Raw genomic sequence first — 57,671 nt, forward strand, 5'->3', positions numbered from 1 at the left:
AAAAATTCCAAGATCCCTTCTGGCAAAATCAAGTTTGCCAAGCTGTGGTTTTCATCTCTTTGCACGTAGAATATTTTTTGCAAAGAAATGATTTTTGTTCATTCCCCCCAACTTTTCCGCTTGATCCTAAAAAAGGCTAATAGAAAAGGAACAAAAAAAAATCCGGCATTAAACCGGATTTTAAATTAAAAGTTTTTTAAGAATTAAAGAGCTGAAACTTTTCTAGTCAATTTTGATTTCAAATTCGCGGCTTTATTTTTATGGATAATGTTTCTCTTAGCCAATTTATCAATCATAGAAATAACTTTTGGAAGTTTTTCTGATGCTTCTTTTTTATCAGTAGAAAGTCTAACAACTTTAATAGCGTTACGAGTTGTCTTCGCCTGATATCTATTTCTTATTCTTTTCGCATCGTTTGCCCGGATTCTTTTAATTGCCGATTTGTGATTTGCCATTTTAAATATTTTATTTTTTTAGGATTGCAAATATATTGAATATTTTCATTACAACAAATCTATAACGCATATTTTTTTAAACTATTACCTCTTCCTGCTTGTAAACTGGGAATAAATCCTTGATTTTATAAACGTCATCTCTTGAAAGTATATGTACAATAAGGTTTTTTACCCGAAAAGGAACACCATCGGGCACTGAATCAAGGTTAGAATCTATAATTTCTTTTATATCAATTATGGTAACAATTCCAGAGCCTATTACATGAAGTTCCTGTTCTGGCGTAATTAGAATTGCAGTATCATCTCCAATTCCAACACCTGTTGCCTTTTGTTTACATGCAGCTTGTGTCAATCGTCCAAACCGGCCACGGGAGTCAAAATGAGTGTCAATTATTACATTTTTTATGAAAGACAGGCCTCTGGATATTTCAACTTCTCCCATGTAAAATCCTTCCATTGCACTCCCTCTGGAAATCATATAATCTGCCAGTGCCATTGCACCTGAACTTGTTCCTGCAATTAAAAAGTCCTCGTTCATGTATTTTTCAACAAGCATTCTGTTAAATTCCGAATTACACAAATAATCTCCTATTCTAACCTGATCGCCTCCTGTAATAAATACAGCATCTAATTTTTCGAGCAACCTAAGGTTTTGGGTTTTATTTGCTTCATCCTTAGAACGTATATCAAGTATTTCAGTTCTATGACATCCTAATTCATGAAAAACATCCCTGAAGTCCGCGGCAGTTCTCATAGGAGAACTTGAAGAGGTGGTAATAATCCCAATTAATGAATTTTTTCCATCCCTGCATTCTTCAATCATCCTTTTTAATATTTCTTCAGATATGAATTCAGGATTGTTTTCTTGAACAAAATCCAAAGGTTCTAAGCTTGAATGTTCATTGCCACCAATCGCAAGCAATTTTCCTTTTGGCCTACTTCTTTTCATTCTTAATAAAAATTAACATTTATAGTATTAATTCGATAGTCTAATATCTAACACCTTACAAAACACCTGCCTTTTACAACTTTTGTTTTATAGGGTAAAAAAACACTTTTAAAAGAGGGATTCTAATAGATTTTTCCTGTTTTGGCATAAAAATTCCACGTATGATAAAATCAGGAAAAATATGTATAGGACCAAAAGAATGAGATAAATGGTATTGAAGTATAGTTGCAAGGATACTTAGACCTGCATTGTTCTTTCACCATGCTAGCCTTTGGCTATTTCTATTTGTTTAGAAAGTAAGATTACTTTTGAACTGAAGGATGGTAATTAATATCCTGTTGCTTGAGGAAATTAATAATTGTACTTGTTGTGTTGAGGGTATTGAAGTAATTGAGGCAATTTAAAAGACCTCAAACTTATACTTTTTCAAACTCTTTTAATCCATTTTTACTTTCAGTTTATTGTGAAAGTTTTATTGTAGTTTAAACTTAATAGGTAATTTAAACCAGACTTCTACAGGACTGTTATATTGAATTCCTGGATTCCAATCAGGCATTATTTTTATCACACGTAGCGCTTCCTGATCCAGTTCCTTATTAATACTTTTAGCTATATGAACATTAATTACTCTACCATCTTCTGTAAGTAAGAATATTACATTAACTATTCCAACAATATTATTTGATTTAGCATTTTCTGGATAAACTAAGTTTGATCTTAAAAAATCAAACAAAGCCTTTTCCCCTCCTACAAAAGAAGGCATTTGATTAGCCAGATTAATATCTAAGAGGAAAGAACCATCTTCATTCCAATATTCTGATTTAATAACAGTGCCTTTGTTAAATGTAACAATACCACTTAAATTCCCACTTTTTAAATAAAACTTCCATTCCCCATGTCTTCTATTCTTTTTATAGCTTCCTTTTCTACTGATAAGATTATTATTAAAATAATATATAGACTCTGAATCTTTTTCTTTTAATTTTTTGGAATTATAGGTTTTAACAGAATAAATATCACCATTTTGATAAAACATTTTACTGTGAAATGGTTTTTTTGAAGTGTAATTGACTTGATAGTATGAGTGAGATTGCTCATTGGTTATTTGGAATTTATAATCATAATAAACAGTATCCTGTGCTATTGATCCAAAACCAGAAAAAAGCATACAAGTATTACAAACAAAATATTTCATATATCATTGGCAGATTAAATGTAATGCTGCACAAAGCAAAAGTAAAATAAATAAGTAAGAATAAACAAAAACCTCCATGTTCCAAAACATTAATTTGAGGTAAGTAGTGCCTTGAGGAAATTGCTCTTTTGATGCATTTTTATTTTTTTGGATGGGAATCACGAATGTCCTAACAAAAAAGTTGCTAATTGAAAAAGGCTAAATATGTTAATGTATAAAAACTAAATTTCCTTATTCTGTTTCAAAACCGGCCTCTTTCCAGGCTGGTATTCCTTTTATAAGGTTATAAACTTGTGTAAAATTGTTCTCTTTCATTTGTTTCATTGCCTTTGTGCTTCTATTTGCTGAAGCACAGTATAAAAAAAGTGGCATATCATTAGAGAATTGTTTCACAATTTGCTGTAAAAAATCCTCATTGTAATAGTTGATGTTGACAGCACCTGGTATGTGTCCGGTACTGAATTCCTCAGGTGTTCTAATATCAATAACCACCCCGTTTTTTTCATTTATCAAGCGGGAAAATTCCTTGGCATCAATATTTCCAGGTTCTTGAGCAATTGAGCATCCTGAAGTTAGTATTACCAGGAGAAATATAAAATTTAGTGTTAGTCTCATTTTTGCTTTTATTTGATTATGAATTAATCTGTATCATTTATTTTAAATGATTCGTTTTTTGTTGTTTTCTCCCAAAAAAGAGTGTAGATAAAGAGTCTTTTAAGGCTTTTAATCCTGTACATTTAAAATTTTCTCTGCCCTTAAATATTTTGATTGATAATTTGTTCCAATTGATTTGCAGGAACTACGCCTGATTGCCGCCATAAAACTTTTCCATTTTTAAACAAAATCAATGTTGGTACTCCTTGTACCTGGTATTTTTGAGCTGCTTGCGGATTTTTATCTACGTCCACCTTTATGATTTTTGCCTTTTCTTCAATTTTCCCGGCTAATTCTTTAAGAATTGGGGCCATCATTTTGCATGGACCGCACCATTCAGCATGAAAATCTACTAAAACCGGTTTTTCTCCTTCTATTAATTCCTGAAATTTTCCCATTTTATTAAGGATTAGATAAATGATTAAAATATAACAAATCCTTACAATGAACGCATAGGATTTCCTTCAGGCAGTGCAAGTTTAGTACCTAATTCCTTTATCTTAGCCATTCCGCCCAATACATTGGTTAAATTTTCATAACCCATCTTTTTAAGCAGAGATACTGCAATCATTGAACGATAACCTCCTGCACAATGCACGAAATAATGTTTTTGTTTATCCAGTTTATCCAAATTTTCATTTAATACACTTAGATCAATTAATTGCGCCCCTGGAATTACACCACTTGCATGTTCCCCTGGCTTCCTTACGTCTAATACGGCCTCTCCCGCTTTTGCTTTTTTCACAAATTCTTCTGCCTCAAAACTTTCCACAGTATCTGTTTTTTTTCCTGCCCCTGTCCAGGCTTGCATCCCATCTTTTAAATATCCGCTCACATTTTCATATCCAACTCTTGCCAATCTTAAAACAGCTTCTTGTTCTTTGCCTTTACTTGCAATTAACAACAAAGGATTTTTTGGATCAAGCAAAGCACCAACCCAGGGTCCGTATTGCCCATTAAGGCCAATATTTATTGAACCAGGGATAAAACCCAATTCAAATTCTTCTGGATTTCGGGTATCTAAAACCTGAACATTTTGGATTTTCATTGCCTTTTCAAAATCCTCAACTGTAAGTTCATTTGTATTTTTTTCCATTACCTCATCAATGCTTTGATAGCCTTTTTGGTTAATGGCAGCATCATGGAAAAAGTACTTTGGCGGTGCAGATAATCCTTCTGTTACTGCCTTAATAAACTCCTGTTTAGACATTTCCTGCAATGCGTAATTAAATTTCTTTTGGTGACCTATAGTGCTGAAAGTTTCTTTTCCTATATTTTTTCCACAAGCTGAACCTGCCCCATGAGCGGGATAAACAATTGTTTCATCGGCTAATGTTTTGATTTTATTGTTTAAAGAATCATACAGCATTCCGGCAAGATCATACTGTGTTAAATCGCTTTTTACAGCCAAATCTGGCCTGCCTACATCTCCTACAAAAAGGGTGTCTCCTGTAAATACAGCATATTCCTTATTGTCTTGATCTAAAAGTAAATAACTTGCTGATTCGGGAGTGTGGCCTGGAGTATGAAGTACTTTAATGGTGAGATCACCTAAAGTAAATTTTTCATTGTCTTTTGCAATATATGCATCGTAATCAGGCTTGGCCTTTGGACCGTAAACGATAGTTGAATTTGTTTTTCTTGCCAAATCAATATGGCCCGAAACAAAATCAGCATGAAAATGAGTTTCAAATACATATTTAATTTTTGCATTTCTTGCTTTTGCCAAGTCCATGTATGGTTCTGTTTCCCTTAAAGGGTCAATAATTGCAGCTTCTCCATTGGATTCAATATAATATGCTGCTTCTGCAAGACAAGTTGTGTAAAGTTGTTGGATGTACATAGTATTAATTTATTTTTTATGTTTTTTGTTAGGATTGACATTTTTTTAAACAATGTAAAATTTCTGAAAGGCAATTGTGCTTTAAATAGTACAGGCAATGTTTACCATCTCTAATTGAAACAACAACTCCTTTGTTTTTTAAAATCCCTAAATGATGTGATACTACAGCCTGCTCAAGTCCCAATTGCCCATAAATATCAGTAACTGATACTTTTTCTCCCATTTCAAGAAGGCTTAATATAGCCAATCGTGTAGGATGAGCAATAGATTTTAGCATTTCTGCTGCCATCTCAAATTCAGTGCTATTTATTTTATTAATTGTTTTCATTCATATATACTTATCTATATATTTATATACGAAGGTAAATAAATATTATTGAAAAAAAAGCAAATGTAAAAATCAATGGAATAAAATTTGGCTGCTCGGCTGATAGAAAACTTGCAAAGCCGCATGAAACGATAAAAACAATTTAACAATTTTTGTTACTTAAAAAACTACCACTTTTGTAATTTCCTGTTGTTGATTTTGATTAACAACAATTAGGGTATAAATTCCTTTTTGAAAACCCTTCATATTAATGTTTGCTTGCTTTGAATTAACAATATCAAATAATAGCAGCTCCTGCCCCATTAAATTATAAATAATGCATGTGTAATTACCATTTCTGGTTAATTGTATATTCAACAATTCAAGCGTAGGATTTGGATAAACTTGTAAAGAAAAATCAGGGCCAGGAATTTTCTTTTCTTGTTCATTGGCCATGTTTAAATTTGAATAAAAAGGCAAAATAATTTGTGAAGGCTTATCGGGAGAGAAATATACTTTTTGAGTGGCTTTACGCGGAAACATTTCTGTTCCATTAAAAACATAGGGTTTTCCATCCTTGGGCTCCCTTCTAAAAAATGCACCATTTTCAATTGGAAGATTTGGATTTGATTGATATCTAGGCCAGTTACTGCTGCTTATTAAAACCTTTAGTTTATGGTTAAAGCCAAAACAATAAGCAATAGGGAGCAAATTAAATTCGAGTTCATAAATTTCACCACTATTAATATTGGTATAAGGAAGAGTGATATTTTCATTTGCCTGGGCTAAGGATTTGGCATAATCCCTGGCCCTTGCATTTATGGCACCTTCAACAACAAAATATTCTCTTCCATCAGGGTACACATCAATAATACGTACAAAAAAGTCGGTATCAGTAGGGCCAAAACTTGATCCATGAGGAAGTGAACTAATGTATATTTTTGCTTTAGGTATTCCTACAATGGTAAGCGTGTCTTGAAAAAGCGTAGTTTCAAAGTGCAATACATCCGGTCTATCCATAGTATGGAGTGCTAATTCAGGATCATTGTAATTCATAGGCCCTGCATTTTCCCTATCTTTCTTTGGTGTTAATATATCCAGATTTCCTCCTCCAACAGTATAAACAGGAGAATCTGGATCATGAACATAGCTATTAGGTATTTCCTCAGCCTTGGGAATGTTCAAATCTAAACTTCCATCACCATGCAAATAAAGGGTATAATCGCTTACACCTTGAGTTAATGGAAAGTGATCAGAACTCACCCAATAATTCCCTACATAATTATTTTGAATAATTCCATCGTTTATTGGCCCTGGAATATAAAATCGCACATTTGGAATTTGTGCAAAATCCACAAAAGGAACAACAGGATCACTAAATAATTTACTTCCGGGAGGCTGAAAACTATCGATAGGAATATTAAATTCATAAAAAAAGGTATTGCCATCTATTTGTATTTCAATAGGAAAAGCCGCTAGTCCTTTTTGTCCTGTAATAAAATTTAAAAAGTCTGAATAACTCAGGTAATAATCCTTGGATGGAACACTAAAACTGTAATTACCGATATTCTGCCAAGTTTTGCTTTTTGGAATCAGAACCTTGGGTTCACCTATAAAATTAGTTGAATCATAATTGAGAAGGTACCTTAACCAACTTGCCACCTCCCCTTTAAATACCTCTGCAATGTTTTCAATACTAGCGATTTCCATTTTTCCTGCAATACTAAGATCAAACACACTTTTTGGGAAAACCTGGTCTGTAACAGTATCCCTTCCAATGGTGCCATGAGTCCACGGGCCAATAATGATTTTTTGATGAGATTGGGTTTTTAAACTGGTGTGATTCATAATGTTGTTGTAGGTATTTATTTGACCGTCAATAAAAATATCCCACCATCCTGTTAGATGATAGACAGGGAGTTCCATATTAGTATACCTATTAAACTGACCATCAAGGGCCGATTCTCCATTATTATCAACGGGAGCATAACTTGCATCCATATCACTGCGGTTTTGATAATTCGGGTATATGGCAGAATACCCATTTTCATCTGGAATTGTAGAAAACTGGTCAATAGCCAGGTTAATAATATCCTCCGAAGAAAGCATACCATAATCGAAATTTGAATGAATAGCATTTTGAATATCAGTATCGTCAGGATTAATATTACCCATAATTTTCATTTGATTCTCAATCCATCCTGCCATTAGTCCTCTTCTAAAAACACCATTGTGTTGCACTGTAGAATTAAAATATTCAGCCGTGGCAACAATAGGAATTAGGCCTTTCAGCCCATCAAGCGCTGTATTATTCTTTATGGATGATGCAGCTTGATATTGTGTATTCCCCAAGGCTGATCCGCCAAACATTGCTATACTTCCATTGTAAATTAGTTCTTCGGATTCATCTATTCCATCTTTATCTAAATCATACTTTTTCAACAAACTATCCATAATAAAGAGTATGGAATTTTTTCCATCTTCATGAAAAAGGCAATTATTTTGATCAGTAAGTGATGTTACATCTAAAATATGTGATTGATTCGGATGATAGCTATCCTTTTTCCATCCATCACTGTACATAGGAAAATAGACACCCTGGGATTGATACCTTCCTCTTAAATCTTGTAAAACATAAGCATATCCTAATATATTCATTGCCAATGCAATTAAATCATTAGATCCTTTATTGTAGGGTGTTCTGGTAAATACCAAGGGTAATCTGTATTTATTGAAATTAGCATGCCCGTTTAATGAGTCATAAACAAACAATTGCAATCCTTTTGGGATAATTTGTAAATTATAAGAAGATCCTAAAAAATTCAGGTCGATGGTTAAACTATCAGAGGTAATGGGAAGGTAAACATCTGTCATTAGCTGTACCCCATCCGGCATTGTAAATGGAACAGTTGTAAGTGTGGTAAATTCAGATATTAAATCCAATTTTCCATTGTTATTTGATTGTGTAAAACCAATTAAGCAGGAGCAGGAGAAAATTAAAGCGAAAAAACATTTCATATGTAGATAATTTGTTTTTTAAAGGTCATATGGTATAGCCAGGTTATCTTCATTAGTGTTTGTGCACTGTTCGGTGCATGGCTATTTCATATGTAGATAATTTGTTTTTTAACGGTCATCCCGATTTCGGGATAGCCATGTTATATTCATTAGCGTTTGTGAACGGTTCGTGCATGACTATTTCATAATCCTATTTTTCAATAATTAATGCTTAAGTCCTAAAGTTAATCAATTTTGATCATAAATATATTTACATTAAGGCTTTGATTATAAGTAGTTTTAAACATTTCTAACCAATTTCCTTTAGATTAGTTCGACTTAACAAATGCAAAAAATATATTTCCAAATGAAATTGAAGATTAGGTCCAGGAAAACATTTTCTTAATTTCCTTTCGCATTGTTTTTTTTACCAAATAACGTGGGCTGAAATCCAATATTTAATTTTCCCGGAAACAAAATAACTATTTAAGGTTTTATAGGTTAATAGAAATTGATCAGGGCAATTGGAAAAAATAGGCACGAGCTTTTTTTTATATTTTTTTTGCATACAATCCAATAATAACAACACTTTATAGTTATTAGCTACTGGAAACGCCTATTATTAAAGCATTACAAACAACTGTAACACGAGTATTACAATAAACAATGGCAGTACAACTGAATTCATTGTTGTTAAATTTTCTATTTGCTTGAATCCATAATTTAATTATTAATTTTTCTTGTAACTAAAAAGCTATGAAAACAAAAACTATTTACTCAGTTCTTACCATTATTGCGCTATTTATTCTTTCACAGGATACCTTCTCACAAGCTATCTCACCTTATTTTTTTGGTCAGAATTGCTGGATGCCAGATTCAATAGGCAGCAAGAAGTTTGGGGGTCAGCTTCACAATAAATGGCAGGAAATCAAGCAAAGTAATGCACAATTAATTCGTTTTGGGGGAATTGGCCCTGATGATAATAAACCTACAAATTATCAATATATTAAAATGATTGATTCGATAAGAATGAATGGAATGGAACCAATAATACAGGTTCCCTATTTTAATGGAAAATACACTGCATCCCAGGCAGCAGCAATAGTAGAGTATATAAATATTACTAAGGGAAAAAAAATTAAATTCTGGATTATTGGAAATGAACCGGATCATGTCTATAAATTTACAAGTTCTTCTCAAGTAGCACCATATATAAGATCTTTTTCCTCTGCGATGAAAGCAAAAGATCCCTCAATAAAAATTATCGGTCCTGAAACAGCATGGTATAATACAAATATTATCAATGGATTAACTTCACCAGGAGGTCCTGATGATATAACAGGAAAAGATGCTGCTGGAAGGTATTATATAGATGTTATTTCATTTCATACTTATCCTTTTAATGGCACCCAGACACGTGATGAAGTTATTTCCAACCTTACTGTTCCAGGAAATTTTCAGGATCGTCTCTCGTCTCTTAACTCCAGAATAATAAATTGTAATACTGCGCATGGAAGAACTGGTGATAATGCATTAATAACAGCAGTTACAGAGGCTAATATAAATTTCAAAAACAGCGATACAGACAATTTAAATGGAGTTGGTGCCAATAGTTTTATCGGGGGCCAGTTTTGGGTTGAAATGATGGGGATTGGATTAAAGAAAAATCTTGGTTTTTTTAATTTCTGGAGTGTTGTTGAAGGAAATACACAAGCCTTAAATATTGGTTATTTAGATAGAAACAACGGTAACAAAAAGCCTAGCTACCATCATTTTAAATTAATGGCAGGAAACTTCAAAGGAAATTATTGTAATGCCACAGACAATAAGGGCAATATAAAGGTTTTTGGAAGTAAAGATACAACTCAAATAGCTGTAATTATATTAAATCAAAGCCAGAGCAGCAATTATGATTTTAAACTTCGTTTAAATACAGCTGATGTTTCCGGTAACAACAATTTAAAAATCAATGTTAATGCTGATTTAGATATTGAATACGATGATATAATCGAAAACCAATCTACAATTTTATTGGTGTTTGATAAAGCCGGAAACATTAAAAAAAAGTGTGAGTACAAACTAAATGGACATGCAAATGCTAACCTTCCTCCCGCTTGCACTAATTATTCCGACCCGGTTACTCAATTAAAGACAATTGAAAAAAATGAAGATCCCGAAAAAATCAATGGTGAAAAATTAATGGATTTTAAGGTTTATCCAAACCCTGCTAATAACAATTTTACTATTAATTTTAATGATGGTGAAAACTCCAAAAATTCTGTAGTGTTAAAGATGATTGATCAGGTAGGCAGAGTTGTACTTAATGAAAAATTTACTTTAATTGATGGGCATTTAAATAAACAAATAGAAATAAATGATTATTCAATTGCCACTGGGGTTTATTCAATCCAAATTGAATCAGATAAAAATGTTTACAGTACTAGAATAATCCTGACAGAATAATAATTACATTAACTTGAGTTCAATTATTAAATAGCAAACCTGTAACTGATACTGATTCCTCATTAGCTGCGCTTCATTTCCAGAATGACAGTTATTAGCCTTAAAAGAGGTTAAGGGTTAAATGGCTGTTTTACCGCCATTTAACCCTTAACCCCTCATAGAATAAAATTCCTGTCATTCCGACCAAAGGGAGGAATATCTACAATGCACAAAAAAAATCAAAACAGGACCAGGATAAATCCCCGTCATTCCAAACAGCGTGATAACAAATTGCACGAAAAATAATTATAATCGAATTTAGTTAAGTGAGAAAACTCTGACAAATTGCACGAAACATAATTATATTCGAACTCAGGTTATTACTATATAAAATCCAAACAGGACCAGGATATATCCCCGTCATTCTAGACAGCGTGAGGAATCTCTGACAAATTGCACGAAATATTATTATAATCGAACTTAGTTATTACTATACAAAATCAAACAGGATCAGAATATTGGCTTGTTTGTTTATATTAAACTGCATGAAATTTTTAAACGAAAAGTAACGAATCCTATTTTTTTCTTACTTTTTATGAAATTCATTACCATTTTTTATTGTTAATAGGAATAGAAAGTTAATTTGATGAATAACACAATTAGGAGTTTTATTATTAATTAATACACTTTGATGCTTTAATAAGGAAAATTTGCTTTGTTAATTCTATTGAAGCTTTAATAAAAAATAATTTTTTTTGAAATAAATGATTTTTTATCACATATTTTAATAAAATACATTCCAGGTGAAAAATTATCTCGGTCAATACGTATTTCGTATTCGGCTAGTGAATTCATTCTTTTAATCTCATTGCCCATATAATCATACATTGAAAAAGATAAATCACTAAGATCGCCATGAGTTAATATGATTTTTATTTTAATAAAGTCAAAGGATGGATTAGGTCCAATTTCCACTTGGAATGAATTTAACAATTCATTTTGTAAAATTCCTGTTGAACATTCTGGATTGTATTGTTTACCTGGTGAGCCGCCAAAACAGCCTGCAAACCAGTTGGAGGGAAGGTCAAGGCTGACTAATGGATCTTTTAACTCCAATGTTTTCCCCATGCCGTCAGCTTCCATGGGCCAGGGGCTTGCATCACTATAATTCACCGATAATACCATCTTGTAATTATAGTCTAACAAACTAATTTTTTCACCGCTATTGGAGAGGTTAAAGGGAATCTGACTTGTATATTTTGCTACAAAGGGATATTGGCTAACAAATTTTTGGGTATCGCAACTAAAAACAGCATATCCATTAGGGGGTATTATTGTTCCAAAAGGAATTTGATATAAATTAGACCTATTTCCATTATCGATATACCAACCTGTAAGGTTTACTGAAACATTTCCATAATTGTGTAATTCTAACCAGTCTCCTGCATCGCTCTCTATGGAAGAATTGTAATTAATTTCACTGAAAGTAACTTTAACATCTTTTGAAGAGCCTGTAAAATATGCTATAAATTTATCATCAGAACTTATATTTAATAAAATGGATTCCTGATATAAATCTGAAATAATTGAATTACTTCCCCAATATTCAAAAGTAAAACCTGGGTTTGCAATTGCAGTGATTGTAACTGGAACGCCATTAAAATAAACTCCTGTCCAGGGTAGGCTATCTGGTATCACAGTATTAATATTTATCCTTCCTGCTTCTAAAGGAGAGCAAATTAAAGTAACATTTACCTGATTTTTAAGTGCAAACTCATTTTGAATGTGTTGTCTTGCAATGGGTAACCTTTGTTTATTGAATTCCAACATTTCATCTATTTCATATAGCCATTTAGTATAAGTGCCATCCCATTTTTCAAAATGACGATGCATAAAAGGATCTAATTCATCCCGCATTTCAAATGCAATCTTTTCCATATTAACTGGTTGAAATGTTGTATTCATAATATCTGCATATCGGTTTACAAAATAATTCATGAATACTGTGTTTTTTAGTAATGCCCTTAACATGTCAGAATGAACATTAGGGCCAATAGGATTATGAACCATGGCCAGGTTGTTAACTCCAACCTCACGCCTTTTTCCACCTAATCCTTTATCCAGATCAAAATGAGCATACCGCCATTTACCTGAGTTTTGCGAACGCCACAATCTTATATTGTTACAAGGGCTAGTGTTATCAATCCAATCGTCATTTCCATAGTAAATTTGACTTGCCATGTAATCAACAAAGTTCTTAACATCAAGAGCTTGGGAAACATTTTCAATAAAATCAGCACTTTTATGGTCTGCGCTCTTAATTTTTGTAGCCATTTTTAAAAAATCCTCGTTACTACCAGCCTGGGCCCAAATTTTAGTACCTCTGTGTTTTAAAACATCCACAAGGTCAGCATCAACTTTATGATTACTTTCTAAATAATGTTCATCCTGTCGCTCCCTCATATCATAAACCCCCCAATATTCTCCATTCAAAAAAACTATTACTGGTTCGTATTCGATTATATCAACATTGGTATTTTTAAGGATTCTATGCATAAATGCATCTCGAATACGAGAGGCATCATATTCCTGGCCGCCATTACGTAAATTGATACTTTTAAAGGTCTTAATAAAACTTTTTTCTCTAAAGAGTGGATATTCAATTGGGCCTTGTCCTAATTTTTTCTTGGTAACAATTCTGAAACTTCGTTGTGCAAAAGCCCTTGAACGTCCGCCATGTATTTGTAACTCTGCTTGCAACTCGAATTGTTTAATGTTTTTATTATCGAAATATTCCACATGGCATAATTTATCCCACGATTTCCAAAAATTTGCACCATAATATGGAAATTTAGGTGATGCATCTGGTCCCATTACATACATCCCGATTTTATTATCCCAAAGGTCTTCGGGGTTTATTGAAATTGAGAATATGGGCAAGTTAAGTTCATTCTCATTTATAAAATAAGTGCTTTTTACCGTTTTACTGGGAAGCTTATTTACACTGCTGTAACATTTAGCCGAAATAATTTTTGTTGAATTTATAAGTAATTCTGACGAATATAAGCTTGATGTACTGGTTGGAAATCCACCATCAAGGGTATACCTAATGATGGCTGTTGGTGAAGGGGTAAAAAGTTCAACAACCTGGTTAAATGAATAAAACCCGGAATTTAACGAAATTATGGGATCCGGTTCATATCCTTCATAACATTGGGAATTATTATTTGATAGGTTTGGAGATGGGTTATTAAAAAGGCACCATACATCACTTCCATCCGGATTTCTACCGAAAGAATTGTTATTTTGCAACATTCCTAAATAATAGTTATCTACAATATTGCCATCATCGCTAAGTATTATATTCTCCCCATTTGAGGAAAGCTTAAAATTAGTATGGAGAAAATTCTCATCCAAAATATCTTTACCGGATGCGAATATTATTTTATATGAATTTGCATCTATAGAAATATCAGGAAAAAACCATTTGTCTGGTTTGCCTGGATCATCACTAAGTGAATAATTTAACAGACTCACGGGAAAAGGGTTATTATTGTAGATTTCTATCCAATCATTAAATTCATTTGTTTCATCTCCAATAATGGAACCATTGGCATTGGAAACTTCATTTATCACTATTTGAGCTTTTAAATAATTTGATAAACAAAACATCAGGAAAAACACAAAAAATAAAAACGGTTTTTTCATTTAAATAAATTAAAAAGTCAGAAGAAAAAAATGTTTTTCATTTCTAAAAAAAAATGAATTATTTATTAAATTATAATAAAAATGTTGCCATTTCAATACATGCACTTATTTCTTTAGGAATCAACCAAGAATAATTTATCGTTCTATTATTTTTAATACATTGAATTAATTTTGATGTATTATTTTCCACAAAGTGTGCATTAATCGGATTGGCTATATACTACTAATAATAGTGTCAAAAAGCTTAGTGCTTATTTTATTATTGGAAAATAATTTTTTCTGTAATAAAATGAGTAGAATTTCCAGTTTTCACAATATAAATTCCAGGGACAAAATCTTTCCGGTCAAGCACTAATTCATTATTTTCCAAGGATTTTATTTTTTTAACTTCTTTTCCGGTAAAGTCATACATTGAAAAAGATAAATCACTTAGAATTTCTTTATCCAAAATAATCTTAATTACAATTAGGTCATCGGAAGGATTTGGTCCAATTTCCAAATGAAAATGGTTGTTTATGACTTTTTCAAGGATTCCTGTCAGGCATTCTGCATTATAGCCAACTCCAGGTGATCCTCCAAAGCATCCTGCAAACCAATTTGAACCAACATCCAGACTTTCCATTGGATCTTTTAATTCCAATGTTCGCCCTTTACCATCACATTCATTTGGCCATGGGCTAGCATCACTATAGGTTACCGATACAACGGGTTTGTAATCATAGTCCAACAAACTAATTGTTTCACTACTATTGGAAAGATTAAATGGAAGTTGACTTGTAAAAATTGTAACAAAGGGATGTTGGCTTACAAATTTTTGAGTATCACAACTAAAAACAGCATATCCATTAGGGGGTATTATTGTTCCGAAAGGAATTTGATATAAATTAGCCATATTCCCGTTATTAATATACCATCCTGTTAGGTTTACAGGTAATTCTCCATAATTATGCAATTCCAACCAGTCACCAGCATCATTCTCAAATGCTGAATGGTAATTTATTTCACTGAAAGTAATTTTAGGCTCAATGGCAGAACCCTTAAAATAGGCTGTAAAAATATCGTCAGAACTGATATTTAATGTAATTTTTTCATTTGGATCCACACTTGAAATATTTTTGTTTACTCCCCAATAATCAAAAGTAAAACCAGGATTTGGAATAGCAGTAATAGTTACTGGAACACCATCATAATAAACCCCATTCCAGGGAATAGATTTAGGTATAATTGAATTGATCTTTATCCTTCCTGCATTATAAGGTGAAACAACTAAATTTAACTCCACCTGCTTCACCAGGTTAAACTCCGTTTGAATATGGTTTCGAACGTGATCTCCTCTGGCACTAAACCAATTTAGCATATTGTCAACTGAATTATTCCATGCATTGTAACTCCCTCCCCACCTCTCCTGATGTCTTTGCATGGATGAGCTAATCGAATCGCGCATGGGGTAAGCAACTTTTATTAAACTATCATATTGGAAAACAGTATTCATAAGATCTGCAAACCTATTTACAAAATAGTACTTAAATTCCTGGTTATTTAACATTGAACTAAACATTTCAGAATGAATATTGTAATTAGGCGGATTTATTATTCCTGAAAGATTATTCGAGCTAGCCGAGATTCCAAATATTCCACTTGTCATATCCAAATCCCAAAAAACATATCTCCATTTTCCACCTGGTAATTGGGAATGCCAAAGCTTTATATTGTTGCTACCCCCACTTGGCTTTATCCAATCATTGTTATGATAATAAATTTCCGCAATGAAATAATCAACATAGTTTTCAATGTCAATCATTTTCCCAACATTGTTATAAAAAGTAGAACTCTTTGCCTCGGTAGTTTTTATATAGTTGTGCATGCTGTAAAATGATGTATCCGATCCTGAAAGAACCCTAATACTTCCTTTATGGGTTAATAAATCAACCTTTTCTGCTGGAACCCCATAATTGCTTTCAATGTATTTTTCATCCTGCTTTTCCCTTATTTCATATTCTCCCCAATATTCGCCATTTAAAAAAACAATGGCAGGCTCATATCCCATTGTACCTACATTTTCGTTTTTCATTACCTTTTGTAAAAATGCATCTCTAAATCGGGTATAATTATAATCTGTGCCTCCATTTCGTAAATTAAAAGATTCAAACCAAGTTACCTTCGGTTTTTCAGGTATCAAAGGGAAATTAAGCACAGAGGTTCCATATTTTTTTCGACATTTTATTCTAAAACTCTTTTGTGGTTTAGCCCTTGAGAAACCTCCATGTATTTTAATCCCCGCATCCAGTTCAAACTGTTTAACTTTTTGTTTATCAAAATACTCTACATGACATAACTTTTCCCAATCCTGTTTAAAATTCATATAAATTCCAGTACTGTTGTCAAACAAATCCTTGGGATTCATTGTTATAGAAAATACGGGAAGATCAAAGCTGTTCTCATCAATGAAATAAGTTCGTTTTATAACTTTGCTCGGAAGCCTGTTACCACTGCTATAACAAACAGAGGAAATTATACTGGTCTTATTTGCATTAATTGGATTGGCATAAGTACTCGATGAATTAGAGGGAAAACTACCATCTACACTATACTTTACTATCCCCGAAGGCGAGGGAGTATACAATTCAATTGTTTGACTACTGGGATAAAAACCAGCATTCAAAGAAAATGCAGGTTCAGGCTCATACCCCTCATAACAAGCAGAATTGGTATTGGTAGCACCAGGAGAGGGAGTATTAAACAAACATAAATTTGTTCCTCCATCAGGACTTCTCCCCGAAGAATGATTGTATTGTAAATGACCTATTTCAAAATTATCAACAATGTTTCCATCATCATCACTAAATATAATTTTTTCTCCAGTTGATTTGAGCTTAAAATTAGTGTGAAGGTATTTTCCATTTTTTATATCCTTTCCCGAAGCAAAAATAATTTTATACGAAAGTGGTTCTATTATAAAATCAGGGAAAGTCCATTTATCAAACTTGTTTATATTATCTGAAAGTGTATAGTTTAATAAATTAACAGGAAGGGAAGATGAATTATAAATTTCAATCCAATCATTGTTCTCCCCGCTTTCATCCATTAAAATGGAACCATTTGCATTGGAAATTTCATTTATTATTACTTGACTATACAAAGTTTTTTGGATGACAAGAACTAAAACAAAAGTCAACAAAAAGAAATATTTTTTCATAAAAACTGAATCATTAGAATTTGAAAAACAACTTAAATTGCTTTCTAATTTCATATAATAATATTGCCACAAAAATCCTTCTGTATTTTTGAGATTTGGAATTCCAAAAAGCCCACCATAAAATGTCACTGAAATTATTTAGAAAGCAAATTAATATGCAAACTGAGGAATTTATTCACTCTATAGAAATTTGATTATTTAGCTTTGGGAACTGTTCTGTTTTCATCATTTATTGTATGCAATAGTTGCATTAAATTGAAAAGAAACAAAGAGTTTAGACTGAAGGGTTAATAAGCTTCAAATAAATACACTAAAAGTATTTTTAATAAAGTAAGGAAGAAAAAGGATGAAAACTAAGACTGAACTAGGGTTATAGTATTTATTGAATTTTCTCCAATTTAATCTCCCTTTTACATATATATAATTTTTTTCGCTATAAAACCCTTGCCATTACTCACTTTTATAAAATAAATTCCATCAAGAAGACCTTCTCGAGGTACAATCAACTTGGTGGTAGGAGTAAATTTAATTTGTTTTATTTTAACTCCAAACATATCATACAACTCAAATAGGAATTCATTCGTTTCGCTTGTATCCATTTCAACTGTTATTGAACCACTTGCAGGATTTGGGGAAATTGTAAGTGCTGACAATTCTTGCTCCACCTCGTCAACAATTGTAAGGCATTGAGCATTATAAGCTATTCCTGGAGAACCACCAATACATCCCGCAAACCAATTGGATGATAAATCCAGATTAATTAGTGGATCCTTCAACTCTAATGTTCTTCCCATTCCATCAGCTTCCTTAGGCCAAGGAGGTGAATCGAGATACGTAACTGAGATTACTGGTTTATAATCGTAATTTAATAAGCTTATCTGTTCGCTGCTGTTGGCTAAATTAAAAGGAAGCTGTTCTTTAACAACTGCCACGAAAGGATGTTGGCTAACAAATTTTTGAGTATCACAACTAAAAACAATATGGCCATTAACAGGCACAATTGTTCCAAAGGGAATTTGATATAAATTTGAATTATTTCCATTTTTTAAATACCAACCAGTAATGTTTAGGGCAATGTCTCCATAATTGTTTACTTCCAGCCAATCTCCTGCATCATTTGCTGAAGATGAATGGTAATTTATTTCACTGAAAGTAATTTTAGGCTCAGCAGCTAAACCTGTAAAATAAGCAGTAAATGTATCATCCGCACCTATATTTACAGTAAAGGCTTCATTAAAAACAGGATTGGAAACACTTTGGTTAATTCCCCATTTTTCAAAAGTAAAACCGGGGTTTGGAATAGCTGTTATTGTTACAGGCACTCCATTGTAATAAACGCCCTTCCAGGGAAGGCTGTCAGGAATAATCGTACTTATCTTGATTCTCCCCGAATTTGGAGGAGAAGTAGTTAAAGTAATATTTACCTGTCCTTTTAAACTAAATTCATCATTTAAATGTTTTCTTGCATAGGGCATTCTTCTTTTATGCCAATTCACCATTTTATCTACTGAATAGTGCCACCACGCATAATCCTTCCCCCATTTATCCTGGTGTCTTTCCATAGAGGAAGCTATGGAATCTCGCATATCGTATGCAACTTTTTTTATATTTTCTAATTGAAAAGCAGTATTCATTAAATCAGCATATCTGTTAACAAAATAGTTTCTAAATTCAGTATTTTGACTTAAATACCTAAAGATATCTGAATGAACATTAGGCTCCATGGGATTTCTAACCATTGCCAAATTATTTACCCTATCAGTTGGTTTATCATATAACCCCGATCCCATATCTAAATCCCAAAACATATATTTCCATTTAGAATCCGGCTTTTTTTCCCTGTATAATCTAATATTATTGGCTGGGGCAGTATTGTCAATCCAATCACGGTTTGAATAGTATATTCCTGCAATAAAATAATCTGTAAAGTTTTCCAAATCCAGTGTTTGATTGGCTAATTTATAAAAATCCGATTTTTGATGACTGATGGATGAAATGTAATCATGCATAACATAAAATTCATCAACAGAACCTGCTTGAGCCCTAACAAAATCTCCTTTATGATACAGCAGATCTACCTGGTCCTCGGGAATTCCGTAATTCTTTAATAGATGTTGTGTGTTTTGTTGTTCTCTAATTTCATATTGTCCCCAATATTCTCCATTTAAAAATACTATGGCTGGTTCATATCCCATTCTATCTACAGGTGAGTCCTTTAAAACTCTTTGCATAAAAGCATCCCTAATTCTACAATAACTATAATCTCCACCACCATTGCGTAAATTAAACCTTTTGTAGGATTTTATATGAGGTTTCTCAGGAATTAAGGGATATTCAAGCCATGATGTTCCATATTCTTTTCGAGTAAGGATCCTGAAACTCTTTTGAGCTTGTATTTTTGAATAATTCCCCTGAATTTTTATTCCCGCTGATAATTCAAATTGCTTGACTTTTTGTTTATCAAAATATTCTATATAACATTGTTTTTCCCAATCCTGTTCGTAGTTGGTATAAATCCCTATATTATCATCAAATAAATCATCTGGAGCCATAGTAATTGAAAATACTGGCAAATCAAAACTACTATCATTAATAAAGTAAGTTCGTTTTACTACGCTACTCGGGAGCCTGTTGCCACTGCTATAACAAATAGCGGATACAACTGTAGTCTTATCTGCACTTATAGGCAATGAATAGGTAGTCGAGGAATTAGAAGGAACATTTCCATCTAATCTATATTTAATTATTCCAGTCTGAGAAGGTGTATATAACTCTACTGTTTGACTAGATGGGTAAAACCCTGCATTTATTGAAAATACTGGAGCTGGCTCATAACCATCATAACAAGAAGAATTGTTATTGCTAGCAGCCGGAGTAGGAGTATTAAACAAACAAATTTGTGTTGCTCCATCTGGTTTTCTTCCAAAAGAATGATTGTATTGCAGCTGCCCTATTTCAAAAAAATCAATAATATTTCCATCATCATCACTTAAAATTATTTTTTCTCCTGTTGATTTAAGTTTAAAATTGGTATGGAGATATTGTCCGGATTTGATGTCCATTCCAGATGCAAAAACAACTAGATAAGAAAGTGGTTGTATAGTAATTTCAGGGAAAGTCCATTTATCAAGTTTCTTTGTATTATCGGTAACTGAATGGCCTCGTAAATTATATGGCTGGGTTGAGGAATTATATAATTCAATCCAATCATAACTTTCATCGCTTTTGTCAATTAAAATGCAACCATTTGCATTGGAAATTTCATTTATTACTATTTGGCTGTACGAAGAATTCGTTAAAAATAAATTTAAAAATAAAGCGAAGAAAAGGAGTTTTTTCATTAAATATGTTTTTTTACTGTTTTTAATCCAAAATTTATTGTTTTCAAATCTCTTTATAGATCAAGAAACGATCTACACATACTGTCTTTTCCTCTACCATTATATTAAGAAGTAATTTGGAGCTAAATATGACTTAGGATAACATTGTTTTGATTTTCCTGACTTAAACTTTCATTATTGATAGATAATTTTTTTTGTTGTGAATCCTTTACTATTACCTACTTTAATAATATATATTCCAGCTGCAAGTCCATCTCGATCTACAATTATTCTTTTATTATTAGAAAATAGTACTTGTTTGATTTTTACTCCAAATAAATCATACATTTCAAAATGTAAGTCTTGGCTATCATTTGATAGAAATTCAACGGTAATGGAACCCGTTGCCGGATTAGGAGCAATTTTTAAAGGTGTGGATTGAGCCACTTCATCAACAGCTGTAATACAGGCCGAATTGTATGCTATTCCCGGAGACCCTCCAATACAACCTGCAAACCAATTGGAGGCCAAATTAAGATCGGATGAGGGTTCTTTTAACTCCAATGTTCTGCCTAACCCATTCGCTTCTCTGGGCCAAGGAAAGTCATAACTATACGAAACTGATAAACATATACTGTGATCGTATTTAGACAGTGTGATTAAATCACCGCTGCTTTTAAAATCAAAAGGTAGCTGACCAATAAAATTTTTTACGTAAGGGAAATTCGCTACAAATTTTTTAGTATCACAACTAAAAACAATGTAACCATTTGAAGGTATCATAGTTCCAAATGGAATTTCAAATTTTCTGGAACTGTTTTTATCCTTTATGTACCAACCCGACAGATTTACTGAAACAGTACCAAAATTATGTAATTCTATCCAATCCCCAGCGTCAGTGTTTGGATTGGAGTTGTAATTTACTTCACTCCATGTTAGTTTTGGTTCAACCGCTGAACCTGTAAAATGAGCTATAAATGTATCATCTGTACTTATATTTAGTGTTATTGACTCATTAATATCGGGATTTGCAATATTTCCATTGATGCCCCAATTCTCAAAAGTAAAACCAGGATTGGGAATTGCTGTTAGGGTTACTGGTACACCATTATAATAAACACCTTTCCAGGGAAGACTATCTGGAATAATAGTACTTATCCTTATTCTTCCTGCATTAGGAGGGAAAGTTTCTAAGCTTACCATTACTTGTGAAGGAAGGTTAAACTGACTTTGAACAAAGCCCCTTTGAAGATCGAGTCTTTTAAAATGCCAGTTTACCATTTGATCAACATCCTTTAACCATTTTTCGTAATTTCCTGGCCATTTCACTTTATGCCGGGGCATTGATGTTCGAATTGAATCACGCATTGCATAAGCAGTTTCTTTTATATTTTTATATTGAAAAACTGTATTCATTAGATCTGCATACCTATTTATAAAATAAATGTTGAATTGACTGTTTTTAAGTAATTTGCCTAAAATATCGGAATGTTGGTTTGGGTCGTTTGGGCTTATAACAGCAGGTAAATTGTTAATAGTTGGAGCATAACCATATAGTCCTGATGCTTGATCAATATCCCAAAAAACATAGCGCCATTTTCCATCTGGATTTGTTTGTCTCCATAGTTTGATATTATTACTAACAGTAGTATGGTCAATCCAATCATTATTAGAATAATAGGTTTGGGCAATAAAATAATCTGCGAAATTTTCAAGATCAAGCATTTGTTCCACTTTAGGATAGAATGTTGAACTTTGAGGATCTGAAGTATTTATGAAATTGTGCATTGAATTGAATCCATCCAATGTTCCTGAAAGCGCTCTTAAATAACCTTTATGAGTAAGTAAGTCCAAATGATCCTCAGGTACTCCAAAATTATTTTCTATATATTTTGCATCCTGCTGTTCTCTTATCTCATATTCTCCCCAATACTCCCCATTCAAAAAAACCAAAGCTGGTTCGTAACCCATTATGTCAACATGGCAATCTTTCATAATTCTTTGCATAAATGCATCTCTAAAACGAGTGTAACTATAATCCTGACCTCCATTGCGCAGGTTAAAAGACTTAAAAACACCTATCACAGACTTTTCAGGTATCAAGGGGTAATTTAGTACTGTTGTTCCATATTCAGACTTACATTTAATCCTAAGACTTTTTTGGCCTTCTCCCCTTGAGTAACCACCATGAATAGATACTCCTGCATTCATTTCAAATTGTTTAACTTTTTGTTTATCAAAATATTCAACATGACATAATTTTTCCCAATCTTTCCAAAAATTTGCACCTTTATAAGGATATGTTGTTGATGCACCTGGTCCCATTGCATATATTCCTGTGTTATAATCCCATAAGTCAGAGGGATCTAAAGTGATGGAAAATATAGGAAGATCACAATTTGTTTCATTAATAAAATACGATCTTTTTATTGTATTACTTGGCAAGCGATTACTACTACTGTAACATTTTGCCGAAACAATTTTTGTTGAATTTATAACTAGGGCCGAAGAATAAATACTTGCTGATCCCGATGGAAATCCTCCATCTAATTCATATCGAATAATTCCTGTGGATGATGGAGTATAGAGTTCAACTATTTGAGAGGCTGAATAAAATCCTGAGTTTAATGAAATAACAGGATCGGGTTCATAACCATCATAACAGGGTGAATTATTGTTGGTTTTCCCTGGACTTGGAATATCAAAAAGACACCATTTTTCTCCTCCATCTGGCTTTCTTCCAACCCCATGGTTGTTTTGAAGTTCTCCTAAACTATAATAATCTATAATATTTTCATTTGCATCACTTAGTATTATTTCTTCCCCGGTTTTTGATAATTTAAAGTTTGAGTGAAGATAATTATTGACTAGTGTATCCTCTCCTGATGCATAAACAATTCTAAAGGAGTAGGGTTCTAAAACAATGTTAGGAAAAAGCCATTTTTTAGGTTTTTTTGGATTGTCAGAAAGTGAATAATTTAATAAATTTACGCTTTGAGAGCCAGAATTAAATATTTCAATCCAATCGTGTGTTTCTTGCTTTTCATCCAAAAGAAGTGAACCATTGGAATTTGAAATTTCATTTATCACAACCTGGCTATAAACCACATTTGTGATAATAAATAAAAACAAAAAAGCTATTGTACAAAACGTTTTTTTCATCTCTTTTTTAAATTTTTTAATACTCTTTATTTCCTTTTTTCATAAATCTTGTTATTATTTCTTATAAAATATATTGCCATTTCTTTAAACTCATTCATTTTCATTGTTCCCTCTTTGCAAATACTTTGATTTTAACCCTCTAACAAATGAATCAACTCCTCTTTAATATCTTTCTTAAATTCTAATGAAGCATTTATTCTACATTTTGAGAAATTACCATTATAAATGATTTTAGTGCTATGTTTAATTCAAATCAAAGGATTAATGAACAAAGTAAACTTCTTTGTTTTTGTCCCATAAATCAAAATATTTACCTTCGCTACCATCATACATTTCATTTGAATTTTTTATTTTTAGTTTTTACATTTGTTTTAGCAGGTATATCCACATTTATTAAAATTTTATTGTAACTTGAATTAAATTATAAACAACTAACATTTTATTATGAATTCATTAGAGGAATCAGTTCTTGAAAAGGTAAATATTTGGATAAATGGAAATTATGACGAAAGTGTAAAAAAGGAACTTCATAATTTATTAAATCAAAAAGCATTTACAACCTTAACCGATGCTTTTTACAAAGATCTTGAATTTGGAACCGGTGGTTTAAGAGGTATTATTGGAACTGGAACTAATCGCATAAATCAATATACCTTAGGAATGGCAACCCAGGGCTTGAGCAATTACCTTAAAAAGATTTATCCTAATGAACAGATTAAAGTTGTAATTGCACACGATAACCGAAACAATGCAGAATATTTTGCTCGAATTACAGCAGAAGTATTTTCTGCCAATGATATTTTTGTTTACTTTTTTGATGCCTTAAGGCCTACTCCTGAATTATCTTTTGCTATAAGGGAATTAGGATGCCATAGTGGAATTATGCTTACTGCTTCACATAATCCTAAAGAATACAGCGGATATAAAGCCTATTGGAAGGATGGCGGCCAACTTATTTATCCCCATGATAATAGGGTAATTGAGGAAGTAACACGAATTAAAAGCGTGGATGAAGTTAAATTCACAGGAAAGGATTCTCTTATACAAACAATTGGAAAAGAAATGGACATGCTTTACATTAAGGCAATTAAAGCATTGTCAATATCACAGGAGGCCATCAAAAGGCAAGAAAATCTAAAAATAGTTTTTTCTCCAATTCACGGCACTGGCGTCAAACTTGTTCCCGATGCACTAAAGGCATTTGGATTTAAGAATGTAATTCTTGTGGAAGAACAATGTGTTGTTGATGGAAACTTCCCTACTGTTATATATCCAAACCCGGAAGAAAAGGAAGCACTTACTATGGCCCTTAATAAAGCAAAAGAAACTGATGCTGACCTTGTAATGGCTACAGATCCGGATGCTGATCGGGTTGGTATTGCCATTAAAAACAATAAAAATGAATTTATTTTATTGAATGGAAATCAAACAGGTTGCTTATTGGTGCAATACATGCTTAATGTCTGGGAAAAAAATGGTAAGCTTAAAGGCAATGAATATATTGTGAAAACTATTGTTACTTCCTATTTGATGGATAAAATTGCCGAGTCAAAAAAAGTAGAATGTTACAATGTACTTACAGGATTTAAATTCATTGGTGAATTGATTAGCGAACTTGAAAATATAAAAACATTTATTGTCGGTGGTGAAGAAAGTTATGGTTATCTTATTGGGGAGCACGCTCGTGACAAAGATGCAGTAATTGCCTGTGCAATGATTGCAGAAATGGCAGCTTATTACAAGGATAATTCAAGCAGTTTATTTGAAGCCCTTCTTGATATGTACAAGGAGTATGGATTTTACCAGGAAAAATTAATTTCAGTAACACTCAAAGGACAAAGTGGGGCTATGGAAATTCAGAAAATGATGGACAGATTTAGAAATAATCCTCCTCTTACTCTAGGGAATTCAAAAGTTGTGGTAATTAAGGATTACGAAAAAAGCTTAGAAACTCAGGTTATTACCAACCAGAAAAAGAGCATTGATTTACCAAAATCAAATGTATTGCAATTAATTACTGAAGATGGAAGCATTGTTTCTGCGCGCCCCTCTGGGACTGAACCAAAAATTAAATTTTATTGTAGCGTAAATACTCCTTTCCCTGACAAAGGGCTTTATACACAAATTTCTGAACAATTAAATAAAAAAATAGACACAATAATTGGGGATTTGAAAATTTGAAATTTCATGGATTACAAAAAAAAAATAACATTAACTTAGGCAAGGTAATTTGAGTTAATATTCAATTTTTTCTGTATTGTTTCTCCAATCAATAAAAGCTTGAATCGCTTCCTCTGCAAGCAATTGTTTGAATTTTAATTTACGGGAATCCATAGGAATGGCCAGTTCATTGTAAATAAAATCATCATCAAAAAGTATTTCAGCTGCATCTTGTTTTGTATTTCCATAATACACTGCCTTAGGTCTTGCCCAATAAATAGCGCCCAGGCACATCGGACAAGGTTCACAACTTGTGTATATATCACAATCCTCCAATTGAAAACTTTCCAGATTTTTACAAGCCTCCCTTATTGCTACCATTTCTGCATGAGCAGTAGGATCATTTGTTGAGGAAACAAGATTTCTCCCCCTGGCAATTATTTTACCATCCTTTACTATTACCGCTCCAAAGGGTCCGCCCTCACCTGATTTTACATTATCAAGAGATAGCTTAATAGCTTCGCGCATAAATTTTTCTTCCGACATAACGTATAAAATTTCATTTGAAAAAGTAATTAATTCATTCTGCTTACCTTCAATAAGTTTAAGAAAAAGCAATAAGTATTATGGCCATAAGGCAAACAACCACCCCGGTTTTATTTAAATTTGATAAATATTCCTTAAAAAAAACAAAGGAAGTAATTGTTGATAATGAAACTATTCCAATATTATTAATTGTGAAAACAACTGAGCTCTCAAGGTTTCCAATTTTTAATGATTCCAGAAAAAAATACAAGGATGTATAATTAAAAAAACCAAGTATTAATCCCCATAATAAATTTTTAATTGAAAAGATTTTGGGAGAAAGAATGATTTTTCCAATAAGGATAAGCCCTCCTGCAATTCCAGCAACGGAAAATACGGTAGGAATAAAATCCAGGGATGCTCCTGTATCCCTTAAATAAAATTTTTCAGTATAATTAATATAAGTGTCAAGTAGCCCACTGCCTATAAAAAGGGCAATAGGCATGTATAAATACTTTTTATCAACACCCTCATTTTTTTCATTTAAATAATTCTTTTCCCTATGAAAAAGATCAAATCCAGAAACTTTTTTTCCCTTATTGCTTTCCACCTCATCCTCTGAATAAGCTCTTTGTTTACTTGTTGCCATTAAAACTCCTAGCAGTGCCAAAACAATACCGGAAATTTTTAAAAAAGTTATGGTATCATCATAAAGAAAAAAAGCAAAAATAACAGGAATAATTACTGACATTTTATTGGCAACCGTAGAAACAGAAATCCCAACCTTTTGGGCAGTTATGGCAATGAGGTAAAATAGGGAAATGAAGGTAATTCCAATTACAACTGCATTTGGAAACCAAATGGATTGTGTTATATGCTCTAAAGATAGTCCTGCACCCATCACCGTAAAACCAAGAACAGCAGCTGTTATATAATTGAAAACAATAACCTGGAAAGTATTGGCATTAAATTTATCAATGAGTTTAAAAATCAACATCATTGCAGTAAATGAAATAATGCTTAATAAAAGATAGGTCATTGTGAATTGATGTTTCTAAAACAATATAAATCATCTGTTTGAATAACATCTTTAGAACATATTTTCATGTTGATTAATTCAGGAGCTTTTATACCCTTTTGGAAATTCAAAGGTGAATAGAATACCCTGGCTTCATCCCATAAACCAGAATTTATAAAAGTTTTCAATAAAACAGCTCCCCCTTCAACAAGCAAGGATTGAATGCCCCTTTGATGAAGTTCAAAACAAACCTCCTTTGGAACATCAATAAAATTCAAAATAAAATACTCCAGATTGTTTTTTGATTCTGTTCTTTCTGCTGTAAAAACAAGTGTGGAAACAGATTGATCAAAAAGATGATTATTTAGAGGCAAGCGCAAACTTTTATCAATAACAATTCGCAATGGATTACTTCCTTTCCAAATCCTTACATTAAGTTTTGGGTTATCATTATTTGCCGTATTCGTTCCTACCATTATGGCCTGCTCCTCGCTTCTCCATTTATGAACCATAACTTGTGAAAAATCAGAACTTATTTTATTTTGGCCTGGATTTCCAGTTATTCTTGTCTTATCAATAAATCCATCTATAGTCTGGGCCCATTTTAATATTATGTAGGGCCGCTTTTTTTCATGAAAAGTAAAAAACCTTTTATTCAACTCCCTTGCCTTTTTTTCAAGTACTCCAACTGAAACTTTACAACCACTATTTCTTAATTTTTCAATTCCCTTTCCTGATACAGCAGAAAATGTATCAATACACCCAATAACAACTTCTGGGATATTATAATGAATAAGCAAATCAGCGCAAGGTGGTGTTTTTCCATAATGTGCGCAAGGTTCAAGATTTATATAAACTATGGATTTTTTTAATATTGATTTATCCTCTACACTGTTTATAGCATTTACTTCTGCGTGCGCTTCCCCAAATTTTCGATGAAAACCCTCACCTATTATTTTACCTTCGAAAACAATTACACAACCAACAAGTGGATTAGGAGCAACTTTTCCTGTTCCATTTTTTGCAAGTTCAATGCATCGTTGCATATATATTTCATGTTGACTTTGAACCATGTTTCAAAAATACATAATTGAAAACATAAATTTGATAATAAACAAATTGTATTGCTTAATTTCGCATATTATTTATATTCTGTGAAAATTCCATCAAATAAGATAAGCGCTGTTATTAAATATTTTAAGGAACAACTTAAGGATTATTATCCGTATGATGAAATCCAATCTTTTATTTGGATTTGTTTTAACCATTATCTTAATTTATCACCTACGGATTTGATAATTAGCCAGGATAAAACCATGAGTGAATCAGAACTTTTGAAATTCAATTTTGCTGTTAAAGACTTGAAAAAGAACAAGCCCATTCAATACATTTTAGGCGAAACTGAGTTTTATGGCTTGAAAATTAATGTTGATCCTTCGGTTCTCATTCCTCGCCAGGAAACAGAAGAACTTGTAGATTGGATTATTAATGACTTTAAACCTACAAAAGAACATCTAAAAATAATTGATATATGTACCGGAAGTGGTTGCATTGCCATTGCTTTAAATAAAAATCTTCCGGGTTCAGATGTAAAAGCAGTTGATATCTCGCGAGAGGCAATTAATACAGCTAAAAAAAATGCTGCTTTAAACAATTCAGAAATATCATTTTTAAATCAGGACGCTTTGTTGGGTATTAAAACCAATGATTATTTTGATATTATTGTTTCAAACCCTCCCTATGTGACTAATTCAGAAAAAAAATTAATGCATAATAATGTCCTGAGTTATGAGCCGCATCTTGCTTTATTTATTGAAGATAATGATCCCTTAAAATTTTATAAGGCAATTGCTAAATGGGCATTAAATCATTTAAACAAAAAAGGAAAGTTATACTTTGAAATAAATGAATTAAAAAGTAGTGAACTTATAAATTTACTTGAGCTACTGGGGTATAAGGAAATTGTGGTAAAAAAAGATTTGAATGAAAAATTCCGGATGATCCGTTGCATGATAAAATAAAATTGATAAATTATTCATTAAAAGCAATAAAAATGCGTTCAAATTCTATATTTATAGTGTTGTTTTGCCTTTTAACCTCTGCAATACAAGTTGTTCATGCCCAATATGAAACAAATTTAATTAGGGAAGCTGGAAATGCAGGTGGTAAATCTGAATTTAATAGAATTTATAAGCAGGAATTGATTTATCCTGAAGCATCTTTAATTGCAGGAATCGGTGGAAAAGTAACCTATGCCTTTATGATAGGAAAAGATGGAACATTGAGCAACTTTCGTTTAATACACACCTTAAACGAAGAATTAGATAATGAGGCACTTCGGCTAATAAGGATTATGCAGTGGGAACCGATAAGTAAATCAGGTGAAAAATGGGATTCACAAATGGAATTTACAATTGTTTTTGATCCTCAAAAATATCCTAAAATTTGTAAAAAAAGAGCTTATGAAAAAATTGAATTTCCATATAGTCCTATTGATACTTCACTTGTTGTTCAGGATAAAATGGAGCAATTTCCAAAATTTAACAACAAAGGAATTAGCATGTCTGAATTTTTTAGGGATAATTTAAAATACCCTAAAGAAGCAGCAATAAAAAATATTCAGGGAACCGTAATAATAAGTTTTGTTGTTGAACAATCAGGAATGATAACTAATATTGCGGTTCAACAGCATGTGGGTGGTGGATGTAGCGAGGAGGCAATCAGGTTAGTTAGTTTAACAAAATGGACTCCTGGAATAAAAGACAATAAGGCTGTTCGGGCAAAAATGAAATTGCCTATCAGTTTTAAATATGAAATCAATGCAAAATAGGGAATCAACGGGAAAGACGTTTTAAAATGACAAATGACCAGGCTAAACAAAAAATTGAGGAACTTACTCTTGAACTTCAAGAACATAATTATAATTATTATGTTTTAAACACCTCTCTTATCAGCGATTATGATTTTGATGTGATGTTGGAAGAGTTAAGTAATCTAGAGCAGCAATTCCCACAGTATATTTTACCTGAATCCCCTACACAAAGGGTTGGAGGAGAAATAACTAAAAAATTCAAAGCAGTAAAACACAAATACCCTATGTTATCTCTAAGCAATAGCTATAGCATGGAGGAAATTGTTGATTTTGACAACCGTATAAAAAAAACAATTGATGGAGAAATAGAATATGTATCCGAACTTAAATATGACGGAGTTGCAATTGGGCTAACCTATATCAATGGAAGGTTAGAAAGAGCGGTTACCAGGGGTGATGGAATACAAGGCGATGATGTTACTGCCAATGTAAAAACTATTCGAAGTATACCTTTGAAACTAAAGGAAGGCACTTATCCACAAGAGTTTGAAATTCGAGGTGAAATATTTTTATCCTCCACTGCTTTTCAAAAACTCAATGATGAAAAAGCAAAAAATGGTGAACCATTGTTTGCAAACCCACGAAATGCAGCTTCAGGCACTCTAAAAATGCAGGATTCCTCTATTGTTGCAAAAAGAGGACTTGATTGCTTTTTGTATAACCTTTCGGGTGATAACTTAAGCTTTCTAACGCATTATGAGAGTTTAATGCAGGCAAAACAATGGGGTTTTAAGGTTCCTAATCCTGAAAAAAACTATATTAAAAAATGCAATAATTTGGAGGATATTTTTCATTTTATTGATTATTGGAACACAGAAAGAAATAATCTTGATTTTGACATAGATGGGGTTGTTCTTAAAGCAAATTCTTTCATTCAACAAAGACAATTGGGTTTTACAGCCAAATCTCCAAGATGGGCAGTAGCTTATAAATTCAAACCACAACAGGTTTCAACGTTATTAGAATCAATAACATACCAGGTTGGACGAACAGGTGCAATTACTCCTGTAGCCAATTTAAAACCTGTATTGTTGGCCGGAACTGTGGTTAAAAGAGCATCTTTACATAATGCTGATCAAATAGAAAAGTTGGATGTAAGAGTTGGAGATACTGTATTTGTTGAAAAAGGTGGTGAGATAATACCTAAAATATTGGGAGTGGATTTTTCTAAAAGAAAGGATTATTCTCTCTTTCCAACAGAATTTATTGAAAAATGTCCTGAATGCAACACTTCTTTAGTTAGAAAAGAAGGAGAAGCGCAACATTACTGTCCAAATGAAACAGGGTGTCCTCCTCAAATAAAAGGAAAAATAGAACATTTCATAAGCCGTAAAGCTATGAACATTGAGGGTTTAGGCGCTGAAACAATTGAAATGCTATACAAAAGTGGCCTGGTGAATAACATTGCTGATCTTTATGAATTAAAAAAAGAACAACTCCTTACATTAGAACGTATGGCTGAAAAATCTGTTCAAAATATATTGGAAGGACTTGAAGCATCCAATAGCATTCCTTTTGAAAGGGTACTTTTCGCTCTTGGAATAAGGTTTGTTGGAGAAACAGTTGCAAAAAAGCTTGCCCGTCATTTTCAAAACATGAAAAACCTAATGCAAGCAACTTATGAACAGCTTATTGCAGTTGAAGAAATTGGAGAAGCAATCGCAAACAGTTTGCTCTCACATTTTTCTGATAAAAGAAATCTGGAAATAATATCACGTTTAAAGTCAAAAGGACTTAAATTTGAACTTCAGGAAGAAGAACTTATTGAAAAAACTAAAAAACTTGAAGGGCTTACTTTTGTCATTTCTGGAGTCTTTAATAAATTTTCTAGAGATCAACTCAAAGTTTTGATTGAAACTAACTCAGGGAAAAATGTTGGTTCTGTTTCTTCAAAAACAAATTTCTTATTAGCAGGGGAAAATTTAGGGCCGGCAAAGTTGGAAAAAGCACAGAAACTGGGTGTGAAAATCATCAATGAGGATGAATTTATTTTAATGATTACTAATTAATTCCTTTAAAATCAATGCAACATATTCATAATATTCGCAAAAAGATCGGGGAATATTTTTTAAAAATAGAACTTAACCGTTTAAACAGAAAATCACTTTTTAAAGGTTTTAATTTATCCAATTCCATAGCTGTGCTTTTTAATGCAAGCGATAAAACGGAATTTGAACTGGTTAAAAAATACATTAAATACCTAAGGGACAGCAATAAAAAAGTAAAATGCATAGGTTATTTTTACGAGAAAGAAGTACCTGAAATGGTTTATTCTAAAAATGAATTTGATTTTTTTTCAAAAAAGGACTTAAATTGGCATTTGAAGCCAATGAGCCCTTTTGTTTCCAGTTTTATTGAAGAAGAATATGATATCCTTATTGATTTCAATCTGAAAAATGATTTTCCTTTACATTATATTTCCTCACTATCAAAAGCTAAGTTTAAAATAGGTAATTTTACCAATGATTCTACGCTCTACGATTTAATGATAGAAATGGAAGATGGTAAAGACCTTAAATATTTCATGAAAAATGTGGATCATTATCTTTTACAATTAAATGTAAAATCACCAACAACAGTAGCTGATTCAATTGAAAATTCAAATAAAAAAAATAACTCGAATAAAAAATGAATAGTCATTTAAAAGGAACAGGAGTAGCCATTGTTACTCCTTTTCATAAGGATTCCAGCATTGATTTTAACGCATTGGAAAAGCTTGTAAACCATATTATTAAAGGCGGAGTTGATTATCTGGTTGTTTTGGGAACAACGGGAGAAAGTGTTACCCTGTCAAAGGACGAAAAAATTGCAATTGTTAACCATGTTATTGAAATTACAGGCAAACGAGTACCTGTTGTATTAGGATTGGGCGGAAACAATACACAGGAAGTATTGAACTGTGTGAAAATGTTTGATTTTGACAATATTGAAGCAATTCTTTCTGTATCTCCCTATTATAACAAACCTATTCAGGAAGGTATTTTCAGACATTATCAAATGATTGCTGGTGTTTCTCCCGTTCCTGTAATCTTATATAATGTTCCGGGTAGAACAGGTTCAAACATTACTTCTGAAACTACTTTAAGACTTGCTGAAGTTCCTAATATAATAGGAATCAAGGAGGCCTCAGGCAATCTTGAACAGGCTATGCATATTATTAATAACCGCCCAAAAGGCTTTTTGGTTATTTCCGGTGATGATGCCTTAACCCTACCCCTAATTGCATGTGGGGGCGATGGTGTAATTTCAGTTGTAGCCAATGCATTTCCTAAATTATTTACAAACATGGTTAAAGCCTCTCTTAAAGGAGATTTTGAATTAGCACGTAAAAACCATTATAAACTTTTAAACTTTACTGAATTCCTGTTTACGGAGGGAAATCCAGGCGGTATAAAAGCTGCACTAAAGGTATTGGGCATTACCCATGATCACATGCGCCTTCCCTTATACAATGTGAGTAAAAAAACTTTCCAAAATATTGAAAATGAGGTAGTAAAATTAAAATAAGCCCCTAGGTCTCAATGATTTTTGAGAATGAATTTAAATAATTAAATTAGAGTAAAGTAATTTAATATTTAAACATTTTATTTTTAATCAACATTTATACCTAAGCTTATGTATACAAAATCTACTCCTCTTTTAATCGTCTTTTTAATGTGGTTAAGTAGCTATTCTTTCGCACAATCAGAAAGAACTGCAACACATTTGAACATTCCTTTTGAACAAAATATTACTTTAAAGGCAAATAATTCAAGGGCTCAGGGAGATACTCTCTTTCTTTTTGATGGTCAGCAAGTCTTTATTCGCAATACTCAGGATCAAATGGATTTTGAATTTGAGGTATTTGATGGCGATAGTGTTAGACCAGATCCAGCAATGGTAGCAGATGGTTGGGATTCAACATTTATGTTTTTGTATTCCCTGGACCCATTTTACTTTTTACCAGGAGAGATTACAGACACTGCCTTTTTCATGGGCTCTACTTCATGGCTAGAAACACCTGGAAAAGTTGACAATTGGTTTTCATTTGGCCCTATTACTATCCCAACAACCGGTGCCACTTTAAATTGGTTTCATTTAATTCCAAGTGTTGACTTTTCTGATGGTTACAGGATATTTGTTTCAACCACAGGTGTTACACCTTACCAGGATATTGACACAGCCACCGCAATTCCAATATACACCAGACCTGATTGTGCTCCTGGAGCCTGCCCCAGTGACACACTTTGGACAAACCAATCTGCTAGTTTAGCTAATTATGCCGGAAATAGAATCTGGATTCATTACAACCATAATGCATTCGATAAATATGTATTGTATTTAGATATGATAAAAATTACTGAAGGTGAAACAGTAAGTTTACCCCTGATTGAGAAAAACATTTCTAATTTTAACAATCATCCTAATCCTGTTAAAAATCAAACTACCATTACTTATAGTTTAGAATCTTCATCCCAGGTGGAATTAATTATTTATAATATTGCAGGCAAAGAAATTATGAATGTTAAGCAAGGATTTAAAACTAAGGGAAACCACAACATTAATCTTTCAATGGATAAAGTAAATTCTGGTGTTTATTTTTACTCCTTAGTTACTGAAAACAAAAGGGAAACAAAGAAAATGGTTGTTGTTAAATAGGTGTATTTAGTTTACCGGGAAATAATTTTGAACAAATAAAAAAGAAAGGCTTTTAAAATTTAAAGCCTTTCTTTTTTATTTTATCCTATCCAATAAATGCTTAGAACTATTCCCGCTTTATCAACCGTTTATAACCAAGTTTTTTCTAAAAGTCCCTGAAACAATCAAATCCTTGTTATCCTGAGAATAGGAATAAAAGCCCTCACCTGACTTAACACCAAGTTTTCCGGCTGTAACCATGTTTACCAATAAAGGACAAGGAGCATATTTAGGATTTCCAAAGCCATCTTGTAATACCTTTAAAATAGAAAGGCATACATCAAGCCCAATAAAATCCGCCAGTTGAAGAGGTCCCATTGGATGGGCCATTCCCAATTTCATTACAGTGTCAATCTCCTCTACCCCTGCAACATTTTCATATAAAGTATAAATAGCTTCATTAATCATAGGCATTAAAATTCTATTGGCAACAAAGCCTGGATAATCATTCACTTCAACTGGGGCTTTGCCTAAAGCTTTTGATAATTCAAAAATTTGTGCAGTCACTTCATCTGAAGTAGCGTATCCACGAATAATTTCAACTAGCTTCATTACAGGAACCGGGTTCATGAAATGCATTCCTATTACTTTATCAGCACGCTTTGTAGCAGCGCCTAATTTGGTTATAGAAATTGAAGATGTATTACTTGCCAGAATAGTATTTGGACTACAAATTTTATCCAGTTCACTGAAAATATTTAGTTTAAGTTCCATTTTTTCTGTTGCCGCCTCTATTACAAGATCTGCATGAGCAACTCCCTCATTAAGCTGGGTAAATAATGAAATATTATTTATAGTTGATGCTTTTTCGTTTTCTGTAATTTTGCCCTTTGTTACTATTCGGTCAAGATTTTTAGAAATTGTATTCATTGCTTTATCAAGAGAATCTTTTGAAATATCTACAAGGGAAACCTTATATCCAAATTGAGCGAATGTATGAGCAATTCCATTACCCATTGTACCAGAACCTATTACTGTAATATTCTTCATGGAAAACATTTTTTAAAATTTTTAATAATGCAAATTTATTAAAATATGAGAGAATTTACTTGAAAAATACTTTTAACCTAAACTCATTTTTATAACATAGCGAATGATTTTTGTTTTAGCTATGAGTTAATTATTAAAAAATTGAAAGAAATAAAACTTTGAATCAATTTACAACTATATTATTTTAGAAAACACCTGAAATAATAAATGAAAATTGTTTCTTATATTCTTTAATCGTAATATTGCAATAAATGAATTTAATATGGGATTAACTAAGTCAGAAATGTTCACAATGGAACAAAACCTTATTGCCAATGTTGCTGAAGTGCTTGGACACCTCGCACGGATTTCTATTTTACAACCTGTTAATTGTTCAAACTTGTATTTGTAATGAATTTGTAGAAGAAATAGGTCTTACGCAACCAACAATTTCTCAACATCTAAAAGAACTTAAAAATATAGGATTGATAAATGGAAACATTGAAGGTTCAAGTTATTGTATTGATCCAGTTAAATGGAAAGAAGTAAAATCTATATTCACTGCCCTATTCAACAATAAAATTAATTTAATAAATAATTGTAGATAAAAGTCTCACTAGGTTATTTAATGATTTTAAAGCATTACAAATTTATACATTATGAAAGTATTAATTCTTTGCACTGGAAATAGTTGCAGAAGCCAAATGGCTCATGGTTTTTTGAAATCTTTTGACAAGCGTATCCAGGTTTTTTCTGCTGGTACTGAACCTGCAAAAGAAGTGAATCCAAAAGCAGTACTGGCGATGAAAGAAGTAGGAATTGATATAGGCCAAAATATCCCTCACTCTGTAAATCATTATTTGAACGATTCATTTGATTTTGTAATTACTGTATGTGATAGCGCAAAAGAATCCTGTCCTGTATTTACAGGAAAAGTAAAACAGAATATACACATTGGATTTGACGATCCTTATAATGCTAAAGGTTCTGATGATTTTATTCATTCTGAATTTAGAAGAGTGAGGGATGAGATAAAACAAAGTTTTTATAAATTATATGAGGAACAATTAGTACCATTATTGTAAAAAATGAGCGAGATAAAAAAAGAAATTGCCTTATTTGAAAAATACCTTACGGTATGGGTGATGTTTTGCATTGGAGCAGGAATTATTATTGGGCATTTTGCAGGGGAAAGCATGCAAGTATTAAGCAAAATGGAAATTTTCATGGTAAATATTCCTGTAGCAATTTTAATCTGGCTTATGATCTATCCCATGATGCTAACAATAGATTTTTCAAGTATTAAAAATGTAGGTAAAAAACCAAAGGGTATAATTCTTACTTTAATTGTAAATTGGCTCATTAAGCCTTTTACTATGGCCTTTTTTGCCTGGATTTTTTTTGTAAAACTTTTTGCAGCCTATATTCAACCCGAATTAGCAGGAGAATACATTGCAGGAGCGATATTACTTGGAGCTGCACCTTGTACTGCAATGGTTTTTGTATGGTCTTATCTCACCAATGGTGACCCAAATTACACATTGGTACAGGTTTCAGTAAATGATTTGATAATCCTTATTGCCTTTGTTCCAATAGTGGGTTTACTTGCTGGAATTACTGATATAGAAATACCTTTTGACACATTGCTAACCAGCCTTGTTGTTTTTGTAGTAATTCCTTTATTAGCAGGCTATTTTACAAGTAAATTGCTTGTTGGTTTAAAAGGTATGCAATGGTTAAAGATGAATTTCTTCCAAGGTTAAAGCCTGTTTCAGTAATAGCATTATTACTTACATTAATTTTGCTGTTTGCCTTCCAGGGTAATAATATTTTAAATAATCCATTAATTATTCTACTAATCGCAGTACCATTTACAATACAAACATATTTTAAGGAAAAAAAAATAAACTTCCTCATTCTATATGTTCTCCAGCTGCAATGATTGGGGCAAGTAACTTTTTTGAGTTAGCAGTTGCAGTGGCTATTGCATTATTTGGATTACACTCCCCTGCTGCTTTGGTAACAGTTGTAGGAGTTCTGGTGGAAGTCCCTGTAATGCTTTCCCTGGTGGCCTTTGCCAATAAATGGAAGTATTGATAGTGATAGTCAAAAAAATTATAAAAATAGTTTTCTACTGGTTTAAAAAACTATTTTTACAAAAAATTCCGTTATCCCTTCTTGGTAAATCACATTTCCAATTACAAATAAATTATTATTTCCTTTTATTCTTAACCTGTTTTAGACTTTTATGAAATTACTATTAAATTATTTAAAACAACATAAATGGCTAATGGTATTAGCATTGGTGCTAGCTGCAATTAATCAACTGTTTTCACTAATTGATCCTTTGATTTTTAAGCATATGGTTGATGAATATGCCATAAGTGCTAAAAAGTTTAGCAAAGAAGAATATATAATGGGTATTGGTGGATTAATATTGCTGTCTATGGGAGCAGCAATGATATCACGTATCGCTAAGAATTTTCAGGATTATTATGTAAATGTTGTAACCCAGAAACTGGGAGCCCAAATATATTCAGATGGGTTAAAACATTCCCTGGAATTACCTTATCAGGTTTTTGAGGATCAGCGTAGTGGAGAAACTCTTGGAAAACTTCAAAAAGTAAGAACTGATGTAGAAAAATTAATTTTTGCTTTTGTAAGCATACTTTTCACCTCATTGGTGGGAGTTATATTTGTAATGATATATGCTATAAAAATTCATTGGTTAATTGCCCCTGTTTATTTTTCTGCAGTTCCCCTTTTGGGTTTTGTAAGTTCCTATTTAAGCAAACGCATTAAAACCATTCATAAAAAAATTGTTGGCGAAACAACTGCTTTGGCAGGTTCAACAACTGAATCACTTAGAAACATTGAATTGGTAAAAAGTCTTGGACTTTCAGAGCAGGAAATTAACCGACTAAATACAACTACAATTAAAATACTAGGATTGGAGCTTAAAAAGGTAAGGTATATTAGGAGTATAAGCTTTGTACAGGGAACCTTTGTTAACTTTTTAAGAAGCAGTATTTTATTTTTACTTCTTTACCTTATTTTTGCCGATAACCTAACTTTAGGACAACTGTTTTCCTTACAGATCTATTCCTTTTTCATATTTGGACCTCTGCAAGAGTTAGGTAATATCATAAGCATTTATAGAGAAGCTGAGGTTTCCCTTGAAAATTTTCAAAATATTCTAAATACTCCAAAAGAAGAAAAACCTAAATTACCTGTAGAAATTGAAGGAGTTCAAACATTAGAATTTAAAAAAGTAAGTTTTAAACACCTAACTGCAGCTACTTATGCGCTTGAAAACATTTCATTTTCAGCTAAAAAAGGAGAAACAATTGCCTTTGTAGGCCCTTCAGGTTCCGGAAAAACAACCCTTGTAAAATTGCTCGTAGGACTGTATAAACCAAAAGAGGGTGAAATAGAATACAATGGATACAATGGAAATGTTATTGACCTTGATCAATTACGCTCTCAAATAGGATTTGTAACACAGGATGCCCAATTGTTTTCAGGAACAATAAAAGAAAACTTATTGTTTGTTGCCCCTGGTGCTACCCATGAAGAATGTATTGAAGTTTTAAACAAAGCCGCCTGTCAAAGTCTTTTAAACAGAGCCGATAATGGCCTTGACACCATGATTGGAGAAGGGGGTGTAAAAGTATCAGGAGGTGAAAAGCAACGACTATCAATAGCTAGAGCGCTCCTACGCAAACCTTCTTTACTCGTGTTTGATGAGGCAACCTCCGCCCTTGATTCATTAACAGAAAACGAAATAAATAAAACCATTCGCAATTTATCTGAAAATCAAAACCATGTAACAATAATAATCGCACACAGGTTAAGTACGGTTATGCATGCCGATAAAATTTTCGCTTTGGAAAGAGGAAATATTATTGAACAAGGAAAACACGAAGATCTACTAATCCAAAAAGGATTATATTATGCCATGTGGCGTCAGCAAATAGGTGAAAAACATGAAGTTGTAGGTATAGTTTAATATAAAAAAAGAGGCAGGAAATTTAATATTCCTGCCTCTTTTTTTAATCTTTTATTCTAATTAATAGAGCTAAATAACAACTTAAAATATTAAGGCGTTGTAATAATATTACTATCCAAGATTACTGCAGTTTGCGCCAAAGCCCTGCCATTAAGTGTTGCTCCTGTACCAAGAGTAACGGCAGTTTGAGTCAAAATAACTCCTTGGAATTTAGCTGCTGTCCCAATGGTTACTTCACCTGCTACTTGCCAAAAAATGTTTTTTGCCAGTGCACCTCCACTTAGTGTAATGTTTACTGAAGAACTTACAGAAAGATCTCCTGAAATCTGAAAAATCCAAACATCAGTAGAACTTCCAGAGAGTGTAACACTACTTGGCATAGTAACGGTACTTGTCCATTTATAAAGTCCGGCAGAAAGTGTCTTACCTCCTATATTTCCAGTTCCCAATTCAGTATAATCTGGTGTTGGACGCCCTGCTGCATCATTATAGGCCGTAATCATATTGGTTACTGCCGTTGTAAGATTATCCGATGTTGGTGTTACCATATCTGCTGCATATATTTTCCCTGTTACCTGTGCCGATGTAGCATATCCTGTTGCATTTGTTAACGAAAAACCTGTAATGTATGAAGTAGCTGCTGGACTTAATCCCAAATCTCCTGTTATATCTGAAGTAGGACTATTATTTATTGCTGTTTTTGCAAGTATCACATAATTTCCAGCTGCCCCAAGATTTACTGCTGTAAGATTTGAACCCGTTCCCGTACCAGGACCTGTACCTGGTGCTGCCTTAGTTGTAAAAATAGATACAAACTTGTTTTCAAGTGGAACATCTGCCGAATTTTCAACTCCCGTAGTTATTGTTACCGTATAAGTAGTGTTGGCAGACAATTCATTTGTTGGCTTAAATCGTGCTGTTTTCCCCCAGCATGAAACCGTACCTAAAACTACAGTTGTACCATGCTTTAAAATAAAAGTAGAAGCAGTGATGCTTGAAATATCCATTCTGTCACTGAAATTTACTATTATCTCACTGTTTCTTTCAACTCCGGTTAAGTCGTTAGCCGGACTAATTGAAACTACAGTAGGAGCCTTTGGCAATGGATCATCGGTTTTGTCTTTTTTACATCCAACAACCAGTATTATTGACAGCAAAGCCAGTATTGGAATTATTCTAAACTTTGATCGGCTAATTAAAACTTTTTGATTTTTCATGATTATTTGTTTTAAATTTTTGGTTTAAAGGGATGTGATAAATTATCACTTAACAAAGGTGAAGTTTTTGAATTGATCAAGTATTACACAATAAAAATCAAATGTTATATAATTCACATATTATTCAGGTTATAGTGCAAAAAAAGTATAAAAAAAAGAGCGTTGTAAATGAACAACTCTCTTTTTTTTCAACTAATTTTAGAAATTTCCTTTAGTAATTCAAAATGTTAAATTTTCCAGCAAATGTTTTTCTACAGTTTTAAGAATTTCAAAAGCCTTTTCCCTGGTTTCTGATTCTGCATAGGTTCTCAATACAGGTTCAGTTCCTGAAGCCCTTATCATTAACCATTCATCATCGTTGAAAAAATATTTATACCCATCAAGGTTTTCGGTTCTTTCAATTTTATAATTCCCAAAACCTGAGTAATTGTTGTTGCGGCAATTGTTAACAATTTTGTTTTTTATTTCCTCATTTAAATGAAGATCAGAACGTTCAAAAGCAAATTTACCCGTAATTTCATATACTTCCTCAATAAGCTCATTCAAAGATTTTCCTGATTTAGCCATATATTCCCAAATTACCATCCCCATCCAAATTCCATCACGTTCAGGGATATGGCCCTTTACTGCAATTCCACCGGATTCCTCTCCTCCTATTAAAACATCTTCTTTTAGCATTATTTCACAAATGTATTTAAACCCGATTTTAACTACTTCAAGTTCCAAACCATAGTGTTTACACATTTTTTTAATCTTTACAGTTGTTGAAAATGCAGTACACACTTTTCCTTTGAGTCCTTTATATTTTACAAGATAATGAATTAGTAAAAGGATGATATGATGTGAATCTATAAAATTCCCCTTACTGTCATAAAGACCTATTCTATCAGCATCTCCATCTACTGCAAGTCCACAATCGATGTTTCCTGCCATTTTTATGGTTTCTGAAAATTCAAGCAGGTTTTTATGAATTGGCTCAGGAGCCTGTCCTTCAAATGAAGGGTTATAATCACAATGAAGAAAAGTTATGTCTGGAAAAAGCCTGCGCATAACATTTTGCCCGGAGCCAAACATGGCATCGAACGCAAGTTCAAGACCGGAATTCCTTATGGAATCCAAATCAAAATTTGCCTCAACATGCTCCACATACATGCTTTCAAGGTCGGTATATTCAATAAGGCCTTTTTTTTGAAAATCCTCAACAGTATAGGTATCAAGTTCTACATGATTTTCATCCTTAATTAAATCCTCAATTTCCTGCACTTTTAAAGGTAACAGTGGCCCACCATATCCGCCTTTAAGTTTAAATCCATTATAGGAAGGCGGATTGTGACTTGCTGTAATAATTATTCCAAGACTGGTTTTTAGTTTATTTGCTCCTAACGATATCATAGGGGTTGACACAAAATCTTTTGCCAGTTTAACTTTAACGCCATTTACAGCCATCACAATAGCTGCGGTTTGGGCAAACAACTCTCCTGCAAAGCGGCAATCATGCCCGATTACAACAGATGGATTTTCAAAATTCTCATTTAGCCATGTAGCCGTTGCTTGTGTTACTCTCGCCACATTATCTGTGGTGAAATCTTTAGCAATAATTGCCCTCCATCCATCTGTGCCGAATTTTATCTTAGTCATTTGTTTATTTTTATAGATTGAATATTTTTAAAGGAGAAATAAAGTACTGTATGAATATTAAAAAATGAATTACTTCATTATTTTACGCTTATTTAAGGCCGCTCGATATTTTTGAGCATAAATTCCATGTTGCTCAAGGGTTTTGGAAAAATTATGATAACCCGAAAAATCTTCCTTTGCACACATAAATATATAATCATTCTTTTTAAAATTTAAAACAGCATCAAGGGAAGTTACTTCCGGAAGATTGATTGGACCAGGTGGCAATCCAGCATTTCTATATGTATTATAGGGGGAATTTATTTCTTTATGAATATTCAAAACCCTGTTAATTGAAAAATCGCCATGAGCATAAACGAGTGTTGGATCTGATTCAAGTCGCATTCCTTTTTTTAGCCTGTTAAGATATAATCCCGCGATAATTGGTTTTTCATCATTGTGCCTTGCTTGCTCAGCCTGAACTATAGAAGCAAGAATTGTAACTTCTGACTGAGTTAAACCAATTTGCCTTGATTTTGCCTTTCGGTCTTCTGTCCAAAAAGCTTTATATTCCTTGGCCATGCGGTCTAAAAATTGTTCTGCTGATGTATTCCAATAAAATTCATAGGTATTTGGAATAAATAATGTTAAAGCACTTTCAGGGCCCATTTTATATTTTGTAGCAAGGAAATTTACATCCTCAATCAATTTAATCAATGATAATGAATCAGCCTCTATTTGTAAACCTATACGTCCTGCTAGTTGCTCTTTTGTTCGAATTGAATTAAAAGTTAGTTTTATTGGCTCTTGTTCCCCTGAACGTAATAGATCAATAAGCTTGTTGTTGCTCATACCGGTTTTTATTAAATATTTCCCCGGGTAAACATGATTTCTGTAATTCTTTTGCTCTGCAAGCCATTCAAAGGAACTTTTATTTATAATATAACCATTTTCATATAATATGTTCACAACATCCTGCATTGAAGAACCTGTGGGAATATATAAATGTTGTTTTGTTTGTTTTCCTAAAAACACATTGGGTAGGTGTATCATCTTGTACTTGTCATAAGCCCAAAAACCACCTCCCAACATTAATATCAAAAAAACAGCAATAATAATCTTTATAATAAATGATTTTCCTCCCTTTTTCTTTTTCGCCATTTCTAATATTGGTTATAATTAATCAACTGCAAAAGATACTCATCATTAAAGCTATCACTGGTCCTATTCCAGTCTTTTTTAACTCCTACTATTGAAAAATCTTTGGCTAAAAACAATTTTAAACTTTGTTCATTTGATGATTCTATATTGCAATACAACTGATGTAAAAACAAAATCGAAAAACAATAATCAACAATAATACCAAGAGCTTCAGAGGCGTAACCCTTTTGCCTTTGACTTTTATCCGCGATGATAATACCTACTCCAGCCCTCTGATGGAAAGGCTCATAATCAAATAAATCGATAGTGCCAATTGCCTTGTCCTTAAGGCAAATCATAAAACGAAGCTGCTTATTTAAATAAATATCCTGGGCAGAATTTACATATATTTCTAAAAGGTGCATTGAAAACGGAACAAGTGTATTGCTAACCTTCCACACTTCCGCATCATTTTCCCACTCATACAATATTTGGGCATCTTTAGGTTCTAATGCCCTTAAACTTACATTTGCACCTATTAATGAGTTCATTGATCTAAATGTTTAATTCTATTACGGACATCAACAATGCTGTACGTTTCAAGTTCAATATTATTGTCTAAAATCCTGCTTTCCATGAACAGTTGATATACATTCAATATACACTTATGCTTGTATAATTCGCTTATTAAATGGAAAACAACAGAGGCTTGATTAAAATCAGCCGACAAATTTGCAGAAAAAAAATCTTTTAATGGCGATAAACAGGTAATATCATCCTTAATTCCTGAATATTTTTGCATTATTCGATCCATTGATTCTTTTGCTGAATTTTGATCCATCTTTAAAACCTTAGGATTAATTTTAAAAAATAGAGATTGAATTTGTTTTTGGGAAATAGTCTTTAACAATACTTCAACAGGTGTTCCCGCTTGATTTCCTTTGGTAGTTATAGAATAAATTTTTCCTTCTAATATAAAAATTAAATGGGGAGGAATTCTATCAAGATATACAAGTCCAAGGTAAAAACCTGTATAGAATTGTCTTTTTTCTGGAGATAATATATCAAAAATAGTAAAAACAGGCATTAAATATCAATTTTACCGCTAAAAACAAATGTTGCAGGGCCTTCAAGCCAAATATCAGAAAAATTCCCAGAACCTGAATTTGAAAAATAAACCTTTAAATTTCCACCTGGCACCTTAACATCCACTGATGCTGTATTGGTTATTCTTCCTGAATACATGGCTGCCAAAACTGCTGCTGTAACACCTGTGCCACAGGACAAAGTTTCATCCTCAACTCCTCTTTCATAAGTTCTTACTTTGAGTACGTTTTCATTCACTTCAACAAAATTGACATTTATTCCATCTTTCAAAAAGGATTCACTATTACGAATTTGCTTACCCATTTTTGTAACATTAATGTTCTCAATGTTTTCTGTAAACATTATATAATGTGGTGAACCAGTATCCAGGACAAAACAACTATTGAAATCTTTTATCTTTACCACATCAGTCATTTTAAGACTAATTTCCATTTCAATTTCATTCCTTTTTTTTATTTCAACTAAATGTTCACCATCTATAGCCCAAAAAAATCCCTTTTGATTAATTATATCAAGGGATGCTGCAAAAGCAGCAATACATCTGCCTCCATTTCCACACATTGAACTTTGCCTTCCATCTGCATTAAAATATACCATCTCAAAATCATACCCAGCCTTGTTTTGCAAAAGCATTAGGCCATCGGCTCCAACACCAAATTTTCTATGGCATAATTTTTCAATAACAGAAATATTGCTGCTTGGAAATGTTAATTGGCGGTTATCAATTAGAATAAAATCGTTGCCTGTACCTTGATATTTTGAAAAATTAAGAGTCAAGGTTGAGTAAATTGAGAATTTCAGGATCAGTTACAAGTTCCAAAGATCTAAAATCAGTATTTTTTTGAATTCTATACACTTTATCAAAATTCTTTAAAAACAAATTATCACTTAGCTTAATTATTTTAGGGTTTTCCGATTCTTGTAAACCAAAAATCACTAATTTGTTACGACTCATTTTATAGCCCTTGTAATTGATTGGCGATTTCCAGAACTCAACATTAATGGTACTTAATGCAGGTGGTTCCTTTATTCCACTTGTAATTTGTGCCAGGGAATCCTTGGCAAATTTAATAGTAACCGGCTTTAAGTTAAGATCAATGAGGTTAATATTTTTTGATGATAACAATTCATCCTTTTTTACAACTATTTGCTCTTCAAAATTATCGGGAGAATAATATAATGAGTCTAAATTAGTGGCCAAAAGGTTGGTATCAACAATTGATTGCTTGGTTAAATCGGAAGATTCAGTTCTTTCAAGGGTTATTGTATCTGAGATATCCTTTGCTAAATTAATCTTTTCTAAAGATTTTTCAACTCTATTCAACTCTTTGTTGTTCCCATTATATGATTTTCCACTTTTAAAGGTGTCTTTCTCATTTTTTGAGGTCTGCTGGTTAACAATAAAAATATTTTTTCCGCTAAATCCTGATAAAAACCAGAAAATGCCTCCTCCAAGTATTATTCCTAATAATACACCAATAATTAAAATAAAAATTCGATTTGCCATTCCCGATTAATAGTCAGAAATTAAAGTTACAAAACTAATTTTAAATAATGACAATTATTGATTTTTGACAAAATTAATAATTCGAATTTTTTTTCCCTTAACATAATTTTGAAGGCATAGTTTTTGTTATTGTAGATAGGAATGATTTTTAGTAAATTAAAAGCAAACAGTCCTATGCGAATCCTAAAAAATACAGCAGGAGCCTTTCTAATTGCCATCATAGGTGGATTTACAGCCCTTGGAATCTCTGAATTTAAAGAAAACAATTCAAGGCATAAGGAATTATTAACTGACAACAGAACATTTCCTGTAAATTATACACTTCCAGATAAAGCAGCTGCATCAGGGTCTGATTTTGTTATGGCTGCAGAAATGACAGTTAATTCTGTGGTTCACGTTACAACAGTTACACAAACCACAACAGAAGAATTTGACCCCTTTGAGTATTTTTTTAGAGGTGGGGAAATTCAACCTCGACCTCATACTCAGCTTTCTGCTGGCTCAGGAGTTATTATCTCTGATGATGGTTACATTGTAACCAATAACCACGTAATAACAAATGCAGATAAAATAGAAGTGGTTTTAAATAACAGGACAACCTATGAGGCAAAAGTAATCGGCACTGACCCTACAACAGATTTAGCCCTTTTAAAAATCAAGGCAAAAGATTTACCTTATATTACTTTTGGAAATTCAGACAAAGTTCGTATTGGTGAGTGGGTATTGGCTGTTGGAAATCCTTTTAATTTAACTTCCACTGTTACTGCTGGAATTGTAAGTGCAAAAGGAAGAAGCATTAACATTTTACAACAAGATGCTGCTAAAGGTATTTTCCCTATTGAATCATTTATTCAAACTGATGCTGCAGTAAATCCAGGAAACAGCGGAGGGGCCCTGGTAAATATCAATGGTGAACTTGTTGGAATTAATACCGCAATTGCTTCTGGAACAGGATTTTTTAGCGGCTACTCTTTTGCAATACCTGTAAATATTGTAAAAAAAGTAAGCAAGGATTTAATTGAATTTGGTGAAGTGCAAAGGGCATTTTTAGGAGTAAGTATTACTGATATTGATTCCAGATTTGCTCAGGATCATAACCTGAAAGAACTAAAAGGTGTATTTGTAGCAGGTCTTACCGAAGGAGGATCAGCAATTGCAGCAGGTATAAAACAAGGTGATGTAATAACCAAAATAGAAGAACGCGATATAAACAGCGTTCCTGAGCTACAGGAACAAATTAGCAAATACCGTCCAGGAGATAAAATTGAAGTAACAATAATTAGAAACGGAAATGAAAAAATTATTAAAGTCACATTAAAAAGTCTGAATGGTGCAACCTCGGTTTCTAATGATAAAACAGATTCTAAAGAAAAAACAAGTGCCCTGGGTGCTGTCTTTGCACCTGTAACCAAAACTGAAATGAAAAGATTAAAAATTCAAGGAGGGGCAAAAGTTGAAAGACTTGGCCCTGGAAAACTTCAGTCAGCAGGTGTTCAGGAAAGCTTTATTATTACTCGTATCGACAAGCAGGAAATTCTCTCACCTGAAGATGTTATTTCAGCCCTTGAAAATTTAAAAGGAGGAACATTAATCGAAGGCGTATATCCAAATGGAATGCGCGCTTATTACGGATTCGGATTATAATGCATATTTTAAATCTTTTTTTGATAATAATAACTAAAGTCCTTTCGTTAACATACTGCTCTAAGTTTTTTTGCTGTTGGCTTAATTTAGATTTCAAACTTTAATAAAACAAAGTCCATTTGTGTTGTTTTTGAGTAAAAAAAAACCTTTCTTTGCAGAAATTTTATCCTATGTAAAATATTTAAATAGTTAAATAGTTTTCTTGTTAAAATAAATCCCCCAATCCTCATGAGACAGTTAAAAATTACGAAATCCATTACCAACAGGGAGAGTGCCTCCCTTGATAAATATCTTCAGGAAATTGGGCGTGAAGAGCTCATTAATGCTGAGGAAGAGGTTAAACTGGCTCAAAGAATTAAAGCTGGAGATCAAGCTGCTCTTGAAAGATTAACAAGAGCTAATTTGCGTTTTGTTGTTTCTGTTGCTAAACAATATCAAAATCAAGGCTTAAGTTTACCCGATTTAATTAATGAAGGAAATTTAGGTTTGATTAAAGCTGCTCAGCGTTTTGATGAAACAAGGGGTTTTAAATTCATATCCTACGCTGTTTGGTGGATTCGTCAATCAATTTTACAGGCTCTAGCAGAACAATCAAGAATTGTAAGACTTCCTCTTAACCAGGTTGGTTCTTTAAACAAAATAAATAAGGCTTTTTCTAAACTTGAACAGGAATTTGAACGTGAACCTAGCGCTGAGGAGCTAGCTTTCATTCTTGATATTCCAGAGGATAAAGTTGCCGATACTATGAAAGTATCTGGAAGACATGTTTCCATGGACGCACCGCTTATTCAAGGGGAAGACAGCAGTTTATTAGATGTACTTATTAATTCTGATTCTCCAAGAGCTGACACTAGCCTAATGAATGAATCTCTACAAAGAGAAATTGAACGTTCACTTGCAACCTTAACAGAAAGAGAACGTGATGTAATAAAACTTTTTTTCGGTATCGGGATGAACCATGGATTAACACTCGAAGAAATAGGTGCAAAATTCGACTTAACTCGTGAAAGAGTAAGACAAATTAAAGAAAAAGCAATCAGAAGATTAAGACACACTTCCAGAAGCAAATTACTAAAAGCTTATCTTGGCTAATATTTATATTTTTCTTAAAAAAATCATTGCATTTAAAATTGATTAATCTTGATTATTTATTTAATTTAGATTAATCAATTTTTTATTTTTGCAATTCTTTAACAATCACCTTTTAATTTTAAGCTATGACACCAGAAATGTTAGCAGAACAGGAACTACAAAAAGCAAAACATCCACTCAATGGAAAATCCTATGAATCAGAACTCAAAGAATGGATTGAATTTGAAAAATCTGCAATTGAATTAATAAGTATTGTTGGACAATTATGGTTTGACAAATCTGTTGAACTTATTGTTTTCCGTAACCAGTTAGTGGATAGAAGTGCGAGTGAAATACTTAACCTGCACCAATATGCCAAAAATATTGTAAAGCAATCCATTAATATTACAGACACTCTGGAGCTTTCTAAAGAATTATTAAAACTTGATCTGGCTCCATCAAGAATTGATATTGGAAAACTTAATGCCCAGTGGTTAAAGGAAAAAGCAGATTTTAAATCTAAAAGTGATTTTGTTTCCAATAAACTTACCCAATATATAGGTAAGGATAAAAGGACAATGAAAGCAAAAGATGTTGTTCTTTACGGATTCGGAAGAATTGGACGTCTTGCTGCAAGAGAATTAATCTCTCAAGCTGGAAAAGGGGAACAGTTAAGATTAAAAGCTATAGTAACAAGGAGTAACACGGATGAGGATATTACCAAAAGAGCTGATCTATTAAGAGTTGACTCTGTACATGGGCCATTTCCAGGTACAATAATTGAGGATTTTGAAAACAAAGCACTTATTGTTAATGGCCACACAATTAAAATGATTGCCGCAAACTCTCCTGAATCAACTGATTATGAATCGTATGGAATACATAATGCCCTTATTATTGATAATACAGGTGTATCCAGGGACCGTGAAGGATTAAGCAAACATTTATTGGCAAAAGGAATTAATCAGGTACTTTTAACAGCCCCTGGACAAGGTGATATTCCAAATGTGGTATACGGAGTGAATCATGAAACGCTTAACCTTGAAAAGGAACAAATTTTTTCCGCAGCGTCATGTACAACCAATGCTATAGTCCCTGTTTTACAGGTTATTGAAAATTCTTTAGGTATTGAAAGAGGACATATTGAAACCATTCATTCCTATACAAATGATCAAAACTTGTTGGACAATTACCATAAAAAATACAGAAGAGGCCGTTCAGCGGCATTAAATTTAGTAATTACTGAAACTGGAGCTGATAAAGCCGTTGCCAAAGTTATTCCTGGTTTAGCTGGAAAACTAACAGGCAATGCTGTAAGGGTACCAACTCCAGATGTATCTCTTGCTATTTTAAGTTTAACTATTAAAAATACCACAACAAAGGATCAAGTTAATGCACTTTTACGTGATGCAGCATTAAATGGAGAATTAGTTGAACAAATTCAATATTCCTATTTCAATGAGTTAGTTTCCACTGACCTTGTAGGAAACCCCTGCGCTGCTATTGTTGATAGCCCTGCTACCATTGTTTCAAAAGATCAAAAGAATGTTGTTTTGTACGTATGGTATGATAACGAGTATGGCTACACCCGTCAAGTAATGCGTTTAGCCAAACACCTTGCTGATGTTATTCGTTTGAAATATTATTAATTATTCAGTATACATTTTCAATAAAAAAAGCCATCCTAATGATGGCTTTTTTTATTGAAATATTTTTCCTGGATTCAGAATCTCATTGGGATCAAATAATTTCTTTATGGATTTTTGAAGCTCTATACTCTTTTTATCAATTGCTATATCCATAAATTCCTTCTGCACCCACCCTATTCCATGTTCTCCGCTAATTGTTCCTCCCAATTTAACGGTGTATTTAAAAATTTCCCGGATACCTTCTTTTAAATTATTGTTCCAGTCTTCATCGCTTAAATCTCCTTTTATTATATTTACATGCAGATTTCCGTCTCCGGCATGTCCGTAACAAACCGATTTAAATCCATATTTATTTCCAATTTCTTTAACTGCTTTTAAAAGCTTGGGCAATTCAGCTCTTGGAACAACCGTATCCTCTTCCTTATAAATTGAATTTGCCTTAACTGCCTCTGCTACTCTTCTTCTTAATTTCCATAAGTCATCTTTTTGAGCAGCAGTTTCAGCAAATAAAATTTCATCACAATCATAATTTACCATTACCTCTGAAATTGCCTCTGCTGTTAAAAAAAGCTGTTCAGGATCATTACCATCCACTTCTACCAAAAGATGAGCTTGAACCTCATCTTTAATATTCATATTTACTCCTTCAACATATTTTATTGCCCAATCTATGGCATCTCGTTCCATAAATTCAAGTGCTGAAGGGATAATACCTGCTCTGAATACAGCAGAAACCGCCTCACAAGCTTTTTCCGCATTAAAAAATGGAACAAGCATTAATATAGTATGTTTTGGCAAGGGCAGCAATTTGAAAATTATTTTTGTTACAATTCCCAAAGTCCCCTCACTCCCAATTATCAATTGAGTAAGATTGTAACCTGTTGAATTTTTAAGAACCCTGGCTCCAGTTACTATTATTTCCCCAGTTGGCAAAACGAGTTCCAGAGACAACACATAATCCCTGGTAACTCCATATTTTACAGCTTTTGGACCTCCTGCATTTTCCGCTATATTTCCTCCTAAAAAACAACTTCCCCTACTGGATGGATCAGGGGGATAAAATAATCCCTTCTCCGCCACAGCTTCCTGAAAGACTTGTGTTATCACTCCTGGCTCAACAATAGCCTGTAGATTGCGCTCATCTATTTCAATAATTTTATTGAATTTCTCCAAAGATAATAAAACACCCCCAAATACAGGTAAAGCCCCTCCGCTTAAACCAGTGCCAGCCCCCCTTGGTGTTACAGGTATTTTATTCTTGTTGCATATTTTCACTATTTCTGAAATTTCAATGGCAGTTGAAGGTTTTAATACAACCTCTGGAAAAAAAACCAAGTCTTCTGTTTCATCTTTCCCATACTTTTGAAAAGAATCTTTATCATACAGAATATGACCATTACCTACTACGTTTCTTAATTCATCAAGCAAATCGGGTGTTATTTTTTCATATTTCATAAATGGATAAAATTTTAATTAGTAGAGTTTTTACAAAAATCCGCAGTAAAATCAATCATAAATGTTATTTTCGGCAAATTAATTTTTGCAAATTTAATCAATATGGATAGTAAAATGAGAAAAGCTTCTTTTTTAACACTGATTATATTAATCCCTTTTTCCATTTTTGCGCAGCAAGTAAAAAAGGATGTAAAACTTGAAGAAATATGGGCATCCCGCATTTTTGCCCAAGAAGGAGTTTATGGAATTAATTCAATGGAGAATGGTTTACATTATACTACCTTAGACCATGGAGAAAATTACCAGGAGATTAATCAATATTCCTATGAAACTGGCGAATTAATAGGAAGAATTCTGAAATCAACGGAACTAAAACTTCAGGATAATTCTAAAGTAATTAATATAGAAGATTACCAATTTAGTGCTGATGAAAGTAAATTATTAATTGCCACTGAAACAGAACAGATTTATAGGCATTCAACTCGTTCAGAGTACTATGTTTATGACATTAGTTCCAAAAAACTTTTTCCCCTATCAAATGGAGGAAAACAACAATATGCTTCATTTTCACCTGAATTAAACAATGTTGCTTTTGTAAGAGAAAACAACTTATTTATTAAGAACCTTAAGGATGGAACTGAAAAACAAGTTACTACTGATGGTGAATTCAATAAAATAATCAATGGTTCAACTGATTGGGTTTATGAAGAAGAATTCAGTTTTAATAAGGCATTCTTTTGGTCAACCGATGGGAAAAAATTAGCTTATTATAAATTCGATGAAACGGATGTAAAGGAATTTTCAATGACAACTTATAACTCCCTATATCCTTCTGAATACAAATATAAATATCCAAAAGCCGGAGAGAAAAACGCAGTGGTGGAGATATTTGTATACAACTTAAACAACAATGAGAATAGAAAAATAGACATAGGAAAGGAAACTGATCAATATATTCCCAGAATCCAATGGACTGCAAATCCTGATGTATTAAGTATTCAACGGTTAAACAGACTTCAGAATAAAATGGAAATACTCAATTGCAATCTGGCAACAGTATCCGAGGTTTCCTATAAAACCAATGTAATATTCACCGAAACAAGTAATACCTATATTGATGGAAGCGATGATAAACTTTTTTACCTTGAAGACAAAAAGCATTTCATTTGGCTAAGTGAAAAAGACGGATTCAATCATATTTATTTATATGATTTAAAAGGAAAGCTTGTAAATCAAATCACTAAGGGCAAATGGGATGTGACTAGTTTTTATGGAATAAATGAAAAAAACGGTATTGTTTATTTTCAATCTGCCGAAACATCACCCATGGAAAGAAACGTTTATTCAATAAATGTTGATGGAAAAGGAAAATCAAAATTATCCATTAATAAAGGCTGGAATGATGCAAGTTTCAGCAAAGGATTTAAAAATTTCATCAATGAATATTCTAGCGCCAATACTCCTGAATACATCAGTTTACATGCTGCCAATGGAAAAGAACTAAGAAAATTAAAAGACAATGAAGAGTTAAAAGGCACATTAGAAAAATTCAATTTCAGCAAAAAAGAATTTTTCAATTTTAATACCTCTGAAAATGTTCAACTGAATTGCTGGATGATAAAGCCTCCAAACTTCAATTCCAATAATAAATATCCTGTCTTTATTACTATTTATAATGGACCTGGTTCTCAAACTGTTAAAGATCATTTTGATGGATCCAATTACATATGGCATCAATACCTTGCACAGAAGGGCTACATTGTTGTTTCTGTGGACACCAGAGGTACAGGTGCAAGAGGAGCGGAATTTAAAAACCTTACTTATTTGCAACTTGGCAAATTCGAAACAATAGACATGATTGAAACTGCAAAGCATCTTGGCACTCTTGATTATATAGATTCTAAGAGAATAGGAGTACAAGGATGGAGTTATGGTGGATATATGTCATCATTGTGCATTACTAAAGGAGCTGATTATTTCAAGGCTGCTATAGCAGTTGCACCAGTAACCAATTGGCGTTTTTACGATACTATTTACACCGAGAGGTATATGAGAACCCCACAGGAGAATGCAAATGGTTATGATGAAAATTCTCCTATAAACCATACTGCCAAACTTAAAGGAAAATACTTGATTATTCACGGTACTGCAGATGACAACGTTCATTTTCAAAACACCGTTGAAATGACAACTTCTTTAATTAAAAGCAATAAGCAATTTGATTCTCATATTTATCCGGATAAAAATCATGGAATTTATGGAGGTACTACTCGTTTACATCTTTTTGGAAAAATGTCTGACTTCATATTCCAAAATTTATAAGAATTTATTTTACATAATTTAAATTAATAATTCTATACAATGGCAATTACTTCACCTATGGAAAAACAAAAGGAATTATTCGGACATCCTATTGGACTGTATGTTTTATTCTTCACTGAGATGTGGGAACGATTCTCTTATTATGGAATGCGTGCAATTCTGGTTTTGTATTTAGTAAGCGCAACTACGGGAGGGAATGCTGGTTTAGGTTGGACTTCTGCCGAAGCTCTTGCTCTTTATGGATGGTACACTATGTTAGTATATATTGTTTCCATACCAGGAGGAATTCTGGCTGATAAAGTTTTTGGGCAGAAAAAAGCAGTATTGATAGGTGGAATTATTTTAGTATTTGGACACGGAATTCTTGCTGTTGAAACAATGTGGGCCTTTTACCTTGGTCTTTCCTTGATAATTGCAGGAGTTGGCCTTTTAAAACCAAACATATCTACCATGGTAGGTGGACTATATAAGGAAGGTGATGTAAGAAGGGACAAAGGGTTTACAATTTTTTATATTGGTATTAACTTAGGTGCCTTTTTGTCGAGTTTAATTGTAGGATATGTTGGCGAAAGCATTGGTTGGCATTATGGTTTTGGACTTGCCGGAATTGCAATGGCATTTGGATTGGTAGTTTACATGTGGGGGCAAAAGTATTTAATTAATGTGGGTAATCTATTATCCAAAGCTGAACTAAACAATAGTGCTTCAATTGGAAGTTTGTTAAAAGATCTTTTTTCCTCTCCTTTACAGCTTATGATTTCATCTGTATTGATGCTATTCTCATTGTATTGGGTTTTTGCAGTATCTATTCCTTATGGTCTGCTTTTCATCTTCCTGACTTTAGTTACAGCTATGATGTTAATGATTTACAAAGATCTTACAACCCAGGTGATGAAGGATAGATATGTTGTAATGTTGCTATCTTTTATACTTGTAATTGTATTTTGGGGCGCATTTGAACAGGCCGGAGGTCTTATGAATATTTATGCTTCTGAAAAAACCGACCGAGCATTGTCTTTTACTTTACCACTAATAGGAAATGAAGTTCCTGCCACTTGGTTTCAATCCTTAAATGCCTTATTTATTATCCTATTCGGTGTTCTAATTGCAAATTTCTGGGCTAAGAGAAAATTAAAAAACAAAGAAGCCTCCTCCTTATTTAAAATGGCTATAGGAACCATTATAATGGGCTTAGGCTTTGTATTTATGGCTCTTGCAGCAAAGGAATACGAATTAAATGGTGTTAAATCGGCCATGTATTGGTTGGCTTTAGCTTATTTATTGCACACAATTGGAGAACTATGTTCTTCCCCGGTATCCTTATCCTTTATTACTAAAAATGCTCCGGTTAAATACGCATCATTAATGATGGGCGTTTATTTTGCAGCTACTGGACTTGGGAATAAAGTATCAGGAATTGTGGGTGAAGTCTCTCAAAGTGAACCGGTTAAAATTGAACTAGTTGCCTCCTCGGATTTAAACGAGCCATTTTTAATGAATAAAAAAAACAACATTGAAAAAGGCGAAAATTTCAGTTTAAACACTCTTATTTATGCTGAAAACAATCAATTCATTGCCATTGATAGTGAAACCAATGCCCCTGTTTTAAGTGTTATTGGATTTAAGGAAATAGAAAGAAAACAAGAAATCCTTGACATCCTATTAAATGAAAATGTTACTAAGGAAAATCCTTACCATTTAACATTTAATTTTACGCAAAATGAGCAAAGCAGCCAATCCGTAAATACTATTAATTCCTTAAATTATTCCGGAGTTTATTTAATTGATGAGGTTCAAACAAAATTAGAATTCAGAACCTTTCTTGGAATAACTGTTTTCACTGCTTTATTTGGCTTAATTGTGCTTTTATTACTTAAACCACTCAACAGACTTACTCACGGAGCGGAGGACAATGAAACAGAAATGCCAGAGCAGGAACTTTATCAAGTTGCTGATCCATCCATTAATTAATTCGTATGGTAAAATCCGATTTATCTTCGAATGAAGATTTTTTTAAAACCAATGTTTTAGGACACCCTGCAGGTCTTTTTGTGCTTTTTTTCACAGAGATGTGGGAACGCTTTTCCTATTATGGAATGCGCGCATTACTTGTTCTGTTTTTAACTTCCGCTTTATTTGATGAGGGATGGGCATGGCCAAGTGAATCTGCTCTTGCATTATATGGTACTTATACCTCCTTGGTTTATATAACTCCAATTTTAGGAGGATTTATAGCTGATAAATATATTGGATACAGAAATGCTGTTGTTTGGGGAGCTTTTTTAATGACCCTTGGACATGCATGTATGGCCTTAAATGCTGAATTTACCTTATATATTGGTTTGTTTTTTCTAATTATTGGCAATGGTTTCTTTAAGCCAAACCTTACCTCTATTATATCTCATATGTATGAGCACCATCCTGAAAAAAAGGATGGTGCTTACACAATTTTTTACATGGGAGTAAATGCAGGGGCTTTTTTAG

40 protein-coding genes and 2 pseudogenes (1 of these 42 running past the window's edge) are annotated in these 57,671 nt (G+C 32.8%); 18 read left to right on the forward strand and 24 right to left on the reverse strand.

Annotation, left to right across the window (positions count from 1 at the left end):
• Positions 1 to 203: 203 nt before the first annotated feature.
• From H0V01_06145 to H0V01_06180, 8 genes are all read right to left on the reverse strand, one after another.
• Positions 204 to 455 (reverse strand): 30S ribosomal protein S20, encoded by a 252-nt coding sequence (locus H0V01_06145; GenBank protein ID MBA2582953.1) that lies wholly within the window; start codon positions 453 to 455, stop codon positions 204 to 206.
• A 76-nt stretch (positions 456 to 531) separates the two neighbouring features.
• Positions 532 to 1,404 carry a cyanophycinase gene (locus H0V01_06150; protein MBA2582954.1) on the reverse strand — a complete coding sequence of 291 codons (873 nt, stop codon included), beginning with the start codon at positions 1,402 to 1,404 and terminating at the stop codon, positions 532 to 534.
• Between the two features lie 472 nt (positions 1,405 to 1,876).
• A complete protein-coding gene (locus tag H0V01_06155; GenBank protein MBA2582955.1) occupies positions 1,877 to 2,599 on the reverse strand; it encodes a TonB family protein in 723 nt (240 codons plus the stop codon).
• 231 nt (positions 2,600 to 2,830) lie between these two features.
• On the reverse strand, positions 2,831 to 3,214 hold the full coding sequence (locus H0V01_06160) for a rhodanese-like domain-containing protein (GenBank protein MBA2582956.1): 384 nt from the start codon (positions 3,212 to 3,214) through the stop codon (positions 2,831 to 2,833).
• A gap of 140 nt (positions 3,215 to 3,354) precedes the next feature.
• Positions 3,355 to 3,651 carry a thioredoxin gene (gene trxA / locus H0V01_06165; GenBank protein MBA2582957.1) on the reverse strand — a complete coding sequence of 99 codons (297 nt, stop codon included), beginning with the start codon at positions 3,649 to 3,651 and terminating at the stop codon, positions 3,355 to 3,357.
• 41 nt (positions 3,652 to 3,692) lie between these two features.
• Positions 3,693 to 5,096, reverse strand: a complete 1,404-nt coding sequence (locus tag H0V01_06170; GenBank protein MBA2582958.1) for an MBL fold metallo-hydrolase — start codon at positions 5,094 to 5,096, stop codon at positions 3,693 to 3,695.
• A gap of 28 nt (positions 5,097 to 5,124) precedes the next feature.
• The gene (locus H0V01_06175) at positions 5,125 to 5,424 is read right to left on the reverse strand and encodes a helix-turn-helix transcriptional regulator (protein MBA2582959.1); all 300 of its coding nucleotides are present in this window, start codon (positions 5,422 to 5,424) and stop codon (positions 5,125 to 5,127) included.
• Between the two features lie 159 nt (positions 5,425 to 5,583).
• A complete protein-coding gene (locus tag H0V01_06180; protein ID MBA2582960.1) occupies positions 5,584 to 8,421 on the reverse strand; it encodes a CocE/NonD family hydrolase in 2,838 nt (945 codons plus the stop codon).
• Positions 8,422 to 9,156: 735 nt separating this feature from the next.
• On the opposite strand from H0V01_06180, the gene H0V01_06185 reads away from it, so the two are divergent.
• Entirely contained in the window at positions 9,157 to 10,863 is a 1,707-nt protein-coding gene (locus H0V01_06185; GenBank protein ID MBA2582961.1) for a T9SS type A sorting domain-containing protein, read from the forward strand.
• 714 nt (positions 10,864 to 11,577) lie between these two features.
• On the opposite strand, the gene H0V01_06190 is transcribed toward H0V01_06185, so the two are convergent.
• From H0V01_06190 to H0V01_06205, 4 genes are all read right to left on the reverse strand, one after another.
• A complete protein-coding gene (locus H0V01_06190; protein ID MBA2582962.1) occupies positions 11,578 to 14,550 on the reverse strand; it encodes a CotH kinase family protein in 2,973 nt (990 codons plus the stop codon).
• Between the two features lie 259 nt (positions 14,551 to 14,809).
• Positions 14,810 to 17,746 (reverse strand): CotH kinase family protein, encoded by a 2,937-nt coding sequence (locus H0V01_06195; protein MBA2582963.1) that lies wholly within the window; start codon positions 17,744 to 17,746, stop codon positions 14,810 to 14,812.
• A 410-nt stretch (positions 17,747 to 18,156) separates the two neighbouring features.
• Complete coding sequence (locus tag H0V01_06200) at positions 18,157 to 21,087, reverse strand: CotH kinase family protein (GenBank protein ID MBA2582964.1); 2,931 nt, start codon at positions 21,085 to 21,087, stop codon at positions 18,157 to 18,159.
• A gap of 174 nt (positions 21,088 to 21,261) precedes the next feature.
• Positions 21,262 to 24,228 carry a CotH kinase family protein gene (locus H0V01_06205; protein ID MBA2582965.1) on the reverse strand — a complete coding sequence of 989 codons (2,967 nt, stop codon included), beginning with the start codon at positions 24,226 to 24,228 and terminating at the stop codon, positions 21,262 to 21,264.
• Positions 24,229 to 24,672: 444 nt separating this feature from the next.
• On the opposite strand from H0V01_06205, the gene H0V01_06210 reads away from it, so the two are divergent.
• Positions 24,673 to 26,409, forward strand: coding sequence for a phospho-sugar mutase (locus H0V01_06210; protein ID MBA2582966.1), 1,737 nt, complete (start codon positions 24,673 to 24,675; stop codon positions 26,407 to 26,409).
• Between the two features lie 54 nt (positions 26,410 to 26,463).
• On the opposite strand, the gene H0V01_06215 is transcribed toward H0V01_06210, so the two are convergent.
• Genes H0V01_06215 through ribD form a run of 3 tightly spaced genes read right to left on the reverse strand, consistent with a single transcriptional unit; the run spans position 26,464 to position 29,004 of the window.
• Entirely contained in the window at positions 26,464 to 26,934 is a 471-nt protein-coding gene (locus H0V01_06215; protein ID MBA2582967.1) for a nucleoside deaminase, read from the reverse strand.
• Between the two features lie 58 nt (positions 26,935 to 26,992).
• Positions 26,993 to 27,952 (reverse strand): EamA/RhaT family transporter, encoded by a 960-nt coding sequence (locus H0V01_06220; GenBank protein ID MBA2582968.1) that lies wholly within the window; start codon positions 27,950 to 27,952, stop codon positions 26,993 to 26,995.
• A complete protein-coding gene (gene ribD, locus H0V01_06225; protein MBA2582969.1) occupies positions 27,949 to 29,004 on the reverse strand; it encodes a bifunctional diaminohydroxyphosphoribosylaminopyrimidine deaminase/5-amino-6-(5-phosphoribosylamino)uracil reductase RibD in 1,056 nt (351 codons plus the stop codon). The genes H0V01_06220 and ribD overlap by 4 nt, the downstream gene beginning before the upstream one ends.
• 81 nt (positions 29,005 to 29,085) lie before the next feature.
• Here ribD and prmC point away from each other — a divergent pair, with 81 nt between their 5' ends.
• The 6 genes from prmC to H0V01_06255 all read left to right on the forward strand — a co-directional run bounded on the left by prmC (position 29,086) and on the right by H0V01_06255 (position 35,441).
• Positions 29,086 to 29,952: a peptide chain release factor N(5)-glutamine methyltransferase gene (prmC, locus tag H0V01_06230; GenBank protein ID MBA2582970.1), complete on the forward strand. Its 867-nt coding sequence runs from the start codon at positions 29,086 to 29,088 to the stop codon at positions 29,950 to 29,952.
• 32 nt (positions 29,953 to 29,984) lie between these two features.
• Positions 29,985 to 30,761, forward strand: coding sequence for a TonB family protein (locus H0V01_06235; GenBank protein MBA2582971.1), 777 nt, complete (start codon positions 29,985 to 29,987; stop codon positions 30,759 to 30,761).
• A 26-nt stretch (positions 30,762 to 30,787) separates the two neighbouring features.
• Positions 30,788 to 32,812 (forward strand): NAD-dependent DNA ligase LigA, encoded by a 2,025-nt coding sequence (gene ligA / locus H0V01_06240; GenBank protein ID MBA2582972.1) that lies wholly within the window; start codon positions 30,788 to 30,790, stop codon positions 32,810 to 32,812.
• Positions 32,813 to 32,826: 14 nt separating this feature from the next.
• Entirely contained in the window at positions 32,827 to 33,435 is a 609-nt protein-coding gene (locus H0V01_06245; GenBank protein MBA2582973.1) for a hypothetical protein, read from the forward strand.
• On the forward strand, positions 33,432 to 34,310 hold the full coding sequence (locus H0V01_06250) for a 4-hydroxy-tetrahydrodipicolinate synthase (protein MBA2582974.1): 879 nt from the start codon (positions 33,432 to 33,434) through the stop codon (positions 34,308 to 34,310). The genes H0V01_06245 and H0V01_06250 overlap by 4 nt, the downstream gene beginning before the upstream one ends.
• A gap of 108 nt (positions 34,311 to 34,418) precedes the next feature.
• Positions 34,419 to 35,441 (forward strand): T9SS type A sorting domain-containing protein, encoded by a 1,023-nt coding sequence (locus H0V01_06255; GenBank protein ID MBA2582975.1) that lies wholly within the window; start codon positions 34,419 to 34,421, stop codon positions 35,439 to 35,441.
• 120 nt (positions 35,442 to 35,561) lie between these two features.
• Here the strand turns inward: H0V01_06255 and H0V01_06260 are convergent, their stop codons facing one another.
• On the reverse strand, positions 35,562 to 36,470 hold the full coding sequence (locus H0V01_06260; GenBank protein MBA2582976.1) for a 3-hydroxybutyryl-CoA dehydrogenase: 909 nt from the start codon (positions 36,468 to 36,470) through the stop codon (positions 35,562 to 35,564).
• A 262-nt stretch (positions 36,471 to 36,732) separates the two neighbouring features.
• On the opposite strand from H0V01_06260, the pseudogene H0V01_06265 reads away from it, so the two are divergent.
• From H0V01_06265 to H0V01_06280, 4 genes and pseudogenes are all read left to right on the forward strand, one after another.
• A pseudogene (locus H0V01_06265) lies at positions 36,733 to 37,057 on the forward strand (winged helix-turn-helix transcriptional regulator).
• A 51-nt stretch (positions 37,058 to 37,108) separates the two neighbouring features.
• Positions 37,109 to 37,534, forward strand: coding sequence for an arsenate reductase ArsC (locus H0V01_06270; GenBank protein MBA2582977.1), 426 nt, complete (start codon positions 37,109 to 37,111; stop codon positions 37,532 to 37,534).
• A 3-nt stretch (positions 37,535 to 37,537) separates the two neighbouring features.
• Positions 37,538 to 38,546 (forward strand): annotated as a pseudogene (gene arsB, locus H0V01_06275) (ACR3 family arsenite efflux transporter).
• Between the two features lie 151 nt (positions 38,547 to 38,697).
• Complete coding sequence (locus H0V01_06280; protein ID MBA2582978.1) at positions 38,698 to 40,458, forward strand: ABC transporter ATP-binding protein; 1,761 nt, start codon at positions 38,698 to 38,700, stop codon at positions 40,456 to 40,458.
• Positions 40,459 to 40,547: 89 nt separating this feature from the next.
• On the opposite strand, the gene H0V01_06285 is transcribed toward H0V01_06280, so the two are convergent.
• The 7 genes from H0V01_06285 to H0V01_06315 form a co-directional block, all read right to left on the reverse strand.
• Complete coding sequence (locus H0V01_06285; GenBank protein MBA2582979.1) at positions 40,548 to 41,675, reverse strand: DUF3494 domain-containing protein; 1,128 nt, start codon at positions 41,673 to 41,675, stop codon at positions 40,548 to 40,550.
• 219 nt (positions 41,676 to 41,894) lie between these two features.
• A complete protein-coding gene (locus H0V01_06290) occupies positions 41,895 to 43,313 on the reverse strand; it encodes a phosphoglucomutase/phosphomannomutase family protein (protein ID MBA2582980.1) in 1,419 nt (472 codons plus the stop codon).
• A gap of 69 nt (positions 43,314 to 43,382) precedes the next feature.
• Complete coding sequence (mltG, locus tag H0V01_06295; GenBank protein ID MBA2582981.1) at positions 43,383 to 44,453, reverse strand: endolytic transglycosylase MltG; 1,071 nt, start codon at positions 44,451 to 44,453, stop codon at positions 43,383 to 43,385.
• Between the two features lie 2 nt (positions 44,454 to 44,455).
• Entirely contained in the window at positions 44,456 to 44,983 is a 528-nt protein-coding gene (locus H0V01_06300; protein MBA2582982.1) for a GNAT family N-acetyltransferase, read from the reverse strand.
• The gene (locus H0V01_06305; protein ID MBA2582983.1) at positions 44,980 to 45,519 is read right to left on the reverse strand and encodes a hypothetical protein; all 540 of its coding nucleotides are present in this window, start codon (positions 45,517 to 45,519) and stop codon (positions 44,980 to 44,982) included. Before H0V01_06305 ends, H0V01_06300 begins: the two co-directional genes overlap by 4 nt.
• A complete protein-coding gene (locus tag H0V01_06310; GenBank protein ID MBA2582984.1) occupies positions 45,519 to 46,316 on the reverse strand; it encodes a diaminopimelate epimerase in 798 nt (265 codons plus the stop codon). The genes H0V01_06305 and H0V01_06310 overlap by 1 nt, the downstream gene beginning before the upstream one ends.
• On the reverse strand, positions 46,306 to 47,046 hold the full coding sequence (locus tag H0V01_06315; GenBank protein ID MBA2582985.1) for a hypothetical protein: 741 nt from the start codon (positions 47,044 to 47,046) through the stop codon (positions 46,306 to 46,308). Before H0V01_06315 ends, H0V01_06310 begins: the two co-directional genes overlap by 11 nt.
• A gap of 174 nt (positions 47,047 to 47,220) precedes the next feature.
• On the opposite strand from H0V01_06315, the gene H0V01_06320 reads away from it, so the two are divergent.
• The 3 genes from H0V01_06320 to H0V01_06330 all read left to right on the forward strand — a co-directional run bounded on the left by H0V01_06320 (position 47,221) and on the right by H0V01_06330 (position 51,410).
• Entirely contained in the window at positions 47,221 to 48,690 is a 1,470-nt protein-coding gene (locus H0V01_06320; GenBank protein ID MBA2582986.1) for a Do family serine endopeptidase, read from the forward strand.
• A gap of 228 nt (positions 48,691 to 48,918) precedes the next feature.
• Complete coding sequence (locus H0V01_06325; GenBank protein MBA2582987.1) at positions 48,919 to 49,782, forward strand: RNA polymerase sigma factor RpoD/SigA; 864 nt, start codon at positions 48,919 to 48,921, stop codon at positions 49,780 to 49,782.
• 137 nt (positions 49,783 to 49,919) lie between these two features.
• The gene (locus H0V01_06330) at positions 49,920 to 51,410 is read left to right on the forward strand and encodes a glyceraldehyde-3-phosphate dehydrogenase (protein MBA2582988.1); all 1,491 of its coding nucleotides are present in this window, start codon (positions 49,920 to 49,922) and stop codon (positions 51,408 to 51,410) included.
• Between the two features lie 51 nt (positions 51,411 to 51,461).
• Here the strand turns inward: H0V01_06330 and H0V01_06335 are convergent, their stop codons facing one another.
• Entirely contained in the window at positions 51,462 to 52,865 is a 1,404-nt protein-coding gene (locus H0V01_06335; protein ID MBA2582989.1) for an FAD-binding protein, read from the reverse strand.
• A 114-nt stretch (positions 52,866 to 52,979) separates the two neighbouring features.
• Here H0V01_06335 and H0V01_06340 point away from each other — a divergent pair, with 114 nt between their 5' ends.
• The 3 genes in view from H0V01_06340 to H0V01_06350 are tightly spaced (at most 39 nt apart) and all read left to right on the forward strand, a layout consistent with a single transcriptional unit that may run on beyond the window.
• Positions 52,980 to 55,187 (forward strand): S9 family peptidase, encoded by a 2,208-nt coding sequence (locus H0V01_06340; protein ID MBA2582990.1) that lies wholly within the window; start codon positions 52,980 to 52,982, stop codon positions 55,185 to 55,187.
• A gap of 39 nt (positions 55,188 to 55,226) precedes the next feature.
• Positions 55,227 to 57,158 (forward strand): MFS transporter, encoded by a 1,932-nt coding sequence (locus H0V01_06345; protein MBA2582991.1) that lies wholly within the window; start codon positions 55,227 to 55,229, stop codon positions 57,156 to 57,158.
• A 5-nt stretch (positions 57,159 to 57,163) separates the two neighbouring features.
• A protein-coding gene (locus H0V01_06350) for a peptide MFS transporter (GenBank protein MBA2582992.1) crosses the window boundary here: on the forward strand, positions 57,164 to 57,671 show its 5' end (the start). The gene runs 1,244 nt beyond the window's last position; 508 of the gene's 1,752 nt are visible here — the first part of the coding sequence; its start codon is at positions 57,164 to 57,166; its stop codon lies off the right edge, out of view.

The organism is Bacteroidota bacterium (assembly GCA_013696965.1).
Classification (GTDB): domain Bacteria; phylum Bacteroidota; class Bacteroidia; order JACCXN01; family JACCXN01; genus JACCXN01.

Bases quoted from the DNA above. Each gene is read 5' to 3' on its own strand.
- H0V01_06145 (MBA2582953.1), bottom strand. From the start codon at position 455: ATGGCAAATCACAAATCGGCAATTAAAAGAATCCGGGCAAACGATGCG.
- H0V01_06150 (MBA2582954.1), bottom strand. From the start codon at position 1,404: ATGAAAAGAAGTAGGCCAAAAGGAAAATTGCTTGCGATTGGTGGCAAT.
- H0V01_06155 (MBA2582955.1), bottom strand. From the start codon at position 2,599: ATGAAATATTTTGTTTGTAATACTTGTATGCTTTTTTCTGGTTTTGGA.
- H0V01_06160 (MBA2582956.1), bottom strand. From the start codon at position 3,214: ATGAGACTAACACTAAATTTTATATTTCTCCTGGTAATACTAACTTCA.
- trxA (MBA2582957.1), bottom strand. From the start codon at position 3,651: ATGGGAAAATTTCAGGAATTAATAGAAGGAGAAAAACCGGTTTTAGTA.
- H0V01_06170 (MBA2582958.1), bottom strand. From the start codon at position 5,096: ATGTACATCCAACAACTTTACACAACTTGTCTTGCAGAAGCAGCATAT.
- H0V01_06175 (MBA2582959.1), bottom strand. From the start codon at position 5,424: ATGAAAACAATTAATAAAATAAATAGCACTGAATTTGAGATGGCAGCA.
- H0V01_06180 (MBA2582960.1), bottom strand. From the start codon at position 8,421: ATGAAATGTTTTTTCGCTTTAATTTTCTCCTGCTCCTGCTTAATTGGT.
- H0V01_06185 (MBA2582961.1), top strand. From the start codon at position 9,157: ATGAAAACAAAAACTATTTACTCAGTTCTTACCATTATTGCGCTATTT.
- H0V01_06190 (MBA2582962.1), bottom strand. From the start codon at position 14,550: ATGAAAAAACCGTTTTTATTTTTTGTGTTTTTCCTGATGTTTTGTTTA.
- H0V01_06195 (MBA2582963.1), bottom strand. From the start codon at position 17,746: ATGAAAAAATATTTCTTTTTGTTGACTTTTGTTTTAGTTCTTGTCATC.
- H0V01_06200 (MBA2582964.1), bottom strand. From the start codon at position 21,087: ATGAAAAAACTCCTTTTCTTCGCTTTATTTTTAAATTTATTTTTAACG.
- H0V01_06205 (MBA2582965.1), bottom strand. From the start codon at position 24,228: ATGAAAAAAACGTTTTGTACAATAGCTTTTTTGTTTTTATTTATTATC.
- H0V01_06210 (MBA2582966.1), top strand. From the start codon at position 24,673: ATGAATTCATTAGAGGAATCAGTTCTTGAAAAGGTAAATATTTGGATA.
- H0V01_06215 (MBA2582967.1), bottom strand. From the start codon at position 26,934: ATGTCGGAAGAAAAATTTATGCGCGAAGCTATTAAGCTATCTCTTGAT.
- H0V01_06220 (MBA2582968.1), bottom strand. From the start codon at position 27,952: ATGACCTATCTTTTATTAAGCATTATTTCATTTACTGCAATGATGTTG.
- ribD (MBA2582969.1), bottom strand. From the start codon at position 29,004: ATGGTTCAAAGTCAACATGAAATATATATGCAACGATGCATTGAACTT.
- H0V01_06235 (MBA2582971.1), top strand. From the start codon at position 29,985: ATGCGTTCAAATTCTATATTTATAGTGTTGTTTTGCCTTTTAACCTCT.
- ligA (MBA2582972.1), top strand. From the start codon at position 30,788: ATGACAAATGACCAGGCTAAACAAAAAATTGAGGAACTTACTCTTGAA.
- H0V01_06245 (MBA2582973.1), top strand. From the start codon at position 32,827: ATGCAACATATTCATAATATTCGCAAAAAGATCGGGGAATATTTTTTA.
- H0V01_06250 (MBA2582974.1), top strand. From the start codon at position 33,432: ATGAATAGTCATTTAAAAGGAACAGGAGTAGCCATTGTTACTCCTTTT.
- H0V01_06255 (MBA2582975.1), top strand. From the start codon at position 34,419: ATGTATACAAAATCTACTCCTCTTTTAATCGTCTTTTTAATGTGGTTA.
- H0V01_06260 (MBA2582976.1), bottom strand. From the start codon at position 36,470: ATGAAGAATATTACAGTAATAGGTTCTGGTACAATGGGTAATGGAATT.
- H0V01_06270 (MBA2582977.1), top strand. From the start codon at position 37,109: ATGAAAGTATTAATTCTTTGCACTGGAAATAGTTGCAGAAGCCAAATG.
- H0V01_06280 (MBA2582978.1), top strand. From the start codon at position 38,698: ATGAAATTACTATTAAATTATTTAAAACAACATAAATGGCTAATGGTA.
- H0V01_06285 (MBA2582979.1), bottom strand. From the start codon at position 41,675: ATGAAAAATCAAAAAGTTTTAATTAGCCGATCAAAGTTTAGAATAATT.
- H0V01_06290 (MBA2582980.1), bottom strand. From the start codon at position 43,313: ATGACTAAGATAAAATTCGGCACAGATGGATGGAGGGCAATTATTGCT.
- mltG (MBA2582981.1), bottom strand. From the start codon at position 44,453: ATGGCGAAAAAGAAAAAGGGAGGAAAATCATTTATTATAAAGATTATT.
- H0V01_06300 (MBA2582982.1), bottom strand. From the start codon at position 44,983: ATGAACTCATTAATAGGTGCAAATGTAAGTTTAAGGGCATTAGAACCT.
- H0V01_06305 (MBA2582983.1), bottom strand. From the start codon at position 45,519: ATGCCTGTTTTTACTATTTTTGATATATTATCTCCAGAAAAAAGACAA.
- H0V01_06315 (MBA2582985.1), bottom strand. From the start codon at position 47,046: ATGGCAAATCGAATTTTTATTTTAATTATTGGTGTATTATTAGGAATA.
- H0V01_06320 (MBA2582986.1), top strand. From the start codon at position 47,221: ATGCGAATCCTAAAAAATACAGCAGGAGCCTTTCTAATTGCCATCATA.
- H0V01_06325 (MBA2582987.1), top strand. From the start codon at position 48,919: ATGAGACAGTTAAAAATTACGAAATCCATTACCAACAGGGAGAGTGCC.
- H0V01_06330 (MBA2582988.1), top strand. From the start codon at position 49,920: ATGTTAGCAGAACAGGAACTACAAAAAGCAAAACATCCACTCAATGGA.
- H0V01_06335 (MBA2582989.1), bottom strand. From the start codon at position 52,865: ATGAAATATGAAAAAATAACACCCGATTTGCTTGATGAATTAAGAAAC.
- H0V01_06340 (MBA2582990.1), top strand. From the start codon at position 52,980: ATGAGAAAAGCTTCTTTTTTAACACTGATTATATTAATCCCTTTTTCC.
- H0V01_06345 (MBA2582991.1), top strand. From the start codon at position 55,227: ATGGCAATTACTTCACCTATGGAAAAACAAAAGGAATTATTCGGACAT.